The organism is Psychrobacter sp. WY6, assembly GCF_018448495.1.
In the GTDB taxonomy this organism is placed as follows: domain Bacteria; phylum Pseudomonadota; class Gammaproteobacteria; order Pseudomonadales; family Moraxellaceae; genus Psychrobacter.
Map to the genome: position 1 here is coordinate 2,710,556 of NZ_CP049902.1, position 57,671 is coordinate 2,768,226.

Sequence of the window (57,671 nt, forward strand, 5' to 3'; positions counted from 1 at the left end):
CTAGTAACCCTACAAGTCTTATATCTAACACTAAAACAGTTGATATTAAGACTTATAGGGATAAGCAGCGGAAAGTTGATTTAACTGCTTTCTCTAGTTGACTGCGTTACTAGTTTCATATTTGACAAGCTATACTATAGACAAGGAAGAGAAGGAAAGTTATGACCAAGGAAATAACTGCACCTCTACCTTTTCCCCTGCTACGACATTGCCGGATTCTTGGGCTAGCACAATCAAACTATTAGCATTACTGAGCTGTTTAATACGATGAGACTGCTGGTTGGCAAAACTGGTCACTTGTAAGTTACCATTATCATCCTGCGACAAGACACCGCGTTGAAAATCTTTGCGACCTACTGACTTCTTAATATTACCTTGTAGAGTTGCTCGCACCTTTAAGGTCATCGGTAAATCATTAGTGCGTACGCCTGATAGACGCCATAGCGCCGGAATAACTAACTGTAAAGTGCCAACCACAGTAGATAAAGGATTACCCGGTAAGCCAAAATATAATACGGGCTTATCAAGGTCTTTACTTAACTCACCAAACACAAAAGGCTTGCCTGGTTTCATGGCTACTTTATAGTAGTTTATTTGCCCTAATTTTTCAATGACGGTGGTTAAAAAATCATAGTCGCCTACTGAAACCCCAGCGGTAGAAATCAGCACATCGCAGTCATGCATGGCTTCAGTAACGGCAGCAGTCGTCTTATCCAAATCATCAGGGATAATGCCATAGTCATGAATAATCACTGGCAAGCCAGACAACATACTTTTAAGTGTTGGCGTATTAGAATTATAAATCTGTGCCAAGTTATTGATTGGCTCACCTAAAGCAACCAACTCATCACCAGTAGCCAATAACCCAACGACTAAGGGTTTATAGATGTCGACTTTATCAACGCCCAAATTGGAAAGCAAGCTAATATCAGCAGGGTTCAAACGTTTACCTGCAGTTAATACCACCTCACCTGATTCAATCTCTTCACCTTGTTTGCGAATATGCTCATCGACTACAACGGTTTGAGATAAGGTGATTGCATAGGTCTTTGATTTATCAAGTGACTCTCTAATATCTAAAAAATTGGTATTTTCTTGCATGATGACCGTATCACAGCTGTCAGGAACTACCGCACCGGTAAAGATACGTATACCTTGTCCAACTTGTAGATTGCCAGTGAACGGTTTACCTGCTTGCGACTCACCTATAATATCGATAATTCCATTTTTGCTAAGGTCACTACCAGCAGCAACACTGTAGCCATCCATCGCTGATAGGTTGTTTCTAGGAATCGTAAAAGGCGATACTATCTCTTGCGCAAGTATATGATTTTGACTGTCTAGCAGCTCACACGTTTGCGTTGCTCTTTTTACTATAGGAAAGTCATCTTGATTATAGCTTTGAATACGCTGGGTTATAGACTCCTGAAGTTGTTCAAGGGTAATCACTGGCTTTATACTCACTTATACTTAATGCTATATAAAATTAATGTTACGCAGGTTAAGACTTTCACGTATTTATTTAAGACACCCATTATGACAAACTAGCCAATCACTCACTATGCTCTCTAATGCCGCTCTGTCTTCTATAACAAACTGCTCTACCAAAGCAGCAAGTGCAGGATAAATATCTGTTTTAACGTTAATCTTTTGACAGTATGCAGTGAACTGCGGTAGCCAATTAAGTAAAGCGCTATCAAGAAAATCGATTTGTTCTTGTGCCGTGTTGAGCATATCAAGCTGCTGCTCAATAGTTTTATTAATCAATAAGCTCGTAACGATAAAATAGACACTTAAATGATCATTCGGTTCACGAAATTCAGGATGTAAACTTAGCTGCTGGCTATCAAGAAAACGCATCATATGAGCAGCAGGTTTGCCATAAAGATGTTTATCGCTGCTCAGATAATAAGAAGCGTAAGGCGGTGCACTATCATCACCACTGAGTAAGAATATCTGCGCAAAATCTGCGGCAAGCTCAATGGCACGATGCTCTTTAGGGAATTGCTGCAAGTTATCAATGGCGGCTTTGACGCGATTGCTGTATTGCTCAAGTCCGAGACTAACAAATACCTTGTGAATGCTATCGTAAGCTTTATTCTGTTGCCACTCTAAGGTCGCTGAGGTAAGCTCACGCGCGAAAATATCTGCAAACCAACGATAAAGTGCAGAACGTGCCGGATTAGCAGCTTGCCATTCTTCAATGATGTTCATTTTATCTTCAGTTATGTTCATTTTATATCCAATTTAAAATATTTTTAGGTGTTATTAGCGGCTGCTTTTATTAATTAACACATTTATTAAATAGCAGTTTTATTTTTATAAGATGGTGGCATTGAGCACCACATTAGAACAGATCGTCTATATAAATAAATGCCTTTGTAAATCACATATGCTATTTACATCGCATACGGCTTACAAAGGCACTTTTTATCACTTACTATTCCAAACTAAACTAACCCATTTGGGATAATGCAGCAATACTACCATCTGGATTGACATACTTTGGACCACCGAAAGCAGTCACTGCTGGTGCTTTACCAACAAATTTCTCCATCTCGACGATACAAGTATTGGCACTAGGCGCTTGTGCAAGACTTGAGGTACCGATATCAATGGTTAACGTATTAGGGTCACCATAGGTATCTAGCGCACCGATTTCAGGGCCAGTAGGTGCATACCATACCCTCTGTATACGAATGATACCAGGTGGGAAGTTATCAGAAATTACCGCCCTGCCAACAACTGACGCGATCATTAAAAACGCGCACAATGTCCCATCTTGATACCACGAGCTTTGCATCTTCAGGTCCCATATAGCAAGGTTCACGACCTTGCACCGTATAGGTTGCACGACGCTCTTCAGACTCACAGGTTTGTGAATGTAGACGGGTATCTGGGTGCACTGATTGTAGCCATAGTGGATGCTTATCTGAACCAGGACCACCGTGTGAGCGCTCGATTTTCTCCATCCAAGTAGGATGGCCTTTGCAGTCATCATAACCATAACTGGCAATTTTTCGGCTACTTATCTCAATAAAACCTGATGGTGTACCAAGTGCATTGACTTCAGGATCTTCAAGGAAATCAGCATGTCTTGTCCAGTTTTCACCCTCTGGGAATAGCACGTAGCCTTTTTCCAAAATTCAGCAAATTCCGGCATAAAAAACTCTTTTTTCAAGTTATCAGCACGGCACTCTTCATAGATTTGCTCAATCCACTGCATCTCATTCATATTACGGCTATATTCGATTTCACGATTCATGCGCTTAGTTAATTCATACCAAATATCAAAGTCTGATTTAGAATGATAAAGCGGGTCAATCAGCTTGTGCATGGCAATAACGCCACGATTACTATAGGTGCCGTAAGCATCAATATCATTACGCTCATAAGGCGTACATGCGGGCAGTACAATGTCAGCAAAACGACAGGTAGCCGTCCAGTTATAGTCGACCGCAACGACTGTCTCAACTTTGCGGTACGCCTCCTTCATTCGATTGCGCTGCTGATGGCGATGCCATTGGTTACAGCCTGAAAAAATACCCATTTTATAAGGCGGAAGGGTAACTTTGTGACCATTAAAATCAATCACTTTACCCGGCTCAAGTAAGCAATCGATAGCACGCGCGACTGGTATGACAGAGCTATACCCATTAAAGTCTTCGTTATCGTGCTTAGGCTTACGGCCCGTATCAAGGTTTAGTGGGAACGCACCAGGCATAGAAGCACCTGAAGCTGGTACACCCGATGAGCTATAGTGATGCGAATAACTAATGCCCCCACCCGGCTGACCAAACTGACCAAGCATAGCAGCGATAATCGCTCCCATCCAATAAGGTTGCTCACCATGTTGTTGACGCTGAATCGCCCATCCGAAAATAAGCTGGGTACGGTTCTTTGCCATTTTGCGGGTAAGCTCACGGATACGGTCCGCTTTGATACCACAAATCTTTTCTGCCCACTCTGGGGTTCTCTCAATTTTATCTTCAGTTTTCCCCATCACATAAGGAATAAACTCTTCGAAGCCGAGAGTATAGACATCAATGAATTTTTTATCATAAAGCTTTTCGGTATATAGCGTATGCGCAATAGCCAGCATAAACGCCACATCAGTATGCGGGTTAACATATTGATGATCACACTCTAGATAGTTCTGAGTTTTACTTTTGACCGGGTCAATACAGATAACCTCAATCTCTTTATTTCTAACTTTAGTACGTAACTTTTCTAAGTACTCATAAGATTCATGAGTTTCTGTATTCCAGCCAACTTGTAAGTTTTTGACTGGGTCATTCGCCCACATAACGATGACTTTTGAATTTTCTAAAATCAGCGGCCATGATGTACCTTGTGAATACACCTCAGTCGAACCTAACACGTAAGGCATAATAACTTGACCGGCACCCGTTGAATAATCCCCTGCTGTACCTACGCTACGGCCGTGCATCGCCACAGCGCGTAGCATATGGTTACCACAACTGTGGATCTGTCCTACTGACCGCCAGCCGACGTTAGCCGTATGCAACGCCCAAGGACCATAGTCCTTTTGAATACGCTCAAGCTCTTCATAGACCATGTCTAAAGCAGCATCCCAACCGACGCGTACGAAACGGTTATCACCGCGCTGTGTAGTATCACTTTTATGACGGTTTTTATACCAGTCAACCCGAACCATAGGATAACGTACCCGTGATGGGCTATAAATAATCCCAGGTACCCCCTGCAAAATATCGGTCGGGAACTGATCAAACTCAAAGGGCTGCACTTCAACGAGTTTGTCACCCTGAACATTGGCACGGAAAGCACCCCAATGAGCACCGGACATTTTCCAGCCACTCAAATCAGGCTTTTTCCCAGTCTTACCAGTAACGATACTGTTATCGGCAAGTAGTGACGTCGGTAACAAGGCGGTACCCGTTAAAGCAGCTAGTGACTTGAGAAAGCGTCTGCGATTGATGTTTTTCATAATATGTCTCTCTAATTGTTTGCTCTAGTTACGGTCTAGCACCTTGGAACGTATTTTCAGGCGAACCACTACCTTGAGGGTTCTTTCTAAAGTCTGATGAGTGCAGTTGTAGATATTTTAAGACCATAGCTGCACTATCATTGTCTAAGTTAGTAAACCCTACCATTCCACTAAATAGGCCTGGCCATTGGTTGGCATCGTGTCCACTTGGATCTGGTTGACGGTGGCAAGTACTACAGCTATCACTATACGTCTGGCTAGCAATGTCCCAAGCTGGCTCGATACTCTCCATGAGGCCTCCTTCGGCAACCCAGAACTGAGCCTTCACTTTTTGCCATTCAAGACCAGTGAGTGGATCTTCTTTCAGCTCGCCTTTTGTAATTAAACTCTCATCACTAGCTAAGTCTTTTTCGATAATGGCATCAGGAATATTTAGACCAAAGTTGGTATACCATACACGACCAAAGCCTTTGTTTTTGCGCCACATATCCAGCTCAATTTGTACTCCACCATCTTTGTGCGCCAATACTTTAACGGGTGCAGCAATTTCTATACTACCTGCTTTAGTCTTTCTATCATCTGAGGTATATAAATCTTGCGGTACAATGTTGTAATAGTTTTGACCATCTTTAATTTTGGTACTTCTTGCTTCAGACAATAGCGAATCAAATGCTGGATTGTGCATACCTTCAGTATTTGGTAACTCGTGCGCAATCCCTTTGTGACAATCAAGACAGCTGGCATCACGTTCAGCCGCACTACGCATAATCATTTGTGAGGTGACACGCATTTTATCAAAATCCATGCTGTCGTAATCATGGCAAGTGCGACACTCTTTAGAATCGTTAGCTTTGAAGCGGCCCCACTCACGTTGTGCTAATACCACACGATGATCAAGAAATTTTTCTCGCGTACCAATGTCACCCATTAGTTGTGACAGTACTTCACGTGAGGCTTGCATTTTACGCGCAACTTTAGCCGTAAAGTCATGGGGTACGTGACAATCTGAACACTCTGCCCTAACGCCAGTACGGTTTTTAAAATGCACAGTTTTCTTGAGCTCGGGTAACATGTTATCACCCATAGTATGACAAGAAGTACAGAACTCTTCGGTGTTGGTTGCTTGCATGCCAGCATTAAATCCTGCCCAGAACCAAACTCCGCCCGCAAAGCCTATGATGACGAGAAGACCCAATCCGATTTTTGCAGAAGGTTTAAAAAGAAGACGACGCAGCCAGTTAAATAGGCTTTTGATTGCATTCATGATTGCTTTCATGATGATTCCTTACTGTATTTCATAGCCATTTAGATTTCATACAATTTGGGCGGTTATTTGTCCACTTTTTGCGTGAAATAATAGAGATGATTGGACAATATTAGTTACTGACGGGACGCTAGTTAATAGACTTAAGAAGGGGGTCCCCAGAACAGCATTTGACCGAACCAAATGATGAAACCGTAAGCGCAAAGGAATAAAAGGGCTATAAATGGCAAGGCAACAAAAGCCATGATTAGAGCACTGAGCCACTCGCGTCTAACTGGTTGCTGTTGGGTTTGTAATGGTTGTTCAGGTTGCATAGGTCACCTCTAAATATATTCACGCTGGCTAACAAGTAGTAAAACAGTAATATTCAAAGCAGTTTTCATAAGAATTATAAGACTAAACCAGCCATTATTTTTATTTTAAAATGGGTGATAAGTTGTTTTTATAGGTGTACTGTGTATTAATTTTTAACCTAGCTATTGCTTGATGTAGATAAACTAAAACTGAAATTATTTATATCCTTACTAAGGATAATGATAACATAAAAATCCTATTTTTAGTAAGGAATAAGTTTTTGTGCCTAAAAATGTAGAACAAATTCTTAATTTCAATAAGCCTTTTAATATAAGAGTAAAGCAGGTGTTATAAGGCATACCAAGCTTTATTTTCCTGAATTTTCATGCTATTTTACATACAGAAAAGCCCCGAGATTGTCGGGGCTTTCAAAGATTAAAAAAATTCTAATTAACAATAGCAGTTAGCTTTAGAACTTAAGGTACTTGCTGATTGATTTCAATATTTACTTGTTGCTGGTCACTTTTTAGCAAAACTGGATTAGAGGATAAATCACCAGATGCGGAAATAGCATTACCAGAATGGCTAATGCGCGCAGTCACAACCAGCTGCTCACCTGATGCGCGAGCAGGTTGTAAAGTTCTATCAGCCATCATCGCGTCTAGATTACTTAGGCTTAAACTGATATTGCCTTGCTTTAAATTGCTAATCGGTATTCGTTTTGCCGCATAGGGCGGCCCACCTGCAGCGGCGCGAATAGCGACAAACAAAACATCATCAGCGGTTATCAAAGGTAGTAACTTAGCATTTACAGTGACAGATACATCGACACCTTCAGCAGCTTGCGCTTGTTGCCTGACAATATTGGCTGTTAACTCGTCCAAGCCAGTAAGCGCATGCATGTCATCGCCTGGATTTTGTTCCATACGCTGACGCATTTTAGCTATCCAGCCTTGTGCCTGCTCATAGTTACCTGCTTTCGCCTCGCCCCTTGCCATCAACATCTGTGCTGCCTCGTTCTCAGGATCGCCTTTCAAGATGTCCTCTAAGACTCGGCGGGTCTCGACATCAAGACTACCGCCATTTGCTAAAAAGCTTAACTGCGCATACTCTGCCGCAATATTTTTATCATCAGGGGACAACCTATAAGCCTCGACAGGGCTTCTAAAGCGGATTCAGGCTCTTCAAAAGATAAAAATATTTCCGACAATACCATCCAGCGGTAAGAATCATCAGCATTACGATGGACATTGGTCTGAATGGTCGTGAACAGCCCTGCACCATCTTCAAAAGCCCACTCTGGTAGTACTTCAATCTTGCCGGAAAGCAGCTCCTCTGATACTTCACCCACCCTATCCTGCGCACGCCATAAGTCAAACACATCACTACGATCGCTGAAAAGCACATAAGCACATATCGCCAATACTGGCACACAGACTATTAGTGCCAACTGACCTTTGAGACTAGGCAATTGCATAGGTGTTGCGATTTGTTCAGCATCTAATAACTGGCGCTCAAGTTCTGTTTTTTGGTCTATATATTGAACATCATCTATAGTACCTATTGCCTTATCAGCAGCGAGCTCACGCAATCTGGACTTATACACATCGATATTTAGATCAATGAGCCGATTGTCTACAGGATCAGGCCCCTCTCTACTTGAGCGCAACCACGGTACGATGACTATCAATGCGGCTAATAGAGCAACTAATAGGCTAAAAATAATAAATATGACAAGAGTAGAAAACACAGTCATAAGGAATCTCCTTTATCGCGTGTTTGCCCATTAGGTTTGGGTTTCGTCGTTTTAAGATTAGAGGGCTTAGTCTCAGTTAGGTTAGCTTCGTCTATCGTTGCCTCTGTCGTTGTCTTACCTGATTCTTCCCGACTTGCTAACAGCCTATCTAACGCTGCTTGCTCTTTAACTGTTAGTGAACTACTTATATCTGTATTCGGCATAATAGGGCGTTTACTAGGAGCTTTATTAGGAGCTTTACCACGAGTATGATTGCGCCAAAACCAGCCGCCCAGTATTAAGATTAATAACAGGGGGAAAGAACCAAAGTATCCATGTAGATGGACGTACTGGTGGACTATAACTAATAAAATCGCCATACCGCTCTTGCATATACTGACGAATCTCAGCGTCCGAGCGACCATCTTTTACCATATCATAAGTTTTTTGCTTTAAATCCTGGGCGATAGGTGCATCAGAACCTGCCAGATTTTGATTTTGGCATTTCGGGCAACGAAACTCATCAATTAGGCCGCGGTACTGCGCTTCTTGCCGTTTTGAATCAAAGTCGTAAACTTCGATAGCCGCATGACTCAGGTTTGTCGCTCCTATTAATAAGGTAAAAAGCACAAAAACTGGGATTAACACTAGTCTGTAAAATAATGAGGTGTTAGCATTCATTGGCAAACCTCTTCAACTTGGGTAGATGCTATTTTTTCACCAGTAGCCTCTTGTTGTAGAAGTTTTAAACAAGGGTTAATCCGACTTTGCCAATTTTCTTCGTTTACTTCACCAACGATATGCTGACGAATAATGCCCTTGCTATCGACAACGAAAGTCTCAGGGGCACCAGTCAAACCTAAATCCAAGGCGAACTGACCAGAATAGTCTTGCACAGACATCAAATACGGATCGCCAAGCTCATTAAGGTAATTAAGCGCATCACCAATCTCGTCTTTATAGTTCACACCGACCGTATGGACACCACGCCTTTAATTCTAAAAAGAAAGGATGTTCATACACACAAGTCGGACACCATGAACCCCAAATATTGATTAAATAAGGAGATGTTGGCATTTGTGAGTCTGTCACCATGAGACTGGTATCAGACAATAGTGGCAACTCAAAAGTTGGTACTGGACGTTCGAGTGCTGTATTGGTCACGATTTCCGTCGGTTTACCCAGTCTAAAAAAAAGCATAATAATGAAACCAATAAACACGATAAGCGGAATCAAAAACCACAGTTTAAGTTGTTTACTTTCCATAACCTTAGCGCTCCTCTACTGACTGACTGAACTATTAACTAATTTTACCCCAGTCTTTATATCTATAGGCCTGTCTTCATAGATACCATAGTCAAGATCATCTTCTAAAATTTTGGAATACTTCCTAGGTTTGATGCGATAACGAGGATCTAACATCGATATCACTACACCGAGTACCATGATAATAGAACCCAGCCAAATCCAACGGATAAGTGGTTTGACATAGATGCGGATGGCCCACTGATTACTGTCTTCAGCGATAGGTTCACCTAACGCGACATATAGATCTCGGCTTAGTCGGTCATCAATTGCAGCTTCGGTCATCGGCATCATACTCACCACGTAAGTACGTTTTTGTGGCCGCAATGTCGTAACCGATTGACCCTCTTTACTGACTAAGACTTCGGCTTCGGTCGCATCATAGTTACTGCCTTTGACCTCTGTAAAACTTTTAATCTCAAAATCATAACCTTGAACATGAACGCTGTCGCCGATACCCATCGCCACATCGGTTTCAATACTCATACTAGAGGTAAATGCCACACCTATCGCGGCGATTAATACGCCTACGTGGGCGGTCTGCATGCCCCAATAACTACTTTTCAGACGTTTAATACCAGCCAGTCGAGTTTTAGCGTTTTTAGTCTTATCTTTAATATCGATGAACATCCATGCCAATACCCATAGACTCAACGCGACAGTCACCGCGATATTAAACATTGCTACTGGATACACGAAATAGCTGATAATTGCACCCAAAACAGCACTGCTAATACCGATAATCAGTGCCGGTCCAAGTAAAGGTCGACTGTCCTTCTTCCAACGAATATTCGAGCCCATGCCCATCGCGAGCATTAATAACCACGTTAGCGGTACAAATAAAGCATTAAAATAAGGCGCACCAACGGAGACTTGGCCTAAATTAAAGGCATCAGCAATGATAGGATACAAGGTACCAAGCAGGACGACTAAAGTCGCTATTAAAATAATTGCGTTATTGATGACTAAAAAAGACTCACGCGATATCGCGCGATATTGACTTTCAACAGTCAACTGCCAGCCACGCAGGGCAAACATAATTAACCCACCGCCGATGACTATCGCTAAAATAACTAAAATAACGAGGCCTCGGGTTGGATCAGCTGCAAATGAATGCACAGAGGTAATAACGCCAGAGCGTACAAGGAAGGTACCTAGCAAACTCAGCGCAAAGGTAAAGATGGCCAGCATAATGGTCCATGCCTTAAAGACACCACGCTTTTCAGTGACAGCCAATGAATGCAATAATGCCGTACCCGCCAGCCATGGCATCAAAGAAGCATTCTCCACTGGATCCCAAAACCACCAGCCACCCCAGCCAAGCTCATAATAAGCCCACCAAGAACCCAGAGCGATGCCTAGCGTTAAAAAACCCCAAGCCGCCTGAGTCCAAGGCCGCGACCAGCGTGCCCATACTGCATCCAGCCTCCCTGCCCACAATGCTGCCATACAAAAAGCAAAAGGCACGACCATGCCAACATAACCCATATATAGCATTGGCGGGTGAATGATTAATCCAGGATCTTGTAGTACTGGATTTAGGTCTACACCATCGACCATTAGATAAGGCAAGGTGCGATTAAACGGCGATGAGGTGAAAATAAGCATCGCTAACATCATCGTCTGCACGCCAGCCATAATAACCAACACCCGCGCACGCATAGATAATGGTAAACCGCGGCTAAATAAAGAGACTAATGCCGCCCAAGTCGCCAGAATAGTCATCCATAACAATAACGAGCCTTCGTGACCACCCCAAGTCGCTGATACTCGGTAATACCAAGGTAGTAAGCTATTAGAGTGTTGGGTCACATATTCCAGACTAAAGTCATTGTAATAAAACCCTGCCATCAATCCTACGAATGACAGCATCATCATAGAGAATTGTGCCCAAGCTAGACTCGGCGCTAACCGTTGCATAGCAACATTGTTATTTAATACACCCCATGTAGGTAATATCACTTGCAATATGGCGAGCACAAAGGCTACCAGCAAAGCAAAATATCCCAGCTCTGTGATTAGCATATATCTGACCTTATTTGATCGGCTTAAGTCATCATTAAGAGTGACCTAGAAATTTAAAGTAAACTGACTGAAGTAGAGCTTAAAACCATTCTAACATTAATGATTTATTTTTGATATTTACGTCTCAACTCTTAGCCAAATTTATGCCGGTTTATCGAGACTAATATGACTTCAAGCCAGTATTTATACGGAATTTTTGCATGTAACCATTTTCTTATAAAGCAGTAGGTTAAGACTTCAGAGTGCGTTAAGTGCGGAAGCCTACTCAATAAATTATCATTTGCGCTATTACTTTATTTATTTTGGGTAATCAGCGCTTACTTATATTCAACCCACCATAAGACATGACTCATTGACAGGTAGTTACGAATTTTTAACATAATTGTGCTGTAACTGATAAGGTAGCTACCCTTAATTGTTAGTATAGTCCTATGATATTAATTAAACCTTACTGATTAGCATTTTATCTAACGGCATAACTTTAAAGGTTATTACCAACTAATTAGGCTAGAGAGCTGAGAGCATTATGAATATGATAAATAAAACTCTAAAAACTGCTACCATAATCCAACTATCCCCTGACAATAAGAAATCAAACACCACCCGTAAAAAATGGCTATTTGTCATACTAGCAACATCGGCATTAACATTAAGTGCTTGTGATAAAAAACGAATCAACGATGGAAGGTTCAGCTCTAGAGGTTGACTCACAAACATCAGAGCAAGAAGCAGCAGCTGAGATAGCTATTTCCAGTGAGCCCATGCATAGTAACCGAGAGGAAAGTGCTATTCTGCCAAGTAATGATATGCCTGAGAATACTGGGGCAGTTTCCGAGGATGGTGCGATAGTCAGCGAAGATATGTCAAATGATGATGTAGGTATTAACCGTAGTAATGATTCTGAAGTGTTAAATAGTGGTGAAACAGAAGAACCCGTCTCGACTTATTAATATTGAAGTTCTCGGGAGATATCAGAGACCAATCTATTTGAATCAGAGAACTAGATAATAAAATCTAAGCCCCACTACCAGCGAGTGTCCATTAAACAAGTGTTTTTAGTAAACTTGCATAATCTACTGAAAGTCTAGAGTAAGCATCTAAAGAATAGTAAGTTTGGTGTCGTCCATTTGATTTGCCTATCTTAGCCAGTGAGTCAGCTATCAAAGAGAGGTACTTGGCGTGTTTAAGGTATTGCTGGCTACTTTCTATTGCTAGCTTTCTATTGCTAGGTACTTTCTAATGTTTCATTCCCTGAGACTAAATCGTTATTTCGTTCACTTTTAATTAATATTTTTGCTAAAAGTAGCCCCAGCTCAAACAATAGCCACATAGGAATTGCCAGTAATAACATTGATACGCCATCAGGCGGTGTTACTACCGCTGCAACCCCAAAACAGCCGACTATAATATAACGACGTTTATCCTCTAGACTCTGAGTAGAAACGATTCCGGCCATTATCAGCAATAAGGTAACCACTGGAATCTCAAAAGTCAGTCCAAACACCATAAATAGCTTGAGGGCAAAGCTCAGATAACTGTCAATATCGGTCATTGGTATAACGTTCTGCGGAGCGAACATAATAAAAAATTTCAATACCCCTTTGAGTACGACAAAGTAGGAAAAAGCAACACCAGCATAAAATAGAAATATCGAAGATAGCAGTACAGGAATGGCAATTTTCTTCTCTTTTTATATAAGCCGGAAGCTACAAATGACCAAATTTGATACAGGATATAAGGCATTGCTAAAAATGCGGCGACGAATATCGTTAAGCGAATGGGTGCCATAAAGTTTGACGTTATATCAGTGGCAATCATGGTCGAATTGATGGGTAACTGCGCCACTAATGGGTCTGATAAAAGATTATAAAGCTCGCGTGAAAATCCCACCAATACTAAGAATATAATTAAGACGACCACGCATATTCTTATTAAGTGCGTACGCAGCTCGATTAAATGTCCGGTAATAGGCATATCGCCAAGCATACCTAACGTATCTCCAGACTCATTATTCTGTGTTGTATCTGTTGTCGCTTCAAACTCTGAATCTGCTATCTTTTCTTGTCGACTTTTTTGCCGTTTAAATAGGCTCACTGATCCGCCTCCTGTTTAATTAGCGAGGAGGAAGTATTCGGTTGATGGTCTTCATCATAAGAGGTGATTGGCTGATGTGAAACGTCTAAGCTTTTGTTCTGTGAATGCTCAAATTTTTGCATACTGCCACGCATTTCCACCATTTCACGCTTCATATCCGACTCGGTCTGACGGATTTTTGCAAGTTCATTTTGCATTTGTTGACGCGTTTCAGCTAGATCAAGCTCAGCTTCTATTTCAGACTGTAGTGTTGATACTATACGACGCATTTTGGCATACCATTGCCCAGCGGTACGTGCGGCCTGTGGCAGCTTCTCTGGGCCCAATACGATTAAAGCAATGACGCCAAACAAGAGTAGTTCGGAAAAACCAATATCAAACATAACAGTCACACATATTAATAAACTACTTAGTGCCGCTATTTATAAGCGGCTCGCTTCATACTTTGTGCTTATCATAAGTGGTGACGGGGCTGATTTCCATATCATCAACCTGACTGCCTGCTTGTGTATCATTTTCATGGCTAAGCACACGTTTGTTATGAGCATGCTCAGTTTCTTCATCTTTCACTGCTTCTTTAAAACCCTTTACTGCACCACCTAAGTCTTTGCCAGCATTTTTAAGCTTAGCAGTACCAAATACGACCACCACTACTACCAATAAAATTAGCCAATGTGTAATTGAAAAACTACCCATGACGGTATCCTTATATTTTGAGATCTTGTTTAGACCAGTATTTGTAAGTGTGTTTTAGAAATCTCCTCCTTATACTAACATCACAGCTTCAAGCAGCGCAATCACTGAGTTATGCTGAAGAAATTGTAGAAACTAACTTGGGAAATTTTAATCAGAAAGCTTAATGATGATGACCCATACTATCGACCTCATAGACATTAAATTCATATCCAACACTAGCAGTTCGATTCCTATATAGAGAATTGAACCCAATTAAAGCACCTCAACAAGTACAACATTATTCAATGATTTTAGTTCCCCTAGTGAGGACACAAATCTTCAGCTGTAGGCTAATAATAAAAATAGCCCACATTGTTTATAGCAGCTCAGTGTACCTTTCAACATGAAGCAATCGTATTCCTATTTTGATTAGTCTCTGAAAATTCTCAAATATAAGATCGCCTTTACACCACCATATTCACACCAATAGCGATCACACCAAACCGCCTAGCGCTTCTGCCCAACTGCCGAGCCATGTCCCTGATTGGCGTCCTATATAAGCTCCTAAGACACTTAAAATAGCGGTCGTCAGTGCAATGATTAAACAGGCAACATAAGCATTAACAGCCAACAGATTTAAGGTAAAGCCTGCTGCCATGGCATCGAGACTGGTAGCTATGGCTAACGACAGCAAGGTTTTATGACTTACATTAATCCGAGTATCGTCATCATTAACTGAACGCGACTCATAGAGCATTTTGATGCCAATTGCTACCAATATGACAAAAGCAACCCAAGCCGCCCCTTCAGCAAACCAGCCCAGCATGGTAGAGCCAAGTGCGTAACCAATCAGCGGCATTATTCCCTGAGCAACCCCAAAATACAAACCTATAAGTAAAGCCATTTTTATAAATTGCGGCTTAGATTCAGCTCGGTGCGTGGAACCAAGACCGATTGAAGCGGCAAACGCATCCGCAGCGAGTGCTAACGCCAATAAGAGTACCTCTAACATAATAAAATAGTACCTTTTGAAATATTGTTATGCTTAGTTTTCTACTTTAGATACGTTTTTAGTATGGACAACACGTCTTCTATTTCTTGTTGACGTTGTTGCTGGGTAATGTCCTCTGCCCCTAAATGCTCTCTTATATGCTCTTCCAACACTTCCTTCATAAGACCATTTACTGCCCCCTTTAATGCGGCTATCTGCTGTAAGAGAGCCATGCATTCAGGGTTGTCTTCTAATGACGCCTCTATTGCTATCGACTGACTGAACCGCCCCGACTATATCGGAGAGTGATTTACTTGAGTCAGGCAGCCATGCCTGACAGGATTAAATTATCATAATACCGCTTTTCAAACTCAAAGGGCGCCACATAACCAATCGTACTATGCAAACGCTTCTTGTTAAACCAGTCCACCCATTCAAGGGTTGCCAGTTCAACATCATTGATACCAGTCCAGTTCTCCTTTAAATAGTCAATTACCTCAGATTTATAGAGTCCATTGACCGTTTCAGCCAGTGCATTATCGTATGAATCACCAGTCGTGCCGACAGAAGCGATGATACCAGAGTCACACATTTTGTCAGTATAGCGAATGGATAAGTACTGAACCCCTCGATCACTGTGATGAATGACATCCTTAGGGTTGTTCCTGTCTGCTATCGCCTGATTTAGCGCAGCCATAACCATATCGGTATTCATGCGATTCGATACTTTCCAGCCCACAATAGCGCGAGCAAATACATCAATAATAAAAGCGGTATATACCCAGCCGCTAGTTGTTTTTATATAGGTGAAGTCAGCTACCCAAAGCTGATTGGGTTGACGTGCATTAAAGTTACGATTGACTAGGTCATCAGCGCGTTTTTGGTCGTCACGGCTGTTGGTGGTAATCTTACCCTTACCGCGCCAGACACCTTGCATACCATACTGCTTCATTAAACGCTCTACGGTGCAACGAGCAACCTTTACGCCATCAGCCTTCATCTGCTGCCAGACTTTACGAACACCGTAACGGCATTTACTGTCCTGCCAGATACGTTTGATTTCGCTGATGTAGAAGTCGTCATGCTGACTGCGTAAAGGGCGCTTGTCAGGGCACTCTTCTAAGTCTTTAGCACGGTGATAGGTTGATGGGGCAATCGGTAGTACTCTACAGATTGGCTCGATCCCATATTCTTGCTTGTTAACATCAATGAAATCGACCATTATTTCGGTGGGCGGCCCGTCTCCGCCTGGGCGAAAAAAGCCGCAGCCTTCCTGATGATTTCATTAGCTTGCTTAAGTTCTTTATTCTCGCGTTCAAGCTCTTTGATGCGTTCTTTATCACTTTGCGCTTGTACTGAGGCAGGAATAGTTTGATCGATGTGCTTTTTATGCCAGGATCGCAGGGTCTCAGGTGTGCAGCCAATCTTAGGGGCGATGGCTTGAATCGCTGACCAGGTAGAGGGGTAGTCGCCTGCCGCTTCAATGAGCATGCGAACGGCGCGTTCTTTAATCTCAGGAGTATAATGTCGTGTTTTCATTGTCGTATTCTCTCAGAATATTAGGTCTCCGACAATCCCGGGGCGGTTCAATGAGTATTCTTTTATGATAAAGGTATTATTTTTGGCTTAATCGACACTAGAGTAGAGGTAAAAAGACTATAAAATTGTAGTGCCCAAATACGTGCTAAATTTTATCTTGTATGAATTGACCTTGTCATTTTTTAATTATAGAATAACTGTAAGCTAATAGAATCAATACATGTAAGATAACAGCATATTATAATATTTGGTTGACCTACTTTGACATGGTAGAGGTTGCATAGCGTTCGTTTGAATAGGCTATGGAGTCGATTTTGGGGTGGAAAAGATACTATTCTTATTTATGCCAAAAAATATAAAGATAATTGGCAAAAGTTCTTAGATGATACATTATCATCAAAATTTTCCGAGACTGGCGATTCAGAATGGTTTCTTATACCCACTTACGAACTCGTCAAATTTTTTCTAGTCGTTGGAGAGTATGATTTAGCGGTCGCTACGACCGAGTCTATGCTTAAATGCTTGGAAGATGAAACTAATCATCTGTCACTCACACCTTTGTATTGGCAACTACAAGAATTATCTATAGAACAAGTGCCCTCTCACATACTTTTATGGTCCTACAAATGGCCAGACAGAGTTGCTAGATTAAGGACAGCTCATCAAATTGCTAAACTTCTCGAAAATGACTTTTCGTTTCGACCACTATTTTTGCAGCACTTAAGTCAACTACAGTATGAAATAGACATAACTGACTACTTGTCAATTCTGTTGTTGATAAATGGACAAATTTATAGTTCTGAGGAGCTAACCTTAGCTATTATATCCATCAATATTATCGAATAATATTTTGAGAAAACTAGGTTTACTAACTAAAAAAGCAAATAATACTTTCTATACTGTTAGAAATGAAGATAAAGCTTATTCAGGTTCATTTAACAAAGCACAGAATGGTATAGCTCCTTTATATTTGAATTTTCTACAAGTTTTAAGTAAGGATTTGAATTATCCTCTCTTAGCACATTTTGAGTATGAATGGGAATGTATCAAAGGCAGACAGGATTTTATTTACTTTAATTATTATGGCTTTTGTAACAATCGTTTTTATCCAAGAGATAAATTAGTATTCAATATAATTACTCAAGCAGAAACGGTCATCTTATCCGCTTATTTAAGAACACTATCCTATGCATATCACTGTCTAGGACTATCTGATGCAAAAGCGAGTTTTTTCACCAATCAAGTCAAACCTTTCGGTACTCCTTATACCTCTTTGCAACCGTCTAAAGCACCAACTGGTTGGCCTCAGCTTTCAGAAATTAGAAAAAATGAAGCTTTACCTGATAAAACAGCACTGGCGAAATATATGCAAGACTTGATAAACCAGGAACAGAAGATACTATTCGGTTCAGGTCCGATCATTCGTACTATAAATGGTGTATATATAGACATGGAGCTGCAAGTCTTTCAATCTAGTAAAAAAATAAGCCTAACCCCCAAAGAAGTATTTGATGCACTCCAGTACGACATTGGTAGAGAGCTAGGTATTAACCCCTTTTCAATACGTGCACATCCAATAGACGTAGAATTCGGTAGATTCGAAGTTAATTATGTCTCTAGAGGCGTAGAGACTCCGAGCTTCGCAAGTGGCTGTCCTCCCTCAGATATGAAAACAACTTCAAGCTCAGTTGACTATTACTTTGGAGATGTTCTGAATGCTAAATACAAAATATAGCACTATTATTGGTATCCGATGCATTATGCGTGTCTAGACCCAGCGATGGGAGCCTACTTGATAGTGCCAGAAGATATATGGAATGTATTACGAAGCAGATTTGAGAACAGCATATATATGTTAGGAAAGCTTACTATCATAGATAAACGTAATTATAATAAGGATGATGATCCTATTGAGATTTATAGCATGATAAAATATAAATAAAAAAATTCTCATACTTAACAATTGATAACAATTCTTATCGGATCTGAATACCTAAATTCGGCTAGTTAACCGAACTCTTACCCAAATAAATAGTTGGTATATTGGTTGGTATAAGATATTTATTAATACATAATACCTTTTAATATCAACAACTTAAAAAGGTAGTTTGGTTGATACTGGGCCCACCAAATTTAAGCTATACCATTAAAGACCTTCAAGCAATTGAAGGTCTTTTTTATTGTCTGCTATTTTCCGTCAGGTAGTAAAAAGTAATCAAATAGCAATCGGTATTAGTATATTTATAACCCTCATAAATGATTGTGCTAAATTTAGGCAAATAAAAAAATCCGACCACAAAGTGATCGGATTTTTAATATTTGGTGGAGATGGCGGGAGTTGAACCCGATTACATAACATTCTATCAAACTTGCTCTTAGTAATATCAACCACTTACGATTATGTAATGTGATTACGTATGTGTGTTTGATGGTGCGCTGTCAAAAATCATGTCAGAGATTAAAAAATTATTAGCTATATATTAGAGTAATATATAGCTCCTCATTATAATGATTGTTATTAACTTTAGACAATTAAGGATAAACATGGAACGTTTTACACGAGCAATTGAAAAAAGTATTAAATCTGAAAATTGGTATGCAGCATTAACATTAGCATTAACTATACCAGATATATGCGGTAGATTAAGTATAGTGCATTAAGTAAAAAATGTTATAAGATAAAACATCTCAACAGATATACTCAATTATCATGACTTACTCACTAGATTATCGCAAACAAGTTCTTAAAAGCTTAGCAGATGGCATGACCTTTGCCGAGGCAGCCTCTTTTTATGACATTAGTCCAACCACTATTCAAAAGTGGAAGAAACGGCTGCATAGTAAGAGCACTCGCAATGTTACGCCATCAAAAATACCGGATGATGCACTACGCAAAGACGTTGAGCGTTACCCTGATGACTATCACTATGAGAGAGCAAGACGGTTCAACTGTACTGCCCCAGCCATTTGTGAGGCTTTAAAACGCCTAGGCATCAGTCAAAAAAAAGACCTTAGAGCATCCAAAAGCATGTCCAATAAAAAGAGCGGCGTATCAGAGTAAGCTTGATAACTTTAAACAGCAAGGTTATCCCATTGTGTATATGGACGAAAGCGGTTTTGAAAGCCAGACCATTCGTCCTCATGGTTATGCACCGATAGGCAAACCCTGTATCGACAGCTACAACTGGCAAGGTAAAAAGCGAACCAACGTCATTGGGGCTCTATATGAAAAGATGCTATTTGCACTGGATTACTTTGAACACAACATTAACAGCGGCATATTCTACGATTGGTGCAAACACACCCTAATCCCAAGCCTTAAAACCAAATGCGTGATTGTCATGGATAACGCTCGGTTTCATAAAAGTAGACGTATCCAAAAATTACTGAACAGGCATGGTCATCGTATCCTATGGCTGCCGCCGTACAGCCCAGACTTGAACCCTATTGAGAAAAAATGGGCTCAAGTGAAGTTTCTACGCCAAGGGTGGATGGAAAATGACTTATCCAAATTATTTTATGATGTTTGTCCTAGACATAACACTTTTGTTTTGAACTGACTATAATCCTGAGCTAGCAAAAGAATCTAAGAAGCGTTATGTGAAATGGTTCGATGAATATGTGCTTCATCATTATGAGAGTCCTTTTCACGGAGAAGGATTTACCTTTATGTCTGGAGAGGATTGTTATGCTTTACGTTGTGCGCTTCTTCATGAAGGAAGAGATGATAAACCAGCCAAAAAGCTCGAAGAGAAGTTCTTTCGAAGATTACATTTTCCACAACCGGATCCCATCGTTGCCATATTGAAGGTGTACTGATTCTTAATCTTCAGGCTTTTTGTTCTGAAATTTGTCAAGCAGTCAAATCTTGGAATGAGGATTGCAAAGACAGCTCTGATATACAAGATGCGATAAAAGAGTTATTGACAATACATACTCAAGGATTTTCTCCGTCTTTCGGTGTATTCATCGAATAACTTAAATATTAAGCTCAAGAAATAGAGCTCCGCCGATTGGCAGTACTCTATTTCGAGCCCATCCCAAACTTTGTGTAACTGCTTATAATCCACTAACCGGAGAATAAGCAATGACTAACCAAACTGACATCAAGAAACTGGCCGAGCAAATGGCCAGTAGCATGAAAAGCTTCGATGACATCAAAGACTTTCAGAAGCAGCTCATGCAATCCTTCATCGACACTGCTCTAGAAGCTGAGATGGAAGACCATCTTGGCTACCCTAAGCATGAGAAAGCCGATAAACCTAATAAGCGCAACGGGCATACTAAAAAGACCGTCCGCAGTGACACAGGCGAACTTGAGATATCCACTCCAAGAGACCGTGATAGCAGCTTTGAGCCTGTAATTGTCAGTAAGCATCAAACCCGTATTTCAGGTCTTGACGATAAAATCATCTTTTTTTATGCTAAAGGCCAAACCACCACTGAGATTGTCGAAACCATTAAAGAGCTTTACGATGTCGATATATCCAGCAGCTTGGTTTCAAGAATCACTGACAACATCTTAGAGGACATCACCGCTTGGCAGAACAGACCCCTTAATAGCATCTATCCTATTGTCTACTTAGACTGCATTGTCGTTAAAGTCCGTCAAGATAAGCAGATCATCAACAAGGCTATTTATCTGGCGCTAAGCGTGGGATTGGATGGTAAAAAAGAGCTGCTGGGTATGTGGCTATCAGAGAACGAAGGCGCTAAGTTCTGGCTTGGCGTTCTCACTGAACTACAAAACCGCGGGTTGCAAGATATCCTCATTGCCTGTGTTGATGGTTTAAAGGGCTTTCCTGATGCCATCAATACCGTTTACCCCAATGCTCAGGTTCAGCTGTGTATCGTACACATGGTACGTTATTCCATGAAGTTTGTGCCATGGACGGATAAGAAGGCAGTAGCCGCTGATTTAAAGGCCATCTATGGCGCTGATACGCTTGAGATAGCAGAGGCTAACCTTGAGCACTTTGATGAGGTGTGGGGTGATAAATACCCGCACGTGGTCAAGTCTTGGCGCAGCAATTGGGAGGGCTTAACGGTGTTCTTTAATTATCCTAAAGACATCAGAAAAGCCATTTATACCACCAATGCTATAGAATCACTGAACAGTGTGATTCGGACGGCGGTGAATAAGCGTCAGGTGTTCCCGTCTGATCAGGCAGCGTTCAAGGTAGTCTACTTAGCAACCCAGCAGGCGTCCAAAAAGTGGTCGATGCCGATCCGTAACTGGACGTCTGCTTTGAATCGCTTTATGATTATGTTTGATGATCGTATCAGTAAGCATTTAATCTAAAGGGCAGTTACACAGAATCTGGGATACCCTCTCTATTTCTTAAACAGAACCAATCAAGCGTACTTAATGTAAGCCTGTCTTAATTTCTCATCATAATTATTTTTGGCATATGCTTTACCGTTATAGCCGCTTGCAAATCCTGCCCAGTCACGACGTTGTAGCTCATCAACTAAATGATTGACCTTGATATAACGAATCATAGCCTCTAATTGCTTCGCTTCGCTTTCGTACACATCATTGATGAATGACTGTAGTGATGGGTAGCCTAGTGCCTCCCAGTGATAACCCATAACCTGACCGATACCCCATGACGCCGACTGCAATGCAATGTCATGGTTGTAGCTTGTTGCAATGCGTAACTTGTCATGTTGTTCACTGTAGCGACCATAACCACCTGAAATAGGATTACAAATACGTGGATGCTTAGCCAAAATACGCAAACGCCAAGTAAACCATTTAATAGCGCCAAGTTGTTCCCAAAACTTATGACGTTCAAATAAGATGGCTGGTTCGCCATTGCTAAAAAACCCACTTGAGCGCGCTTCGACTTCGATAACTGCTTTTAGCGCTGCGTACTCGATACCAGCAGCTTTGGCAGCCTCTTTAATTTGCTGTTCCGTTAATGTCTTACTCATGCTTTCCTCCAGACGTAAAAAAGCCCCTAAACGTGGCCGTATTTAACGTTGATTATTATTTGCCAAAAATTGCAAATTCGGCGTCTTTGACTTCTTTAATGATTGCCGATAAAGGCTTGCCCTGCATGAGGGCAACGGCTTGATAGACAATCCCAATTGCAAGCATACCGAAAACTGCCCACATGAGCATGATTGCGCCTTGGGTCATAGGGCTGTAATCCTGATAACCCATCAACTCAATATGCGCTGAGCCACCAAAAAGCGAAATGGTAACTGCGATCGTAAATTTGACGATCACTGACATATTAATTTTCAAGTTGCCGTCTTTACCGATATCACCTGATAGCATTAAACCAAATATCGCACCAATCACGGCGGCAAATACTTTTGGAAGAAATACCAAGAGCTTTAATAAAATAATATCCCAAAATGGTGTATTGTTTGGCATGTGGCTTCCTCAAATTTTTGATAATAAAAAACCCACCATTGGGTGGGTTCATAAAATTGGTAATAGATCAAACAAGTTAATCAACAAAAGATATAATTTGCTCAATAGAATCTTGTCTGCTTAATGGTACGTGTCCACCTTTTGTAAGGTGCCACTTTGCGTAAGTATGAATAGTTAATTCGCCGACCTGGTTCTGATCTAACGTGTGGGTAATCTCAGACCATCTGTTAATGAAATAATTTAACTGCGAAATATGAGAACTGTCTTTGACATTATGCATATATTTAATCTTTGGAATAAACCCATACTTTTCAAAGCGTTTTGTAACATCAACCCTATATCGAATGTCTTCAGGTACTACCGTATCATTAATATTAAAGGCTGCATTGAAAAGATTTAAAACTTCATTGCGAGCATGATAGGTCTGAAGATCTATTTGAGGAATATCAACAATCGCTTGTGCACCTTTTCCATAGCATGTAGCAAGCATAATTGATGAAAATCCACCTGCTGACGCGCCAAAAAAATTAACATCTGTGAGAGCAAACCAATCCACTATCTTTCTTATATCAGCTTGAATTTGTGCGTAATCCTCAGCATTATTCCCAACAAACCAACCACCATTGAGAGTATCGCTGAGATACAGAGTTGGATCGTTCAAAACAATTACAGAATATGGCAAGTCAGCAGCCCAGCTCCATCTGAAAAAAGCGGGTAGGTCTATATTGTTACGATTAATAGCATCCTGCCCCATTACTACTAACTTGCGAGATTTTGATTTTAATGACATGAACATTTGAAAGTTTGTGTTTACATTTAAAATGTAATTTTCATCAAACTTAATGTCACTTTTTTTCAAGTCATCTGTACTAACCGTCCTTTTTGGATACGCGGCTTTACTAGGCTTTAGTGTCGACCCTTTCGGTTGATTAGATAGCAGGATCTCCATATGTCGGGAAACCTTCTTTGCAAACTCTAATTCTGTAGCACAGGGAACATGTTGCACAGTAACTTTTAGGTTGTTACCGACTCCAGCATTATTGGTGAAAATAACTAAGTGATAAAGACCCCTGCTAATGTTGTCGTTAGCCCAGTCAGCTGCCTTCTTTATTTCGGAGATATCGCAGTCATATGCATTCAATAAGATAAGCAGCCGCTTACCCTTAATCTCAAATCTTTTGTTAGCAATGAAATCGCTAATTTTTGCTAATGATTGAACTATATCTGTTGAAGCTGCGAAGCCTTTACTAATATCGAAACTTTCTATATTGACGGTTTGAAAAACCTTAAACAAACAGTCACTGCTGTCAACACGTGCGAATACATCCCAAACTTGCTCTTTAAAACCTTCCATATTATTGCCTAGTGTTATTATTAGAAAATAAAAGGCCAATAATTATCAGCCTTTTATACTGCATTTAGTGTTACAAGTATAGCAAAGTCCGCTAAAGTACTCTTACGCGTTTATAACTGCATTGCGTATATTTTCAAACATCATACGATGTCCTAAGTCATTTGGGTGCAATCCGTCATCTGTGTAAGCCACGCCATCAATCTTGGACTGTAAAGTCGCAGCATAATTACTAATAAAATCAATACCTAATTCCAATGCGAGTTCTTGTGTGACACGCGACACATCGCCCTGATTGTAACTCCTATCTTTATCCTCATCGACTGCACTTGCTGCATTAGCAGACATTAAGACGACTCGCTTACCTGTTGATATTAATTTATTTGCGATAACGCAGTTTGTTTTTGAGCTGTGAGTGGTTTTACTAATTGCGACCTATCGTTAGTACCTAGCATGATAAATACATAAGGAGCTGTCCTAGATAAGTAAAATAATCTAGGATAGTCATATGAGAAAGAGTAGATTAAGTTGGTACAAACAAACTAAGCTTATCGAACTATTTGTTGCAGGTTCTACCGCAAGAACAGCATCAAGCTTAGTGGGTGTTAATAAACAACAGCCAGCTATTACTTTCACAGACTAAGACTACTTATTTATGAAAATAGTCAGGAACCTGGCCTTCTAGAAGGCGAAATAGAAGTTGATGAGAGCTACTTTGGCGGCAGGCGCAAAGGCAAACGTGGTCGCGGTGCTGGTAACAAAGTGCCTGTGTTTGGACTGCTTAAGCGTAATGGTAGCGTCTACGCATGTATTACCCCTAATGCCAGAGCCGATACCTTAATCCCTATTATAAGAGAGAAAGTAAAGCCTGATAGTGTTGTTTATACTGACTCCTTTAGACGTTACAACGCCCTTGATGTCAGTGAGTTCACCCATTACCGTATCAATCATTCAAAAGAGTTTGCACAAGACAGAAACCATATTAATGGAATTGAACCGCCCCGGGATTGTCGGAGACTTAATATTCTGAGAGAATACGACAATGAAAAGACAAACCTACATTCCTGAGATTAAAGAACGCGCCGTTCGTATGCTGATCGAAGCAGCAAACGACTATCCCTCCACATGGTCAGCCATTCAAGCCATTGCCGCTAAGATTGGCTGTACACCTGAAACCCTGCGATCATGGCATAAAAAGCACATAGACCAAACCATTCCCGCCTCAGTGCAAGCGCAAAGCGACAAAGAACGCATCAAAGAGCTTGAACGCGAGAATAAAGAGCTCAAGCAAGCCAATGAGATTACGTAAGGCTGCTGCTTTTTTCGCCCAGGCGGAGCTCGGCCGCCCACACAAGTAATGGTTCAGTTTATTGATGACTATAGAGGTAGTTATGGGGTCGAGCTGATCTGTAGAGTGCTACCGATAGCCCCGTCAACTTATCACCGTGCTAAAGACCTAGAAAACAGTCCTGAAAAGCGTTCACTGCGCAGACAGCATGACGACTATTATCTCAGCGAGATTAAACGCATCTGGCAGGACAGTAAATGCCGTTATGGTGTGCGTAAAGTATGGCAGCAGATGAAAGCTGATGGGTTAAAGATTGCTCGGTGTACCATAGAGCGATTAATGAGACAGCATGGCTTACAAGGTATCTCGCGTGGTAAGGGCAAGATTACCACCAACAGCCGTGACGACCAGCAGCGCGCTGATGACTTGGTCAATCGCAACTTCAAGGCGCATCGTCCTAACCAGCTTTGGGTAGCGGACTTCACCTCATCAAGACAACGCGCGGCTGAGTATATACTACTTTTGTTATTGATGTGTTTGCTCGCGCTATTGTGGGCTGGAAAGTTTCTAATCGCATGAACACCGATATGGTAATGGCGGCATTGAACCAAGCAATAGCAGACAGAAACAATTCCAAAGACATGATTCATCATAGTGATCGAGGCGTTCAGTATTTATCCATTCGCTACACTGAGAGGATGACAGACTGTGACGTGATTGCTTCGGTCGGTACTACAGGCGATTCATACGACAATGCCTTGGCTGAAACGGTCAATGGGCTGTACAAGGCTGAGGTGATTCATTATTTAAAGCAGAACTGGACTGGCGTCAACGATGTTGAACTGGCAACCCTTGAGTGGGTAGATTGGTTCAATAAAACACGTTTACATAGCACGATTGGTTATGTCTCGCCTTTTGAGTTTGAAAAGTGGTATTATGATAACTTAACCCTGTCAGGTATTGCTGCCTGACTCAAGTAAATCACTCTCCGATATACTCGGGGCGGTTCACTTCTTTGATACGTCGAATCATATATAGGCTAATATCGTGCCCTTGATCAGCTAGCTTTGCATGCAAACGTTCATGACCATAACGTTCTTTACTTTCACTGTGAGCGGCTTTAACGAGTAGCTCACAACGGTTGCGATGTATCTGCTGCTCGCTAATATCGCGACTCAGCCAGTCGTAGTAGCTTGAATACTTTATCTTTAGCACACGGCACATAGTGCTGATGCTAAAGAAGTGCGGGTTATCTTTGATAAAGGCGTACCTGACTAACTATAACTGCGGGCATAGCCCTACGTCTTGCATCACTAAAACAGTCTCCCAGACTGTTTCTTAACGTTCCTCATTTGCAAAGTAAGCCGTGGCCTTTTTTAGGATCTCTCGTTCCTCTTCAGCAACTTTGAGCTGTCGTTTAAGACGCTTGTTTTCTTCGATCACCGCTATGAGTTCAGGATCATATCGAGCTGTTCCTGCAAGTTTGGCTTTATTGTGCCAATTAGATAAGGTCTGCATGGCGATACCAAGCTGCTTCGCAGTCGCTGAAATATTCCCATCGTTGTCCGCTATCTTCTTGACGCCTTCTGCTTTGAATTCCGTACTGTAGGTTCTAATTTCTTGGTCATGGTAAACTCCTGTGAATATGCTTAGTTTACCAAGTTTATCTCTACGGTTTCTTCTGAACAATGCTGAAAAAACGGTAAAAGTAAACCTGGTAAACCAATGGATTGGATAGCAATAAAAAAGGTTGCCAACACTATATGTAATATAGCGTTAGCAACCTTTTTTCATTTAGTGTTTTACTTAGATAATGTGCCTAATATTAGAAAGAAGTACGGCGATAATTACGATATTCAGGCAACCAAAAATTCGCTTTTAATCGACGTTGTAAATTCTCCGCTGTGATAGGTAGTGCGAGCTTATCTTGAGCCGCTTGCAATGCCACTGCATACGCTATTTTTTCACTGATCTCTCTAATGAATTTAATAGGTGGTAGGATGGCACCAGGTGCTTTTTCGTATTCCATTGATATATCTGCAAGGGCTTGGCTTGCCGCCATGAGCATATTATCGCTGATACCCGTCGCCCGTGCTGCTAAAACACCTAGACCTATACCAGGAAATATATAGCTGTTATTACACTGCGACACTTCAAAAGACTGACCATTAAAAGTAGTATTAGGAAAAGGACTACCCGTTGCAACAATCGCCTTACCCTTGCTCCAATTAGTTACTTCTTGCGGCGTTGCTTCCACACGAGACGTTGGGTTTGAAAGTGGTAACACAATTGGGTGTTCAGTATTAACACATAGCGATTCGATTACCTCTTGGGTGAACAGACCTTTTTGTCCACTGACGCCGAATAATACGGTAATTTTTGCTTGTTTAACCACTTGCGCTAAGCCGAGTTTCTTACTTTTATTCCAGCTTGCAACAGCTGATTCTTTTTGTACTAACGGTTCTTGGAATTTTTGTAGCTCTGTCATACCATCTGTCAATAAACCATAGCGATCAACCATAAATACTTGACTACGAGCCTGCTCTTCCGTCAATCCTTCACGCTGCATTTGGCGAATAATATGCTCAGCAATACCACAACCAGCAGATCCTGCACCTAAAAATGCGATATTCTGTTGACTAAGTTTTTGACCTTTATTTAGACACGCTGCAATCAAAGTACCAACCGATACCGCAGCAGTTCCTTGAATATCATCATTAAAGCAGCATAGCTGATCACGATATTTACAATAACGGGGTAGCGTTTTCCTGAGCAAAATCTTCAAATTGCAATAACACTTCTGGCCAACGGCGCTTAACGGCTTGAATAAATAAGTCCACAAATTCATTATACTCATCGCCAGAGATACGCGGATTTCTCCAGCCCATATACATAGGATCGTCAAGCAACTGTTGATTATTGGTGCCGACATCCAGCAAAATAGGTAGACAGTAAGCTGGGCTAATACCACCACAAGCGGTGTATAAAGATAACTTGCCGATTGGAATTCCCATACCCCCAATACCTTGATCGCCCAAGCCCAATATACGTTCGCCGTCAGTAACAACGATTACTTTGACGTTTTGCTTGGTGGCATTTTGCAGCATATCATCGATTTTATGACGCTCAGGATATGAGATAAACAAACCCCGTTTACGACGATAAATCTGCGAGAATTTTTCACACGCCTGACCAACGGTTGGGGTATAAATGAGCGGCATGACTTCCTCAATATGCTGCTCAATGAGATGATGGAATAAGGTTTCATTGGTATCTTGTATATTACGCAAGTAAATATGCTTATCCATAGCATCAGTGAATGAGCTCAGTTGATGATAAGCACGTAATGATTGCTCTTCAATCGTCTCAATGTTATGAGGTAATAGCCCCGTTAAATTAAAGCTACTACGTTCTTCTGATGAAAAAGCACTACCTTTATTCAGTAGAGGAGTTTTCTAAAAGAGCGGGTCCAGCAACGGAATATATAAAGGACGCTTGTTTGACATAATGTAATCTTCTTATTAAAGGCATATGAGTGAAAGCCATACTGAGTGAAAGCTATACTAGCTGCATTATACATAGCATCGACTGGTATTTAACAATAGATAACAAAATCATTTTAAATGAACATGGCTCTAAAGGTGATGGCACGGATACATTGACCTAGAAATATAGATATATGTAGCTTTTACCCCAAATTTTTATAAAAAAGGAGATCGGTTGTTTTACATGAGATTTCATACAATCGAAGCCGCTACCTTTATTGATGTCACTATAGTCGATTCAATTTAAAAGTAGTACAAGGCAACCGAGTGTAGATGTATATTAAAACTTCAAGCGAGGCTAACGCTGTAATGCTTTTATAGTGGAATGACTATATTGACGGCGGTATTGATAGAAATCTTTGTTAAGCAGATAAGTAATCCGCCAATATGACTTTTATTATCACTACGATATTTTTTGATTATTTAAACTATCACTATCAATACGACCATCAACCAAATTAATCGTGCGATCGCAAGATGCTGACAAGCGTGGATCATGGTGACCAGCAATACCGCGCAATCACGTTCCTGATTGACTTTTCGGAACAGCTCAAACACTTCTCCAGCCGTCACGGTATCCAGATTACCTGTAGGTTCATCAGCCAATAGCAATGCTGGTTCGGTTATCAAGGCGCGTGCAATGGCGACACGCTGTTGCTGACCACCTGATAGCTCGTTAGCTTACTGTCAGCGAAGCGCTCTAACCCAACCGCTGCCAGTAGCTCTCGCGCTTTTTGGATAGCAAGCTTATTTGGACGACCCCTTGTCAATGTTAGCGGCATTAAGATATTGTCTAATGCGCTAAACGCTTGAATCAGATGATGAAATTGAAAGACAAAGCCAATACTACTGCCACGTAGAGCGGTGCGACCAGCATCATTCATAGCACTGGTCGCTTGACCCAATAGATATAGCTCACCGCTGGTTGGCTGATCTAGTAACCCTAGTACATTTAGCAAAGTGCTTTTACCTGAACCAGAAGGACCTATCAGGGCAGCAAAGTCGTTAGTGCTGATGGTTAAGTCATACCGTGCAGCACCTCAATCTCATTAGGTTGACCGATGTTATAAGACTTTTTAGTGCCTCTAGACGCAAGACTTCGTGATATTGACTGGACATAGGAGTTGACGTCTTATTAAAAGGATTGGCAGAAACATTGTTAAATTCACTGTTAAATTCATTATTAAAAGTGTCGCTAGAATCATGATTAGACATAACGAATAGCCACCACTGGATCAAGTGCTGCGCGCCGCGCTGGAATAGCGGCTGCTATCACACCAGTTAGCGTGGCTAACGACATAGTCACTAAGATCAGGTTTATTGATATGGGAATTGTAAATATGTCAGGTCCAAAAGTATTAAAAGACCAGACCAATACATAGCTAACACCACTACCGACAATCGAGCCTAGCAAGCCAAATATAGCCCCTTGAATTAAGAATATGCGTAGGATTTGCTGACGAGTTGCACCCATGGCTCGTAAGATACCAATCTCGCGCGTACGCTGAACCACACTGACCGACAGCACACTGGCAATACCAAAAGCCACCGAGATCGCCACAAAAACCACAATCATATTGCTAGATAAACTTTGAGCCGTGAGACCACTCAGCAGTTGGGCGTTGGTTTCAATCCAGCTTTCTGCTTGCAATGAGGTCAAACGACCCACTTGTGCAGCGATTTCCTCCGCCTCAAAGATATCTTCAACCGTCAAATCAATGACTGTGATACCGCCCGGCAAGCCAAGTAATGACTGCGCTTGTTTTAGGTCTAGATACACGTAGCGCGCATCAAGCTCTCGTACGCCGAGCTCAAATATACCAGCGATATTGACTACAGCGCTGTTGTTACTAATGTTGCTACCAAGGTTGTTACTCAAATTATTACTGGGACTACGCGCCATCGTCTTGACCCGTATCCAAACGTAATTTGCCGCCGACCTCTACACCCAAATCTTTAGCCAGTTCACTACCAATCAATACATTATCTGCGCCCACTCGCAGCTCACCACTGATTAAGTATTCATCAAGTGGAATAATATTCTGATAGCGCGCCAAGTCAGTACCACTAGTATTACCGACTCTAATGCCTCACCACGCCTGACGAAACCAGGCCCAGATACGTTTGGTGATACAGCAGTCAATAAGGGCAGTTGATCTAGCGTGTCAGTGATTTGCTGCCAATTATTAAGAACGTAGCCGCTGTGGACGCTTGTCTTCTTGTATCAGTTGCAGTGTATCATCAGCATACGGCGCTATTAGGTTGACTTCATCTGGCGCTACCAAGCGAATATGTGCCTGACTGCCAAGGGTGCTTTCAATAAGGTTGGTCTGTAATCCTTGGATGAGTGCCGTAATAAATATAATAGCAACACCTATCGCCACTCCCAGAGTAATCATTAACGACTGTATGCGTCCCTCGCGTAAAAAACTGATGGCAATAGTGGCATCAATCCATAGTCTACCGAAAAAAGCCGTCAATTGACTGTCTCCGCTGCTTGGCTCTTATCACTTACCGTCGTTATCTTGTCAGCATCAGGCGCGGCAAAAGGTGCTTGAAGCGCGGTTCTCACTCTTTTTCCATCAGCCAGTGAGACTGTCGCATCAACCAATATCTCATCACCTGCGCTCAGCCCTGAGAGCACTTCTGATGCTGATAGCCCGCGTAACCCTAATTTCACTACTCGACGTTGTATTTTACCATCACGCAATAATAATACTTCGGCGCTGTCTTCTTTAACATGGCTAGTGCATCATTAGGAATGACTAAGGCTTTTGCGCGTTGATCCGTTTCGATATTCACTGATACTGTCATGTCTTGACGCAAAAAATCAGGTACAGGATCGACGGACAATCTCACCTCTACCGTACCGCGTTGCGGATCTATACTTGGTGCAATGAAACTAATACGTACGGGGAACGGTTTATCCGGATAGGCATCGGCAATAGCGACAGCTGGTTGCTGCAAAGCCAACCGAGATAAATTACGCTCATCAAGCGGTACTCTTATTTCAGTCTTACCATCGAGGGCAATAGTAAACAAGCTCTGACCTGGCTGTACCAAATCGCCTACCTCGACATTACGGGTCAGAATAGTGCCTGATACTTTGCTACGTACTTGCGCTTTATTGAGCTGAGCCTCCAATGCTGCGATACGAGCACGTAATAAATCTTCTTCAACACCACCAGAGGAGAGTGCATTCGCTCTCAGGCGTGCATTTTCAAGATTATTGCGTGCTTGGGCTTGGGATTGAATCGCTTGCTCCATTTCCTCATCAGAGATGGCCGAGATAGCAGCCAATTCGCGCCTACGCTCGACATTACGGTCAGCTTGCGCCAACGCTACTTTGGCATTGGTCAAATCCACCACTGCTTGTGGACGAGTGCTACTAATCAATTCCGCCAACTCGGCTTCTGCTTGCCGCACTTGGGCTGCAACGTCATCGGAGCTTAGTACCAACAATAAATCTCCTGCAGCGACTTGTTCGCCTTCTGCTACCCGTCGCTCTAATACGACACCTGATATCTCGCTACCAATGTCAGTATTTGATACGGCAACGACCCGTCCAGTCGCTACGACCGTCTGCACCAAAGGCATCGAAGATATTCTATAGCTTGGTAATAGTGGTCCTTGCCACCAGCGAAAGGCAAAAAATCCCGCAATAATGATGAGCAGTAGTGCGCTAACAATCAATTTATAAGGAATAGCGCGCAATGAGTTTCTCCCGTTCAGAACAAATACCTAGTGGTTTACAGTTTCTACTAAATCCGATCGTTATGCGAGTTTACTGCAAAATTTTTTAGGTTTAAAATTTATTAACTGAAAATCATCCTGTTGGTATGGTTATATTTTGCATGGTTATATTAAAAACATTTGCTTCGCTACAATAGTTAAGATGTAAAAAAAACCCTTCAGGCTATTATTTATAGCTGAAGGGTTTTTATTACCGAATAAATCAGTGCGATATACACAGATTAAAAAGCCAAGTTGATCATCAAATGCCTATTGTAAAGTCAAAATAATCGTTCAAGTGCTCAGAATCATACCAACACCAAGCCATCTTCAGTCTGATGCACCTTAATATCGACATCATAAACATCGCTTAATTGTGGACGTGTCATCACCTCACTAGGCGTTCCTTGTGCAACAACTTGTCCACCGCTTAATAGCACCACTTCATCAGTATAGCGATGCGCATGGGTCAAATCATGTAACACAACCAAGATACTTTTGCGTTGCTGTCGCACCAAATTATGTAAATAATGAAGTAAAAAACGCTGATGGCGAATATCGAGATGATTGGTCGGCTCATCAAACATCATGATTTTAGTGTCTTGCATTAGCGCCCTTACGATAGCCAAGCGCTGCTTTTCACCGCCTGATAAGGTTTGCACGCGGGCACTGACCAAACTTGATAACTCAAAGTCTTGTAGTAAACGTTGCGCGCGCTCAACATGATGGCTATTTGGGCGCTGATACCATGCAAGATTTGGCGAGACTCCTAACAGCGCATAATCCAATACCGTTAACGGCAGCTCAAAACGCTCATGTTGTCCAACCCAAGCGATATGACCATCATTCATGACCTCGTTGATCGGCTGACCGTAAATCGTAATGTGACCATCCGTTTTAAGCGCGGTTCCTGTGTGTTGACCTAAAACCGTATGCAGCAACGTACTTTTACCCGCGCCATTTGGTCCGATAAAGGCGACCAGCTTTTGGCTTGGCACGGTTAGTTTATCTATCTTTAACAATGTTTTATGGCCATGCGAGATATGAATATCTTGCATCGACAACAACTCGCCTGCATCACTACTCTTGATATTACTACTATCTATATTGCTTTCTCGATTTGCTAGCGATGTCTTTGATGTAGCCGTAAAATACGAATGAAACATAAATACTCTCTCCAATTAACGGCGGCTACTACGCACAAACAGCCAAATAAAGAATGGACCGCCAAGCAACGCTAAAACGATGCCAACGGGCACATCCACTGGATAAGCAACATGCCGCGCCGCGCCATCAATGACGAGTAATAATATCGCCCCAAGCCAACCAGACCAAATCATGAGACGCATACGTCTGCCACCAAACAGAATAGCTAACAGGTTGGGCACCATCATGCCAATAAAACCAATGACGCCTGCTAAAGACACCGCTGCCCCTGTCAGTAATGCCGAGGCAATCACGACCAAACAACGAACCACACCCACTTTGATGCCCAAGGACTTAGCGGCTGCCTCACCAAGCATCAGTCCATCCAACTGACGACCTAACGGTAATAAAATCGCTAAGCCTAAAACCATAGAAATAATTGAATATCGCAGCGGCACAAAACCCGCTTCCGCCATACTGCCTGACAGCCAATTGGTCGCGGAGCGCAGCACCATATCATCAGACATGAATAAAATCAGGCTGACCACCGCAGCACAAAAAGCACTGATGACAAATCCCAATATCAGCAAGCCCATCTGCCCACCACCCAAAAACCGATGACAAGCGAGAATAAACAAGCACACCAATACGCTTCCAGTAAACGCCGCAAGCGGTATCCCAATGCCGCCAAACCCCAATGCCAGAACCAAAACAACACCAAGCGCTGCGCCACCTGATGTACCGATTAAGCTAGGGTCCGCTAAAGGATTTTCAAATAAAGCCTGTAATGCTGCACCACTAACTGACAACGCCATACCAACCAGTAATGCCGTCACCACACGCGGATAACGCAGCTGCCAAATAGTATCGTCAAGATGGCTAGGGCTTGACCATTCGCCAAAGCCAATACCAAGCGCCAACCAAATTAGTAGCACAGATATGACAGCGGCAGTAATATAGTAGAGGCTAGGTTTATGTTTCCCAGTTTGTGTAGAGATAGAAGCAGAAATCGTATTTGCCATGTGAGATGTCATTTTGTTGAATATGAGATAAAGGATTTTTGCTTAGGCTATTTTGCTACAGCGTTCAGCTTTTTTAAGACGTCAGGCGAATGCAAGCCATAACGCAGAAAGTCATCTGCTGGCCAAAAATGTACGCCGCCCTTCTTGCCTGCGGCACTTGCTGCAACCTCAGGACGTTTACTAAATTTACTGACCCCGCCAACCACTGCCTGATTATGATCGGCAATAATAATCACATCGGGCTTGGCGGCCAGCCAGCCTTCACGGGACATAGGTTTTAGCCCTGATACGTTTGCAGCGTTAATCCCACCAGCTCGGCGAATCAACTCATCCCCTACCGTGCCTTTACCTGCAACGATACGACCATCGTAACTTAATAAATAACGCTTACCCGTCTTTGCCATTGGACTCATCCCTGTATTCCAACGCTTTGCAAGCTGCGACCCTTCGGATTTTTTATCAACATAACTGCCGATAGATTTAATACTATTGGCAAAGGTGCTTACCTCTTCTTTGGGCGCGACATTAACGGCTTTAACTTTTAAGCCGTTTAAGCGCTGATAAATACTCGCAGGCTGCACCATATAACTGCCGAGCACCAAGTCTGGCTTGACCGCCAACACTGACTCGGCGGTGATATTACGGTGCATACCCACGGCTGGCACGCTCTTTAACGCTGGATTATGATTGGTTGCATCTTTACCAACCAACTTATTGGTCGCTCCTAGTGCCACCACGACGTCTGCAACATCGGGGCTCATCGCGACAATACGCTCATAAGCTTGGGCAGAAAGTGAGGGCACGGCAAATGCGCCAATAATGGCAGCAGTACTGATAGCCCGACTGGTCAATTTTTTATTTATCACTGCGTGAGTGATTACTGTTTTTGATAATGCAGAAGACATAAGCATTCCTAATTTGCTAACGTAAAAAATGACACTATTAACAGAACCATTAACGTGTATTAAGCATCCCAAATAACTCACACAACAGCTATGACTTATCCGTTATGTGAGTGTCAATATCGCAAAATTTGCTGATTTTTTATGACGGGTTTACACGCTCTCTTCTTCAGCCATTGCAACTACTGCTAAGGCTTCTGCATATGGATGCGCTTCGATGACCGTCGAGACAATTTGCTGCCATGCTTCAAGCTCAGGCGTGCCTTCAATACGCTGACCGAACACACTAAAGATACTGACGCCGTGATCATCAAAACCTTCGATACAAGTCACGATACCGTCTTTGGTTGGACGCTTAACGCTCCATACTTGCGCCAATGCTTTGTCTTTTAAATGCAGCGTAAAGTCATTATGGTCTTTATCTAAAATATTGAACCAATCGCCCATGCGTTTGAGTGTCTGCACGGTGCCAGTCTGAATCTGCACCAGACCACTATTACCGACAAATATCATGATTGGGCATTTGGCATCGCGCGCTTGCTCGAGAACCGCTTCGACCGCGCTAATATCAAGCTGCTGCGTCATCTGCTCTGGTGCTTGACGGTAGCTACTAGCACGATCGATATCGAGATTTTTTAGTAATGAATGAAACTGATGCACATCTGTCATCGCCTGCCAGCCTTGTTGTAACTGCGTACGCTCCTCTTCACTTAATGCCTTGTAACGCCAGTCATTTAGCGGCTCTTGTGCCTCTAACGTCAGCGTCTCATTATTCACCGTTTGCTGCTGCTCCTGAATCATCGCTTGCCAGCGTGCAATAGTCTCAGCGCTTAACTCTCGTAGATAGACTTTGTCGATAGCAGCACCTTGGGCGTTATAGAACTGAATACTATAAGAGGGCTTATCCGCGCGGCTGGTATCCGTTACCGCCAGCATATGCCGCCATTGCCACATAAAGAATCGCAAATCTAGACCACCCACATTGAGTGCCAAGCCCATTTTTTCGCCAAGCTTAAGATTATGATATGGCGCGGTTTTTTCATGCACTGCCAACTCGTTTCTCACAATGCTTTCCATGTCACCAAAGTTCTCAAATTGCTTTAATACAGCTTTGCACTGATCACCCATATACTGACTATAAGGGGATGCTAACATAAGTTCAAACTCGCTGATGCCTAGCGCAGCCGCGCCTTCTGTGGGAAATAGCATCGGTGTTTTTACTTTTAATGCTTGGTACTGTTGCCACAGCTCAGTATTTTTTTTGGTTAACGATAACGGTTGACTCATGATGGTCTCCATAAAATGAATAGCAGTAAAAAAGCCAATGATCTTGGCTATGTAGTATTGAGATATGAATATCTTCAGAAAATAGCAGCGACGATGCCTATGATTAATATTTGATAAAAATAATGCCTGCTGTACTAAAGGGCCTGCAATGATGCAGCAAGGGTCTATTTATCAAGCAAACCTTTAGCAATTATCGCTGCTAGTTCATCATTTATAATTTTGTCTCTAGGCGTCGGACGAAATCATTATGGCAACATTTTTTCACTTTGTAAATAATAATAATTATCATTTACACCTTGATAATTATTATCGTTTAAAATATGATGTCTGGGCTTTGTTACTTAATCTAGTGAATCAAGTAACCAAACCTTTAATAATTAATACTATGAAAAGGTCGCTTTAGATCGCTCTTTTTGTAGCAAAAGGTCTTTAAGCAACGCGACTTTCTTACTTTCTCTTTTTACGATGGCTGTTTTACTTATGTCAATTTTAGCGTTTGATTTGTCGTTGACTCATACGGGACTAAACACCCATCCCTCACTGCTGCGTCGTAGCCCATTAGCCATAAGTGTGGCATTAGTATTGTTTGTATTTACGTCAGTTTCAGTCCAAGCAGCGCCAATTTTCGCAGAGACTAATGGTGATATGACCGACGATGCAGCCATGCCGAGCACACGTTTAGACCCTATCGTGGTAACGGCGACTCGCTCTGAGCGCGCTTTAAGTGATGCGCCAGTTGCCCTGCAAGTACTTAGCCGCCAACAGCTCGATGACAACCATGCGCATACTTTAAAAGAAGCGCTGGCCTTGTTGCCCAATGTCTACTTACGTGAAGTCCACGGCAAGACAGGTTACGAAGTCAGCATGCAAGGCTTCACAGGTGATCAAGTATTAGTGTTGATTGATGGTTTACCGATCACAGCCAGCACTGGTTCGACAGTAAATTTGAATCAATATATGAATATGGATATTGAGCAAATAGAAGTGGTGCAGGGAGCGGCGTCAGCGCAGTTTGGTAGCGCGGCGATGGGCGGCGTCATTAATATCATCACCAAACCCATCGGCGCGGCAACAGGACATATCACCACCGAGATTGCTAGCAATGGGCAGCAAAATCCATCTGGTAAAAAGTTAGATGCCAATAAGCGCTATGTAGAAGCCAGCGTGGAAGGGGCATTGGATAAAAACCAGCGCTTTCACGCGCGTCTATCAGGCTCGTATCTGGACAATGATGGCTTAAGCTTAGACCATGAAGCGTGGCCCAAATTAAAAGATGCCAGCGAGCAATCACAAGTCAGTGCCCGCCTCAGCTACCGCCCTGACGGTAACGACACATCAGGTAATAACAATGACCAAAACGATAGCCGACTGGTCAAAAATTCTCAATATTGGCTAGAAGCCAGCCACTATAAAGAAGACGATATTAGTCGCTTTAATTACTATGTCGCGCCGCGCTATTTGGCACAGCAAAGAGATGAGCACATCAGCAAGCAGCGCTTTAGTATCGGGGCGCGCGCTGATATCGCACCGCATGTCGATGATCGCAGCAGGACTTATCGATTGTCCGCTCAAGCGCTGCATGAGGAATATCAAAGCGAATCCAATACTAAAACACAGCAAGCCATCACTAGTGCCCGTGATACAGACATCAGTACGACGTTGGCACAAGCCCAGATCGATCTACCTGAGCTATTGCTATCCGATAAGCACCTTCATCTTATCCAAGTCGGCGGTCAGGTTCAGCAAGACAAGTTAAGCCAAACGAAAAATCAAACCAGCGAGCTTATCAGCGATGACGTCAGCCGTGATGTCGGTGAGCTATATCTACAAGATGATTGGCTGATTGGCGATAACTGGGAAGTGTTGAGCGGTATTCGCTATCAAAACGATGAAGACTTTGGTGGTCATACGGCGCCAAAAGTATCACTCAAATACAACCATTTGGATGCCAGCGGGCGCGACCATGTCTTTCGTAGCAGTATTGGCGGTGGTTATCGCGTGCCCAATCTAAAAGAACGCTACTACGTCTTTGACCATAGCAATTTGGGTTATAAAGTCATGGGCAATCCCGACTTGCAGCCTGAAACTTCAACCAGTTACCAGATCGGCTATCAAGGTCAACTGAGCGACACCATGAATTTGACGGTTAATGGTTTTTATAACGAGATAGATGACCTGATCCAAACCGATGAAGACAACGCTACCTTCGACGGTAACATCGCCATTTATAAATATATGAACGTCGATAGTGCCAAAACCTATGGCGGCGATATTGCTATTGACTGGCAAGTGGACGAGCGCGCCAAACTACAAGCCAGCTATGCCTACCTCAAGACGCATAACAATGTGACGGATACTGAGCTGACCTATAAACCCAATCACAAAGCGATGCTGGCACTAGATTATCGAATTAATGACAAATTACAGCTGATCCCGCGCCTCAATTATGAATCCAAACAGCTAATTAGTACCAGCGAGCAAGCGTATTCACCGTCTTGGTGGACGCTCGATAGCAAGCTCAATTATGACGCAACTGCAAACTTGAGCTTGTATGCAGCGATTAATAATATCTTTGATGTGCAGCGTGATATCACCGATACCAGTGACTACCGTCCCATGATAATCGCGAGTGGTTACTTGGCGCCAGTTACCATTGGTAAGAGGTCTTGTATTGATAATCACTCTAAAGCCATTGTATTTTTACGGATATTTTCATATTTTATATAAAACGACAACCATCAAGGAAGCTGATATGACCCCCATTTCCCCAATTAACACCAAGCCGACCAAATTGGCATTATTTTTCAGTAGCAGCATTTTAGCACTCAGCATGACCGGTTGCGGAGGCGGCAGTGATGGCTCGAGTAGTGGCAATACCGGAAATGGCGATAATGGCGGCACTACCCCGCCTGTTAGCAGTGCCAGCTTTAGCGAAACGGCTACTTGGCAAGTCACCAATCTAGCGCCTAATACCGCGACCTGTTATGACTTTGATGCCAAAGCTGAAAGCTCGTGTGCTGAGGAGAAGTGGGATATCAAGTTTGATAACCAAGCGCGTTCGGTCAAGCTTTGGTCAAATAGCGGTGATTCTGGCGCGGGTTTGGGCGGCGTTTTTGGTTTAATCGATTGGTCAGATCTGAGTCGTTATAGCAATGCAACTCAAGATCCTGATACCAGTCGTGATATTACCATGCACTACAATGAAGACCGTAGTGGTGGTATTTTTGATGCACAGCCTTGGTTTGAATACAATTTAAAAGACAACCATCAGCTCTACCCGAACAATCGTGTCTATCTTGTCACCACAGATAATAGCAGTGCCATGACAGACAGCAGCGTCCAGCAGCCTATTTATGCCATGCAGATTACCAACTACTATAATAATGCTGGAACCTCTGGCTACCCTACTCTGCGCTGGATTGATACTGCGCTACCGAACAAGGTGCAGACGAAAACCATCGATGCCTCAAACAATGATAACTGGGTCTATTTTGATCTAACCACAGGACAAAGTAGCACCGATAAAAACAGCACTTGGCAGATTGGCTTTAAGCGTAATAGCGTCATTTTAAATGGTGGCGATTCTGCAATTGGCACTAATAAAGGCAAAGTTGGTGGTTTCTTATCAAAAACACCAATAGGGTATTATGATAAAGGTGAGCCCATTGTCAGCAAGTTTATGACCGATGGTAGTGCAGCGACTTTAACCGACCTTACCAACACCGCTGTGTACGATAAACCGATAAGTGCCAGAAGCTGGGTCATTGATAGTAAAGGCTCGGATCTCAATCCTGCTTATACGGGTAATTTCCCGAACCTAGACTTTGGCTGGTATACCTACAATGGCATGACGCATCAACTAAATGCCAAAGCAGTTGACAGCGCTCAAGGTGCGCTCATTAGATCCGCTGAAGGCAATAGCTATGCCCGCGTGCGTTTGGATAAAATCAATTACCCTGATAGCTCAGCGACGACTGCGACCTCATGGGAATTTAAAATAGACATTCAGCCTGCTCCTTAACACTCTACTGTTCGACTTTAGCTCGCCTAACCCTTTTTTGTAAGCTATCAAACCTTGCAAAAATAGGTTGGGCGATAATGTTTATACACAATCTAAGAGTCACCACTGCCAATTATTACAAGAAAAATATTAATCATTCGATAACACCTGTCCTTTTATGATTGTAAATAAATTAACCTATGGTATATTATCGTAATAAAAATATAGGTGATATTAATAATCATTAACATTTGCATGTTTTATACTTATTAATTATTACATTCCCATCTTGCCCTTAACCAGCAGCCAATCATTTTAAAAAAATTTTGCTGAATAATTATTTGAATTCTGGCTTGGACGACATTTTATGGCTCAACCACTTACTCAGTACGATTTCGATAAAACACCGCTCGACATGGCTGACAAAGCCCAGTTTATAAGTCATGTCAATGAAGAGCATCAAGATGAACTCGCGATGTTTATCAATGCCTTTACTACCACGACAGTGAGTGAGCACGAGATCGCCTCGATAGCAGAGCTGTATACTGATGGGATACTTATGGATGTCACAACCGCCCATCATGACAACGACACCTTGACAAACAGCACCAAGCTCAGCCGTCAATATTTTATCGATTTTACAGTTCCTATTAGTGACTCTATGACGCTACAGGAGCAATATATAACGCTACTGCAAACATCTGCCAATAAGCTTGGCAAGCGCACGATCAAGCTTCAAGAACAGCGTTTTACAGTCATTAATGGCTATTATGCCAGCCCCAATATGTATCGACTGCTGGTAACCGCACCTGATAGTACGCCACTCTCTCATCCGGGCTACGCGTATTTGTTTGAGCTGGATTCGGACGGTCTATCTGCTACAAAACACCAGTCAAAAGACCATTCAAGAGATAGCGACAAACCTTTGCAGCGCTACTATACCTTGCGAAAAGCATGGCGAGATTCGAGCAGCTCGTCTGTCCAAGCGTGGATAGACGTTTATATTCATGGCGATACGGCAGGAGGCAGTTGGGCACGCGCACTTAACTGTGGCAGTCAAATCAAAACAGTACGTGAATATCCAGAGAAAATAGAACATCTCAGCACTGGTCAGTGCTTACTCATCTGTGATGAAACCTCCTTACCTACGGTGGCCAATCTATTGGAAAACTGGCAGAATCCTTTACCGCCCCTCGTCATTGCCATCACTAATGATCCAGAGGATATCCGTTATTTACATACGCTAACACTCAGTAATCAACTACGCCACGATGCGCATTTTTTGCAAGATAATGTGTGCCATCTGGTTAATACTCCAACAACTGATATTACTGAGCAAATAATGGCATTATTAAATACACAATTTGCGCGACTGCCTGTCAATATTGACAAAGTATGGGGCGCGTTGGAAGCAGCGGATATCAAATCATTACGACAGCAACTAAAGGCAAATCTTGGATTATCACGTCAAGATATGGTCATTAAAGTCTACTGGCGTGCGCATATCATTATATTTTTTGTGAGTAGCATATCTCTATAAACAGCACCTTTTCATAAGTGGCATTTTTTTAAACAGCAAACATTTAACAAGTAGCAAACATTTAGTCATAAACAGAAAGCATTTAGCCACTTACCAACCACTTGTGCTGACTGCTAAATTGAGCTAATAACAATCGTTGCTGCTGGTATAACGCGACTGATCAACTTTAGACGACTTACTACTTTGCCTAACAAAAACGTACACTTAACACGATAAAAATATTTGAGATTTAATCCAGTAATATATTGTAATGAAAATGATTATCATTATAATAAGCATTTAATCTTATGTGCTGGAAATATTCATGCAACTGTCTCGCTTATACTCTGCTTTATTTCGCCCTACTCTATTGAATATGTCTCGCCATCCCTTGTCATTAAAATCACTGTGCTCATCTTGTCTGTCCACATCGGTAATACTACTGGGTGCAAGCCAAGCCGCGTGGGCACAAACAGATTTAAATGCTGACGCTCAATCCGATACCCCAAGCGTGGTACTCGATGAGATTGTCGTGACCAGTAGTGCTGATGCATCAGCCGATGGGTTGCCAGATGCCTATGCAGGCGGTCAAGTAGCAACCGGAAGCCGTGTCGGAATCTTGGGCAATCAAGATATCATGGATACGCCGTTCTCCACTACCTCATATACCAATGAGTATATCGGCAATCAACAAGCCCAAAGTGTGGGCGACCTGCTCAAAAAAGACCCGACTGTTCGTGTCGCTAGAGGCTTTGGCAACTTTCAAGAAGCGTACTTTATGCGCGGCTTTGTCACAACCTCTGATGACACCATGTATAACGGTCTATACGGCATATTACCAAGGCAATATATCGCTACTGAATTGTTTGAGCGTGTTGAGGTTCAGCGCGGGGCATCTACTATGTTCAATGGCGCAGCACCCAGTGGTGGTAACGCTGGTGGTACGATTAACCTGCTGCCCAAACGAGCTGGCAATGAATCGCTACGTAAGGTGACACTCGGTTATGGTCAGGGCGATCAAGGCAAAGTTGCCGTAGACGTCAGCGATCGCTTCGGCACGGAGGATGCGTTTGGCGTTCGCTTTAATGCCGCTTATCAAGATGGCGACAGCGCGATTGATGATGAATCTTCAACACTGGGTCTGGCAGCGTTAGGATTAGATTATAGAGGCGATCAATATCGACTATCAGCTGATTTGGGCTGGCAAGACAATAAGCTTAAAGAAACTCGTCCTAGTGTCACACTTGCTGGTGTTTCTAGAGTACCAAAAGCACCAGACGTCTCAAAGAATTGGGCGCAGCCTTGGACGTATTCAGATGAAGAAGATGTATTCGGTACCATTAGAGGCGAGTACGACTTTAATGATAACGTCACAGCATACGGTGCTTACGGTGTGCGAAGTGGTGAGGAAGAAAACTCACTGGCCAATCTAACCGTCAACAATGTTGATGGTGCAGGTACGTTTTATCGCTTTGATAATTCTAGAAAAGATTTGGTACAAAGTGCCGAGCTCGGTCTGCGTGGTAAATGGCAAACAGGTGAAGTGGCTCATAATTGGGTACTAGCAGCGGAGCTCTATGACCAAGAAGAAAAAGGGGCGTTCGCCTATGATTTTGGTAATCAACCCGTGACCAATTTGTACCATCCTACCGACTACGCTGAGGTCCCTTTTAAAAGCACAGCAATCTTCGGTGGTAACTTAGACGATCCAAAACTAACCAACGAGAAGCAATTCCAAAGCTTTGCGCTAGCCGATACCATATCATTGTTCGATGACAAACTAAAAACCACTTTAGGCGTGCGTCATCAGAATTTAAAAACCACCAGCTATGATCCTAACACTCAGGCTAAAACGGCAGATTACGATAAAAGTGAGTGGACACCAAGTATCGGTATCGTCTATCAACCGAGCATGGACTGGTCTGTTTATGGCAACTATATCGAAAGCCTAGCGCCAGGCGCAAGGGCACCTCTGACCAATGATAATGGTGCTGTCACCAATGGTGGTCAAAATTTAGACCCTTATGTAAGTGAGCAAACTGAGGTTGGCGTTAAGTATGACAACGGTTTGATTGGCAGTAGTTTGGCGGTATTCCGCACCGATGAGCCACGTGCTTATGTCAATGACTCAAACACCTTTACCGCTGCTGGAGAAAATCGCCATCAAGGGGTAGAATTGACTGTATTTGGTAGCCCGAGCGAAAACATGCGCTTCAATGCTGGTGTTACTTACTTAAATGCTGAGCAAAAAAACACGGGCGATTTGACGTTCGACGGCAACCGAGTCATCGGACTGCCCACGCTACAAAGCAACGTCAACCTAGAATATGATTTAGCAGCAGTTGAAGGATTGACGGTGACCGGCGATATCATTCACACAGGCGCACGTTATGCCGATGCCGCCAACACCTTAAAAGTTGACGGTTATACCACGCTAGATCTAGGTGCTCGCTATAAAACCATGCTCGCTGGACAAGACGTGACGCTAAAAGGAGTAGTTACTAATATTACTGGTGAAGACTATTGGCAATCAGTGGGTGGTTATGCGGGTGCTGGATACTTAAATGCCAGTGAGCCTACTGCCCTAAAAGTATCAGCGACTTTCGACTTTTAAGACATGCCCATTAAACCACGTTTATAAGACTTAGATAAAAGGGATTAGGCACCACCTACTCCCTTTTATGTTATCAAAAATACGCAAAAAACAATTCTATTATTGAGCCATTATGTCCTCTCACGCCACCGTTTCTTTATATCAGATGATTTGGGCACACTATCGCCTGCCCTTTCTTAAAGTTATTTTCCTTAATTTGGTGAATGCGGCGGTCAGTGTGAGCATCATTGCCTATATCAATCACACCTTTATCAGTCAGCCTGTTTTTAATACCTTATCGTGGGCAAGCTTGGGTCAATTTTCAGCTTTGGTGGTGCTGCTGTTAGTCACGACCTTCGTATCACAATATGCACTGACCCGTTTAGGGCATCAGTTCGTCTACGAGCTTAGAACCAAGCTGGTCAAACAAATCATCGACACCAAAGTTCCGCAAATAAATCATTTGGGTAGCGCACGGTTACTCGCCAGCTTATCCTCAGATATTCAATCGATTACCGTCGCCTTTGTGCGTATGCCAGAGCTGGTGCAAGGCGTTATTTTATCGGTTGGTGTCGCCCTTTATTTAGGTTGGTTGTCGCTGCCATTATTATTGATTGTCATGTTTTGGATTGTGATGACGATTTGGATAAGCACCATTTTAGTAAAGCATGTCTATACTCATTTAAGAGAGCTCAGAGAGATTAATGATCTTTTATATGAGGACTATCAATCCATTATAGATGGTCGCAAAGAGCTGGCGCTTAATCAACACCGCGCTGAAAAACTCTATAAAAATGATTTCTTACATCATGCCAAGTCTTACCAAAATCGAGTGATTAAATCGGATACATATCATTTATCCGCCGTGAATTGGTCGAATATTATGATGTTCGCAGCCATTGGTGTGGTGTTTGCCGTGTCAAATTATCTTGCTCTACCGATGGGTATTGCCACCACTTTCTCTTTAACCATTCTATTCATGCAATCACCCATCCTCCATGCCGTTGGTGCGTATCCGACCTTACAAACGGCACAAGTGGCGCTGGATAAAATACAATCTTTAGAATTGGCGGAGTACCAACCAACCTTTACCACGGATATTGTGGTAAACAACTGGCAGTCCATATCATTCAATGATATTGGCTATCGCTATGCAAGTATTGATACCGATGCAAACGAGGTAGTGGTTAAAGAAAATGAGCATGCTAGCGATATCCTAAAAGCGGTTAATCTGACCTTGCAACGTGGCGATGTGGTGTTTTTAATCGGGGCGAATGGTAGCGGTAAATCTACGCTTGCCAAGATTATTACAGGCATTTTCACCCCTAGCATCGGTGCTGTAAAAATAGACAGCCAGCGCGTTGATTCACAGAATAATGCCGATTATCGACAGCTTTTTTCTGCCATTTTTAGCGATCAGCATCTTTTTAAACAACTGATTGGTAGAGAGGGAAAGCAGCCCGATGAAGCACTCGTAAATACATGGCTACACAAGCTCAATTTACAAGATAAAGTCAGCGTGACTGACAACCAATTATCGACCGACAAGCTATCACAAGGACAACGCAAGCGCTTGGCCATGCTCATTGCCGTGGCTGAACAAAAAGACATATTGCTACTCGATGAATGGGCGGCTGACCAAGATCCTGCCTTTCGCCGAGTTTTTTATCAAACACTGATACCTGAACTCAAAGCCTTGGGTAAAACGCTGTTTATCATCAGTCATGATGACGGCTATTTTGAGCATGCAGATCGATTATTATTGATGAAAGAAGGCAGACTTATTGAGTTAAATGCTGAAGAGCGGCAACGTGCCAGTGCCGATGCCATTGCTATGTTGGCGTAAATACTGGCTTAGTAAAAAGTTAATGGCGAACAATAAAAAATCGGGGCATCTTTTAGAAAGTTGCCCCGAATTTAATTTTAAAATAATAGTTTCTGTAAAAAACCAACCCGTGAAATGACTAAGAAATCTAGTAATCCGATAGCAATAATCGCGATGATGGCGGTCGGGAATATGATTGCCACTGCTAACAAAGGAATGGCAAACGGCCACCATATAGAAAAACTGAGACCACGCGCTGGTGGATTCAGTCCAACCTTTTCACTGGCATGACGTGGACGGCGTTGCCACCACATCATGTAACCGCTCACACAAATAGCAATAACCGCTAAGCAAAATAGGACATTGACCAATACGCTCCCACCATCCAAGCGTCCCCATATGAATAGCAATGCCCGCCGCCATAAATTTACCAAAAGCATTATAATCATCAAAGCGGATATCTGCCAAAATATTGCCCGAATAACGATCGATATGTACCGTACGATCAGCCATTGGATTTTTCATATCATAGCTCATTGAGTCTTGGCTAATCGTCCAGACACCCGTACTACCCTGTGGCAGATTTAATTGGTAACGTCCGACAAAACCAATCTCACGGGCAAATCGATCTACAGTATCGATCATAATCGGTATATTGGACGCGATACCATCCTTGCCAGCGACAGTGCCAGATGTTGGCATTGGTGTCAATTCAAGCACCCAAGGCACATCTTTGGTACTACCCGTATTTAGTGCATCACCATGCGTGGGTGCTGTGGCTGGTGTTGCTCCATGAACGTGCGGCGTGGCTTCAGCGTTATTCATATCCATACCAACATGATGTTGACTGTGATCAATAGAAAGCGGCATTGGCGCAACGCCCCATTTGCCCGCAGGAAACTGACTCCAAGCCTGTACCATACGCTCGCCCCAGATGCCTGCCCATGCCATTCCTGAAATACAGAAAAACAGTAGCAACACAGATATCCAACTGCCCAATGTCGCATGAATGGTACGTATGAATGAGCGTTTTTTCTTATTATTTACAGCATCATTGGGTATAAGCATGGCTTTGAGTGATTTGCGTTTTTGCCACCATAGATACCAACCCGTTAGAATCATTAAGATGGTTAATGAAGCAGTGGTTTCTTGGATATAATCACCGACTTTGCCCAATAGTAAATCAGCATGAATATCATTAAAGGTATAGTACAGACCACTATTAGTCGGCGTGCTTTTGACGATATCAGCCGTATAAGGATTCACCGCCACCATATTCTCATGACTGGCTGACTTAACTTGAAACAAGGCAACGGTGTTCGTATCACGAGGCGCGATATATTTCACCAATGTACTGTTAGGTAAAGTGTTTAACGCATTTTAGCTTGCGTAGAAATAGGGGCGGTAATTAGTGCCGTCACCGCTGAATCTGAGGTGGTAATGGTGAGGCGATCGTCATCACGACCTGCGATGTTAGACATCAACAGCATGCCAAGTGCGCTGCAAGCTAGGATAATTAAGAAAGGTGCTATAAACATTCCGCATAAAAATGCCAACGCCATACCGTAAAATAGCGTTGAGTATTGGTTGATTGACTTGTATGTCTGTTCATAAATATGACCTTTAACAATCTTTGGTTGCTCAATGAACGACCTAGACCTATTAATAGTAGTAATAAATCCTGTCTGCCGGTTGATCTAAAAGTTGATTCCAAATAGACGGCTGCATCATACGAGAAAAGCCCTGTAAACACCATTGCTTATAGTCAAAAATATCGTCATATTAGAGCGTTTCCTCAATCTTCATGTTGCATCATAGTCATCTTGATGGGCTAAAAATGAGGCTGCTTCACTCGACATCTTACTAAGAACGCTTTGTTTGTAAATTTTTAATGATAATGATAATCATTAATGTTATTATTCCTTTTCTTTCGCTTCCGGCATTTGATAACTTACAAGGAAATATGATGCGTCTTATCTCAACGTCTACATCCATTCGTCAAAAACGTTTAACTCTCGCGGTGCAATTGGGATTGGCAATGGGTTGAGCCACGCAGCTTATGCTGAGACGATGCCGAATAACATCGAAAATAGTGTTAATAATGAGACCGTGACACCATCAACCACCTTGGATACCATTACTGTCTATGCCGACAACTATCGTAGTACGGGCACCAAAACAGCGTTAGATCCTAATGATGCGCCCATGAGCTATACGAGAATCGATCAAGCGCTGTTACAAAAACGTCAAGCAGACAGTGTCAATGCAGCATTACGTTATGAGCCAGGGGTAAGTACTGAGAGTCGCGCTACGGTGTCCATCTTTGATGAATACAATATTCGCGGTTTTAAGACTTACTCCAATTTTTACGATGGATTAAGACTGCCCTACGATGGGGCTTGGAATCTGATGCCGCAAGTCGATATCTACGCAACAGAAGCAGTCGAAATAGTCAAAGGGCCCGCATCCTCACTCTATGGCTATGCATCTCCAGGTGGCATGGTCAATCAAGTCGCCAAAACCCCAAAACACTCAAGCATCTGAGGTACAGTTGCGAGTTGGCAATCAAAACCTAAAAGAAGTGGCGGTCGATACGACAGGACCTATCTCAGACACGCTCAATTATCGACTGGTGGCGTTAAAACGACAAAAAGACGGGCAGATGCAAACCACAGAAGAAGAGCGCACACTGATCAATCCGTCACTGGAATGGCGACCGACAAAAGATGTGTCCGTTCTTGCCAATCTGTTTTATCAAGATGATCCAGAAATGGTGCCTTCCACCCCACTGCCTGCCGTTGGCACTGTCTACCATGCCAGCTATGGCAAATTGGGCAGTGATGCCTATGCAGGTGATGAATGGAATCACTTCAGCAAAGAAGTATTTATGCCAAGTGTTACCATAAACTGGGACATCAATGATAAGTTGACGTTCAAGCACATTCTGCGCTATACCGACGCCGAGGCGCAGCAGCGTAATATGTACAACAGCGGGTTTGTAAGCGGTAGTGATAAGATACTAAATCGCGTGGCCTACACCACTGATGAGAGCATGAGCAACTGGACCACGGACAACCAGCTTGCTTATCAGTTAGATACTACCAATACCTCGCACAATTTTATTTGGTATTGAGTATCAAGAGACAGACAGTACCGCCACTTATTATGATGCTGGCGCAGATGGCACGCCAAATCTTGACTTATCCAATCCAGATTTTTCGCAAATCAATGCCGATACCTTGCCTTTAGAGGCTTATCGTCAAAATGAAGATATCGAGCAAAGCCAACTTGGTTTTTATGTACAAGATGAGATGAAATGGCAGGATTTGACAGTAGTAGCAGGCTTACGTCACGATAATTTTGACAGTAGTACTGAGCAAACCGAAGCCACTAAAGGCGTCATTTATAAAAAAATAATTAACAACGATGCGTCAGAAACCAGTGGTCGTCTCGCAGCCATTTATGACTTTGATAATGGGCTATCTCCTTATGCAAGCTACTCGCAGTCGTTTCAGCCAGTGGTCGGTAGTAACTTTACCAATGCGCCATTTAAGCCAACGACTGCCGATCAGCTAGAGGCTGGTGTCAAATATCTCTCTGCCAATCGCGCCACACAAGGAACATTAGCAGTATTTGATATCACTCAAAAAAATGTCATAGTGACGAACCCATCTAATTATCAACAAAAAGTTCAAACTGGTGAAATTGAATCAAAAGGCTTTGAGATATCAGGCAGTCATATGCTCCAACTACTGTGTGTCGCGGCAAGCTACAGCTATACCGATGCTGAGATTACAGAAGATGAATTCAACCCTGATGTGGTTGGCAATACCCCTGCGCAAACGGCTAAGCACAAGGCAACATTGTGGGCAGATTATTATGCTACTGACAAGCTCAGTCTCAATGCTGGCGTACGCTATGAAGGCGGTATGCAACTTGATAAGCAAAACTCAGACGAATTACCAAGCGTGACTTTGGTAGACATTGGCGGCAATTATCAAATCAATCCGATGCTCACTGTCGGCGCGAGTGTCAACAATCTCTTTGATAAAACCTATGTCGGCGCTTGTTACGATATTAACAATTGCTGGATGGGACCTGAGCGCCAAATGTCCGTCAGTCTAAAGGCCAATTTTTAGGCAATGTAGAACTTACCATTACTAGAAAATATCAATCTTATAGAGTGGTCTCATCTCAAATGATGACCTAAACTATCAAATAGTTAAATGAAGGAAAGTATTAATATGGGAAAACCTACCCCAAGAATGCTAGATGTGATTGGCAGTAAATACCTCACGCCACATATGTGCCGTGTCACGCTTGGCGGTGCTGGACTGACTGATTTTCCGGCAGATCAAGAAAGCGCGTACATTAAGCTGATATTCTCTCAAGGCGATGAGGCTCGACCATTGATGCGCACCTATACCGTCAGCCTTCAACGTGATGACGAAATAGATGTCGATTTTGCGTTGCACGAGACAGAAGGCCCTGCTTCAACATGGGCGCGTAACGCTCAAGTGGGTGAGCAAATATTAGTAGGCGGCCCTGGACCAAAGAAGCTGATTAACAATGAGGCAGATTGGTTTTTATTGATCGGTGATATGACAGCGCTGCCGGCGATTACCGTCAATCTTGCCCAGCTACCTGCTGACGCACACGGCTATGCAGTCCTTGAGATTACCACTGAAGCAGATAAGCAACTACTCAAGAAGCCAGACAACCTTGACATTCATTGGGTGATAAACGCGCATCCAAATGCAGAAACTAGCCCATTACTTGATCGCGTTAAAACGCTTACGTGGCTAGCAGGACAACCTGCTGTTTGGGCAGCTTGCGAGTTCCATAGTATGCGCGCTCTACGCCATTATTTTAAGGTAGATCGCCCAATACCAAAAACACATTTGTACATATCTAGCTATTGGAAAGTCGATAGCACAGAAGATCAGCATAAAATTGTCAAACGAGAGGATGCCCAAAGTATAGAATGATAAGCAATGACGTTTTGTATTTTTGAACTATTTTGAAAGCGGTTTAAATAATGATTGATAAATTTTGTGTTACTAATCATTACCCCACTGCTTATCTACTTTTATTGGCTAAATAAAAGTATAGTGACAAAATATAGTGACATTGTAGAATATGAGCAGCTGGTGAGCTGCTCATAAAATGTGATCCCTACCCTTACAACCCTATCACTTGCATTAAATGCCCTGTCTTGAGATACACCGTAGCTCCTTCAGATCCTGCCTGTATTTGCGCATGCTCACCTGCTGGCAGACGTATCCAGCCGCCGCGCTGATAAACTTGACCCTCATCTATCAACTCGCCTGCTAACACCAGTATTTCTGCACCGCCACAGACTGCCTCATTAAACAGTAACTCGCCTGCCTTGATACGCTGCAAACTCACTTGCTCATTATCACCTGAGAATAGAGGACAAACATCACGGCTGCCCTGCTGTTGCCAATGAGCCTTATCTTTAGTATCGATAGCCACATAATGAGGTTCATCAGTTGGCATTTGGCGTAGCTTGACGAAAATCACTGCGCCTTCATCACTATAAGGCTTGTGTCCTGAGGTCGGTGGATTGCGCAAATACCAACCTGCTGGGTAATGTTCGTCATCTGCAGAAAAAGTACCTGACAATACTAAAATCTCTTCACCACCCGGATGTAGATGATGCGGAAAATAAGAATTAGGCGCATAGCGTACAAGGCTAGTGGCACGTGCTTTTTCTGCACCCACACGGTCAAGCATCACGCGCTCTACCCCATTTTGTGGTGACTTAATCCACTGGTGTTGCTCAGGTGTAAGGGCAGCGCGGCGAGTAAAGTCTGCATGAATAAGCATAAACCATGTCCAAAAATAGTATGATGAGATGATCCTTTAGCAAACGTCAGATATGATTATTGAACGTTATCGACAGCTAAAGGCGCAATGATTGCACCTCGCTATTATAAACCTTACCGAGTTTTCAACGTACTAAAATCACAGGAGATAGCGTGCTGGCGATAATTTCTGTCGTGGTACTACCAAGGAATAATTGTTGCAATTTCGAATGTCCATAAGCACCCACCACCATCATATCAATGTGATTTTCTACCTGAAACCTTAACAAGCCGTCGACGGCATCGGAGGCAGATAAATGATGTGCCGCTACGCTAAAACCTGCATCCTCCAATTGTGCCGCTGCGGCGCTTAAGCTTTGTTTTGACGCGTCGTTATGATTGCCTATCATGACGATATGCCCTTGTAAACCTTTTAGCACAGGACTCCTCGCAACCATCCATGCTGCTTTGATAGCCGTTTTGCTACCATCAAAAGCTATCATGTATGAGCTGGGTTCTTTGAACGTCTCTGAGCAAATCAATATAGGAACGTCAGATGCGCGGGCAACGGTTTCGATTTGGCTACCGATATTAATACGGCTGCTTTTGTGATCTTCACCTCGGCGTCCCATGACGATGGCACGATTTTCTGCTTTAAAATGCTCAATGGCAGGTAACAGCTTGCCGCGACGTTGATAGATACGAATATCGACTTGAGTAAAGTTGCCTTGGATATGGCTTTTTGCGTCTTGTACCAAAGCATTGCTATAACTGTTCACCACCTTCGCTCTTTGCTCGTCTAACTGCGTCAATTCTTCTAATAGAAACTGGCGGCTATTGACTCCTATTGCGCCTGACAAATCGCGTCTGGTGGAGGCTGGAACCTCACTCACATGCAACAATGCTACGGGTAAATTTAACTTACTGGCATACCATGCTGCATAGTCACAAACCGATTCAGTCACTGCCGAGCCGTCTATACAGGCTAAAATGTGCTGTGATGTTGTCATATTCCATCCTTAAATTTAACGATTTAATCCTATACAGCTTTCTATACCCACTATAAATATGGTCACCGAAAAACATAGTTACCAAAGAACATGGTTACCAAAGAACATAGCGGCAAAAAAATCATATCCATTGCCTTGATAATAACCAATTTAAACGGCTTCAGCCAGCGATGTGTGCCCACTTCTACCATAATTAAAAAAGTCTTGTCATCGTCTAACAACATGCCGTAGCGAATTTTGCTACAATGGTTTTTTAGCATTTATGATTTAAGTATCCTTATCTAGGTGATAGAATTATGGCAAAAATGCCCTACAGGCTCTCAGTTATTAAAGCGGGATTGGTGGATAGCAAAAAGCCAAGAAAATCAGCAAGCAGACTCAGCATGCCAAGCGTACTGGTGACTCAGAAAGCATGGAAGCGAAAAAAGCGTTGGCAGAAGCCCAAGCAAAAAACTAGAGAAAGATCAAAAGCTCAATCAAGAAAAGCAACGTATTTTAGAAGAGAAGATGCTCAAGGCCAATATCGTACAGATGATTAAGCAGCATCAGATTGCCGATACCAATGGCGATGTTAATTATCAATTTGTCGATAATGCTAAGGTTAAAAAACTTTGTCACTCAAAAACTATATGACCAAATCGTCGCCGGTCATGTGGTGATTGCACGCTTAGAAGAAGGCTATGCCCTACTTCCTCGTCCGTTGGCAGATCGCATCGATGCAAAATGGAGGGCTTCATGGTCGTGTCTAACGATACATCAGAAGAAGTACTGGCAGAAGATGATCCTTATGCCGCCTATGTGATTCCAGATGATTTGATGTGGTAACCGCTTAATTTCATCATACTTATGATGTCAGCCAAAAGCCCTTCATGGACTGTATCAGTCCATGAAGGGCTTTTTATTGTACGAAAAGCGACCACCTTTAACCAAGCATTGCTGCTTTGGTTGAAAAACGTAACGATGCTCTGGAACAATAGCATGCTTGAGGCTACGAACTTGAACAACCATTCAATAACAACTACAATGCGGTTTATTAACCTACTCAGTGGTAATATTTTGTCTAATTTTGAGTAATCACTCAAAATAAATACTTTATCATGCTTACTGCCTGACAAAGTAGTCACTGCCATATATTTCATTGATTAGAATTGCCAAACTCTTTTGCACTCACTTTTAACGCTTATTAAGAATAAATAACTTATGCCAAAACATCTCCCTCTTTCACTGTTATTGCTTCGACTGGGTATTTTCATTGTTTTTTTAGTCTGGACTTTAGATAAGCTGATTAATCCTGATCATGCCGCAGGCGTTTTTTCTAGTTTTTATGGTTTTGAAAGTATAGGCGACACCGTGTTTTATGTCATTGGCGCAGCTCAATTCATCCTCATTCTATTGTTTGTCACAGGATTATTCAAAACTTGGACTTACGGCATCATCTTGCTACTTCATTCGATTTCGACGTTCTCAACCTTCGGCTTATATCTCAAGCCTTTGATAACTTGTTGTTCTTTGCAGCATGGCCGATGTTGGCTGCTTGTTTGGCGCTTTTCTTAATGAGAGATTGGGATACCTTAACCTTGGGCAAAAAAGTTTCTTTAGCCTAAACATCAGTCATGTTTGTCGTTAGATTGAGCTTGGTTGAACATGCAAATATAAATACTAGCCTCCGAAACTCAAGCCCTATACTATGAAGACTACTAATTTAGCTGTTTTATTGTATATAAATGCACAAACCATGCAAGAAACTTAACGCAATTATCGTTACCACTAATTTGTCATTAGCACTAACATGGTCAAGGTTCTTAATCATAAAAGAATGACGATGACTTTAGCCTTCGCTCTACTACTTAGCTGGATATTTTATGATTAAAAGAATATTGTTAATACTGTTAATATTAATATTGGCAGCAAGCTTTTTCTACTTTGACCTCAATCAATTACTGACGCTTGACGGCTTAAAAGGCTCGATGGCGCAATTTAACGACTACAAAGCGCAATCACCATTATTGATTATCGGTGGATTCTTTTACTTTATATCGTCGTCACCGCCCTATCCTTACCGGGTGCCGCTATTTTAACCTTGGCAGCTGGCGCATTATTTGGTTTATGGCAAGGCTTATTGGTCGCCTCATTTGCCTCCAGTATTGGTGCGACACTCGCCTTTTTAACCTCACGTTACTTACTGCGTGATACGATTAAACAGCGCTTTCCTGAGCGCTTAGCAGCCATTGACGCTGGCGTTGAAAAAGAAGGCGGGTTTTACTTATTTACCCTACGCTTAGTGCCGATATTTCCTTTCTTTTTGATTAACCTATTGATGGGTGTCACCGCGATTAAAGCGAGGACATTCTACTGGGTTAGCCAAGTTGGTATGCTCGCGGGTACTTTTGTATTCGTTAATGCTGGTACGCAATTGGCGCAAATTGACAGTTTGTCGGGGATTTTATCGTTTAATTTAATCGTCTCATTTGCGTTGTTAGGTTTTTTCCCATTAATCGCAAAAGGCATATTAAATATGCTAAAAAAACGCCGCGTCTATAAAAACTATAGCAAACCTAAAAATTCGACCGGAACATGATCGTGATTGGCGCAGGTGCTGGCGGGCTAGTCACTAGCTATATCGCGGCGACCGTCCGAGCAAAAGTGACCTTAATCGAAGCGGGTGAAATGGGTGGCGACTGTTTAAACTATGGCTGTGTACCCAGTAAAGCCCTGATTAAAAGCGCAAAAGTCGCAGAACAAATGCGCCATGCTGAGCGTTATGGCTTGGAAAATACACCACCAGAGTTCTCATTTAAGAACGTCATGACCCGCATCCATAAAGTCATCGCTGACATCGCCCCAAATGATAGCGTCGAGCGTTATACGGACTTGGGTGTCGAAGTATTAAAAGGCTATGCCAAATTCATCGACCCGTGGACGGTAGAGATTGCGTTAAACGATGGCGGCACGCAAACACTCACCGCACGTTCCATCGTTATCGCTACTGGTGCGCGCCCATTTATCCCAGATTTGCCGGGTTTGGAAGAAACGGGTTATGTGACTAGCGATACTATATGGAATAAATTTGCCGAATTAGAAGCGCCGAAAAAGCTGGTGGTACTTGGCGGCGGACCAATTGGCTCTGAGCTGGCACAAGCTTTTGCACGCTTAGGTTCCGATGTGACCCAGATCGAAAGAGGCGCGCGTCTTATGAAAAAAGAAGACGTGGAAGTCTCAGAATTTGCGCAGAAAGTCCTCGTTGAGAGCGGCGTAAACGTTTTAACCTCGCATCAAGCGATTCGCTGTGAAGCGCGCGATGGTAAAAAGTTCATTATCGTTGAAGCGCAAGACGACAGTACCGTTAA

The 57,671-nt window shown here is 42.6% G+C and carries 45 protein-coding genes, 13 pseudogenes and 2 other annotated features (1 of these 60 cut by a window edge); of the genes and pseudogenes, 21 read left to right on the forward strand and 37 right to left on the reverse strand.

Annotated elements, in window-relative coordinates; genetic code table 11:
- Nucleotides 1–159 precede the first annotated feature (159 nt).
- The 13 genes and pseudogenes from G7Y90_RS13500 to G7Y90_RS13560 form a co-directional block, all read right to left on the reverse strand.
- The gene (locus G7Y90_RS13500; RefSeq protein WP_238060752.1) at nt 160–1,449 is read right to left on the reverse strand and encodes a molybdopterin molybdotransferase MoeA; all 1,290 of its coding nucleotides are present in this window, start codon (nt 1,447–1,449) and stop codon (nt 160–162) included.
- A 69-nt stretch (nt 1,450–1,518) separates the two neighbouring features.
- Complete coding sequence (gene torD, locus G7Y90_RS13505; protein ID WP_250162622.1) at nt 1,519–2,235, reverse strand: molecular chaperone TorD; 717 nt, start codon at nt 2,233–2,235, stop codon at nt 1,519–1,521.
- Nucleotides 2,236–2,455: 220 nt separating this feature from the next.
- Nucleotides 2,456–2,758 (reverse strand): hypothetical protein, encoded by a 303-nt coding sequence (locus tag G7Y90_RS13510; RefSeq protein WP_250162623.1) that lies wholly within the window; start codon nt 2,756–2,758, stop codon nt 2,456–2,458.
- On the reverse strand, nt 2,721–3,128 hold the full coding sequence (locus G7Y90_RS13515) for a hypothetical protein (RefSeq protein ID WP_250162624.1): 408 nt from the start codon (nt 3,126–3,128) through the stop codon (nt 2,721–2,723). Before G7Y90_RS13515 ends, G7Y90_RS13510 begins: the two co-directional genes overlap by 38 nt.
- Nucleotides 3,029–4,969 (reverse strand): trimethylamine-N-oxide reductase TorA, encoded by a 1,941-nt coding sequence (gene torA, locus G7Y90_RS13520; RefSeq protein ID WP_250162625.1) that lies wholly within the window; start codon nt 4,967–4,969, stop codon nt 3,029–3,031. The genes G7Y90_RS13515 and torA overlap by 100 nt, the downstream gene beginning before the upstream one ends.
- A 28-nt stretch (nt 4,970–4,997) precedes the next feature.
- Complete coding sequence (gene torC, locus G7Y90_RS13525) at nt 4,998–6,245, reverse strand: pentaheme c-type cytochrome TorC (protein WP_238048934.1); 1,248 nt, start codon at nt 6,243–6,245, stop codon at nt 4,998–5,000.
- Nucleotides 6,246–6,376: 131 nt separating this feature from the next.
- Nucleotides 6,377–6,547 (reverse strand): periplasmic nitrate reductase, NapE protein, encoded by a 171-nt coding sequence (locus G7Y90_RS18605; RefSeq protein WP_201541825.1) that lies wholly within the window; start codon nt 6,545–6,547, stop codon nt 6,377–6,379.
- A 456-nt stretch (nt 6,548–7,003) separates the two neighbouring features.
- The gene (locus tag G7Y90_RS13535) at nt 7,004–7,669 is read right to left on the reverse strand and encodes a c-type cytochrome biogenesis protein CcmI/CycH (RefSeq protein WP_250162626.1); all 666 of its coding nucleotides are present in this window, start codon (nt 7,667–7,669) and stop codon (nt 7,004–7,006) included.
- Nucleotides 7,624–8,283 carry a c-type cytochrome biogenesis protein CcmI gene (gene ccmI / locus G7Y90_RS13540; protein ID WP_250162627.1) on the reverse strand — a complete coding sequence of 220 codons (660 nt, stop codon included), beginning with the start codon at nt 8,281–8,283 and terminating at the stop codon, nt 7,624–7,626. The genes G7Y90_RS13535 and ccmI overlap by 46 nt, the downstream gene beginning before the upstream one ends.
- Nucleotides 8,280–8,486: a hypothetical protein gene (locus tag G7Y90_RS13545; protein ID WP_250164037.1), complete on the reverse strand. Its 207-nt coding sequence runs from the start codon at nt 8,484–8,486 to the stop codon at nt 8,280–8,282. Before G7Y90_RS13545 ends, ccmI begins: the two co-directional genes overlap by 4 nt.
- Nucleotides 8,487–8,545: 59 nt before the next feature.
- Nucleotides 8,546–8,943: pseudogene (locus G7Y90_RS13550) on the reverse strand (cytochrome c-type biogenesis protein); the annotation flags it as partial.
- A pseudogene (locus G7Y90_RS19230) lies at nt 8,940–9,528 on the reverse strand (DsbE family thiol:disulfide interchange protein). The pseudogenes G7Y90_RS13550 and G7Y90_RS19230, both read right to left, overlap by 4 nt.
- Before the next feature lie 15 nt (nt 9,529–9,543).
- Nucleotides 9,544–11,592, reverse strand: a complete 2,049-nt coding sequence (locus tag G7Y90_RS13560; protein WP_250162628.1) for a heme lyase CcmF/NrfE family subunit — start codon at nt 11,590–11,592, stop codon at nt 9,544–9,546.
- A gap of 680 nt (nt 11,593–12,272) precedes the next feature.
- On the opposite strand from G7Y90_RS13560, the gene G7Y90_RS13565 reads away from it, so the two are divergent.
- The gene (locus G7Y90_RS13565; RefSeq protein ID WP_250162629.1) at nt 12,273–12,542 is read left to right on the forward strand and encodes a hypothetical protein; all 270 of its coding nucleotides are present in this window, start codon (nt 12,273–12,275) and stop codon (nt 12,540–12,542) included.
- 275 nt (nt 12,543–12,817) lie between these two features.
- Here G7Y90_RS13565 and tatC read toward each other — a convergent pair.
- The 6 genes and pseudogenes from tatC to G7Y90_RS13600 form a co-directional block, all read right to left on the reverse strand.
- Nucleotides 12,818–13,578, reverse strand: a pseudogene (gene tatC, locus G7Y90_RS19235) (twin-arginine translocase subunit TatC).
- A gap of 104 nt (nt 13,579–13,682) precedes the next feature.
- The gene (tatB, locus tag G7Y90_RS13580) at nt 13,683–14,069 is read right to left on the reverse strand and encodes a Sec-independent protein translocase protein TatB (RefSeq protein WP_250162631.1); all 387 of its coding nucleotides are present in this window, start codon (nt 14,067–14,069) and stop codon (nt 13,683–13,685) included.
- A gap of 55 nt (nt 14,070–14,124) precedes the next feature.
- Nucleotides 14,125–14,382, reverse strand: a complete 258-nt coding sequence (tatA, locus tag G7Y90_RS13585; RefSeq protein ID WP_201541813.1) for a Sec-independent protein translocase subunit TatA — start codon at nt 14,380–14,382, stop codon at nt 14,125–14,127.
- A 443-nt stretch (nt 14,383–14,825) separates the two neighbouring features.
- A pseudogene (locus tag G7Y90_RS13590) lies at nt 14,826–15,373 on the reverse strand (manganese efflux pump MntP).
- Between the two features lie 41 nt (nt 15,374–15,414).
- A complete protein-coding gene (locus G7Y90_RS13595) occupies nt 15,415–15,585 on the reverse strand; it encodes a metal-sensing transcriptional repressor (RefSeq protein ID WP_502937362.1) in 171 nt (56 codons plus the stop codon).
- Between the two features lie 86 nt (nt 15,586–15,671).
- A protein-coding gene (locus G7Y90_RS13600; protein ID WP_250162632.1) for an IS3 family transposase occupies nt 15,672–16,891 on the reverse strand; the annotation gives its coding sequence in 2 pieces (ribosomal slippage) (nt 15,672–16,615 and nt 16,615–16,891; 1,221 coding nt in all).
- Nucleotides 16,500–16,616 (reverse strand) — a sequence feature (AL1L pseudoknot). (Overlaps the previous gene by 117 nt.)
- An 850-nt stretch (nt 16,892–17,741) precedes the next feature.
- Between G7Y90_RS13600 and G7Y90_RS13605 the strand changes: the two genes are divergently transcribed.
- From G7Y90_RS13605 to G7Y90_RS13620, 4 genes are all read left to right on the forward strand, one after another.
- Entirely contained in the window at nt 17,742–18,626 is an 885-nt protein-coding gene (locus G7Y90_RS13605) for a hypothetical protein (protein ID WP_250162633.1), read from the forward strand.
- 975 nt (nt 18,627–19,601) lie between these two features.
- Entirely contained in the window at nt 19,602–19,952 is a 351-nt protein-coding gene (locus G7Y90_RS13610) for an IS630 transposase-related protein (RefSeq protein WP_201541006.1), read from the forward strand.
- Nucleotides 19,927–20,451, forward strand: coding sequence for an IS630 family transposase (locus G7Y90_RS13615; RefSeq protein ID WP_201541007.1), 525 nt, complete (start codon nt 19,927–19,929; stop codon nt 20,449–20,451). The genes G7Y90_RS13610 and G7Y90_RS13615 overlap by 26 nt, the downstream gene beginning before the upstream one ends.
- A gap of 527 nt (nt 20,452–20,978) precedes the next feature.
- Nucleotides 20,979–22,193 carry an IS256 family transposase gene (locus G7Y90_RS13620; protein ID WP_250162634.1) on the forward strand — a complete coding sequence of 405 codons (1,215 nt, stop codon included), beginning with the start codon at nt 20,979–20,981 and terminating at the stop codon, nt 22,191–22,193.
- A 53-nt stretch (nt 22,194–22,246) separates the two neighbouring features.
- On the opposite strand, the gene G7Y90_RS13625 is transcribed toward G7Y90_RS13620, so the two are convergent.
- The 4 genes from G7Y90_RS13625 to G7Y90_RS13640 all read right to left on the reverse strand — a co-directional run bounded on the left by G7Y90_RS13625 (nt 22,247) and on the right by G7Y90_RS13640 (nt 24,975).
- Nucleotides 22,247–22,828 carry an N-acetylmuramidase family protein gene (locus tag G7Y90_RS13625; protein WP_250162635.1) on the reverse strand — a complete coding sequence of 194 codons (582 nt, stop codon included), beginning with the start codon at nt 22,826–22,828 and terminating at the stop codon, nt 22,247–22,249.
- Between the two features lie 55 nt (nt 22,829–22,883).
- On the reverse strand, nt 22,884–23,276 hold the full coding sequence (locus tag G7Y90_RS13630) for a hypothetical protein (protein WP_250162636.1): 393 nt from the start codon (nt 23,274–23,276) through the stop codon (nt 22,884–22,886).
- Between the two features lie 76 nt (nt 23,277–23,352).
- Nucleotides 23,353–24,630: a hypothetical protein gene (locus tag G7Y90_RS13635; protein WP_250162637.1), complete on the reverse strand. Its 1,278-nt coding sequence runs from the start codon at nt 24,628–24,630 to the stop codon at nt 23,353–23,355.
- A gap of 102 nt (nt 24,631–24,732) precedes the next feature.
- A complete protein-coding gene (locus G7Y90_RS13640; protein ID WP_250162638.1) occupies nt 24,733–24,975 on the reverse strand; it encodes an SGNH/GDSL hydrolase family protein in 243 nt (80 codons plus the stop codon).
- Nucleotides 24,976–25,135: 160 nt separating this feature from the next.
- Here G7Y90_RS13640 and G7Y90_RS13645 point away from each other — a divergent pair.
- A pseudogene (locus tag G7Y90_RS13645) lies at nt 25,136–25,623 on the forward strand (IS1595 family transposase); the annotation flags it as partial.
- Nucleotides 25,624–25,669: 46 nt separating this feature from the next.
- A pseudogene (locus tag G7Y90_RS13650) lies at nt 25,670–26,886 on the forward strand (IS3 family transposase).
- Nucleotides 25,943–26,059 (forward strand) — a sequence feature (AL1L pseudoknot). (Overlaps the previous pseudogene by 117 nt.)
- 40 nt (nt 26,887–26,926) lie before the next feature.
- Here the strand turns inward: G7Y90_RS13650 and G7Y90_RS19240 are convergent.
- The 10 genes and pseudogenes from G7Y90_RS19240 to G7Y90_RS13695 form a co-directional block, all read right to left on the reverse strand.
- Nucleotides 26,927–27,196: pseudogene (locus tag G7Y90_RS19240) on the reverse strand (IS3-like element ISPar1 family transposase); the annotation flags it as partial.
- 86 nt (nt 27,197–27,282) lie between these two features.
- A pseudogene (locus G7Y90_RS19245) lies at nt 27,283–27,562 on the reverse strand (transposase); the annotation flags it as partial.
- 178 nt (nt 27,563–27,740) lie between these two features.
- Nucleotides 27,741–29,421: pseudogene (locus G7Y90_RS13660) on the reverse strand (NAD-dependent malic enzyme).
- Between the two features lie 442 nt (nt 29,422–29,863).
- Nucleotides 29,864–30,579: pseudogene (locus tag G7Y90_RS19250) on the reverse strand (ABC transporter ATP-binding protein).
- Nucleotides 30,580–30,667: 88 nt separating this feature from the next.
- Nucleotides 30,668–31,940 (reverse strand): annotated as a pseudogene (locus G7Y90_RS13670) (ABC transporter permease).
- Nucleotides 31,937–33,174, reverse strand: a pseudogene (locus G7Y90_RS13675) (efflux RND transporter periplasmic adaptor subunit). Before G7Y90_RS13675 ends, G7Y90_RS13670 begins: the two co-directional pseudogenes overlap by 4 nt.
- A 326-nt stretch (nt 33,175–33,500) precedes the next feature.
- The gene (locus G7Y90_RS13680) at nt 33,501–34,358 is read right to left on the reverse strand and encodes an ABC transporter ATP-binding protein (protein ID WP_250162639.1); all 858 of its coding nucleotides are present in this window, start codon (nt 34,356–34,358) and stop codon (nt 33,501–33,503) included.
- Between the two features lie 15 nt (nt 34,359–34,373).
- Complete coding sequence (locus G7Y90_RS13685; RefSeq protein WP_201502160.1) at nt 34,374–35,360, reverse strand: FecCD family ABC transporter permease; 987 nt, start codon at nt 35,358–35,360, stop codon at nt 34,374–34,376.
- 47 nt (nt 35,361–35,407) lie between these two features.
- On the reverse strand, nt 35,408–36,265 hold the full coding sequence (locus tag G7Y90_RS13690) for a heme/hemin ABC transporter substrate-binding protein (RefSeq protein ID WP_227697739.1): 858 nt from the start codon (nt 36,263–36,265) through the stop codon (nt 35,408–35,410).
- Nucleotides 36,266–36,415: 150 nt separating this feature from the next.
- Entirely contained in the window at nt 36,416–37,549 is a 1,134-nt protein-coding gene (locus G7Y90_RS13695) for a ChuX/HutX family heme-like substrate-binding protein (RefSeq protein WP_250162640.1), read from the reverse strand.
- A 480-nt stretch (nt 37,550–38,029) separates the two neighbouring features.
- Between G7Y90_RS13695 and G7Y90_RS13700 the strand changes: the two genes are divergently transcribed.
- From G7Y90_RS13700 to G7Y90_RS13720, 5 genes are all read left to right on the forward strand, one after another.
- Nucleotides 38,030–40,276, forward strand: coding sequence for a TonB-dependent receptor plug domain-containing protein (locus G7Y90_RS13700; protein ID WP_250162641.1), 2,247 nt, complete (start codon nt 38,030–38,032; stop codon nt 40,274–40,276).
- A gap of 25 nt (nt 40,277–40,301) precedes the next feature.
- Complete coding sequence (locus G7Y90_RS13705) at nt 40,302–41,570, forward strand: HmuY family protein (RefSeq protein WP_250162642.1); 1,269 nt, start codon at nt 40,302–40,304, stop codon at nt 41,568–41,570.
- A gap of 346 nt (nt 41,571–41,916) precedes the next feature.
- Complete coding sequence (locus G7Y90_RS13710; RefSeq protein ID WP_250162643.1) at nt 41,917–43,089, forward strand: siderophore-interacting protein; 1,173 nt, start codon at nt 41,917–41,919, stop codon at nt 43,087–43,089.
- Between the two features lie 304 nt (nt 43,090–43,393).
- Complete coding sequence (locus G7Y90_RS13715; protein ID WP_250162644.1) at nt 43,394–45,682, forward strand: TonB-dependent receptor; 2,289 nt, start codon at nt 43,394–43,396, stop codon at nt 45,680–45,682.
- A 112-nt stretch (nt 45,683–45,794) separates the two neighbouring features.
- Nucleotides 45,795–47,507 carry a multidrug ABC transporter permease/ATP-binding protein gene (locus G7Y90_RS13720; protein ID WP_250162645.1) on the forward strand — a complete coding sequence of 571 codons (1,713 nt, stop codon included), beginning with the start codon at nt 45,795–45,797 and terminating at the stop codon, nt 47,505–47,507.
- A gap of 77 nt (nt 47,508–47,584) precedes the next feature.
- Here G7Y90_RS13720 and G7Y90_RS13725 read toward each other — a convergent pair whose 3' ends face one another.
- A complete protein-coding gene (locus tag G7Y90_RS13725; protein ID WP_250162646.1) occupies nt 47,585–47,803 on the reverse strand; it encodes a hypothetical protein in 219 nt (72 codons plus the stop codon).
- Entirely contained in the window at nt 47,766–48,833 is a 1,068-nt protein-coding gene (locus G7Y90_RS13730) for a PepSY-associated TM helix domain-containing protein (protein ID WP_250162647.1), read from the reverse strand. The genes G7Y90_RS13725 and G7Y90_RS13730 overlap by 38 nt, the downstream gene beginning before the upstream one ends.
- A gap of 696 nt (nt 48,834–49,529) precedes the next feature.
- On the opposite strand from G7Y90_RS13730, the gene G7Y90_RS13735 reads away from it, so the two are divergent.
- The 4 genes from G7Y90_RS13735 (at nt 49,530) to G7Y90_RS13750 (ending at nt 52,474) form a co-directional block, all read left to right on the forward strand.
- Entirely contained in the window at nt 49,530–50,030 is a 501-nt protein-coding gene (locus G7Y90_RS13735; RefSeq protein WP_250162648.1) for a TonB-dependent receptor plug domain-containing protein, read from the forward strand.
- Nucleotides 49,981–50,619, forward strand: coding sequence for a hypothetical protein (locus G7Y90_RS13740; protein ID WP_250162649.1), 639 nt, complete (start codon nt 49,981–49,983; stop codon nt 50,617–50,619). The genes G7Y90_RS13735 and G7Y90_RS13740 overlap by 50 nt, the downstream gene beginning before the upstream one ends.
- The gene (locus G7Y90_RS13745) at nt 50,615–51,625 is read left to right on the forward strand and encodes a TonB-dependent siderophore receptor (protein WP_250164006.1); all 1,011 of its coding nucleotides are present in this window, start codon (nt 50,615–50,617) and stop codon (nt 51,623–51,625) included. Before G7Y90_RS13740 ends, G7Y90_RS13745 begins: the two co-directional genes overlap by 5 nt.
- Nucleotides 51,626–51,730: 105 nt before the next feature.
- On the forward strand, nt 51,731–52,474 hold the full coding sequence (locus G7Y90_RS13750; protein WP_250162650.1) for a siderophore-interacting protein: 744 nt from the start codon (nt 51,731–51,733) through the stop codon (nt 52,472–52,474).
- Nucleotides 52,475–52,667: 193 nt separating this feature from the next.
- On the opposite strand, the gene G7Y90_RS13755 is transcribed toward G7Y90_RS13750, so the two are convergent.
- The gene (locus tag G7Y90_RS13755; RefSeq protein ID WP_250162651.1) at nt 52,668–53,336 is read right to left on the reverse strand and encodes a cupin domain-containing protein; all 669 of its coding nucleotides are present in this window, start codon (nt 53,334–53,336) and stop codon (nt 52,668–52,670) included.
- A 124-nt stretch (nt 53,337–53,460) separates the two neighbouring features.
- A complete protein-coding gene (locus G7Y90_RS13760; RefSeq protein WP_250162652.1) occupies nt 53,461–54,324 on the reverse strand; it encodes a universal stress protein in 864 nt (287 codons plus the stop codon).
- A gap of 296 nt (nt 54,325–54,620) precedes the next feature.
- Here G7Y90_RS13760 and G7Y90_RS13765 point away from each other — a divergent pair.
- The 5 genes and pseudogenes from G7Y90_RS13765 to G7Y90_RS13785 form a co-directional block, all read left to right on the forward strand.
- A pseudogene (locus G7Y90_RS13765) lies at nt 54,621–55,149 on the forward strand (DUF2058 domain-containing protein).
- Between the two features lie 375 nt (nt 55,150–55,524).
- A complete protein-coding gene (locus G7Y90_RS13770) occupies nt 55,525–55,878 on the forward strand; it encodes a hypothetical protein (RefSeq protein WP_250162653.1) in 354 nt (117 codons plus the stop codon).
- A 308-nt stretch (nt 55,879–56,186) separates the two neighbouring features.
- Complete coding sequence (locus G7Y90_RS13775) at nt 56,187–56,402, forward strand: hypothetical protein (RefSeq protein WP_250162654.1); 216 nt, start codon at nt 56,187–56,189, stop codon at nt 56,400–56,402.
- Nucleotides 56,403–56,404: 2 nt separating this feature from the next.
- Entirely contained in the window at nt 56,405–56,902 is a 498-nt protein-coding gene (locus G7Y90_RS13780) for a TVP38/TMEM64 family protein (RefSeq protein ID WP_250162655.1), read from the forward strand.
- Nucleotides 56,899–57,671, forward strand: the 5' portion of a protein-coding gene (locus G7Y90_RS13785) for a dihydrolipoyl dehydrogenase family protein (RefSeq protein WP_250162656.1). The gene runs 403 nt beyond the window's last position; the window shows 773 of its 1,176 coding nt (coding positions 1–773); the start codon lies at nt 56,899–56,901; its stop codon lies off the right edge, out of view. The genes G7Y90_RS13780 and G7Y90_RS13785 overlap by 4 nt, the downstream gene beginning before the upstream one ends.

Coding starts and splice junctions, on each gene's coding strand:
- torD (WP_250162622.1), bottom strand. CDS start 2,235: ATGAACATAACTGAAGATAAAATGAACATCATTGAAGAATGGCAAGCT.
- G7Y90_RS13510 (WP_250162623.1), bottom strand. CDS start 2,758: ATGATCGCGTCAGTTGTTGGCAGGGCGGTAATTTCTGATAACTTCCCA.
- torA (WP_250162625.1), bottom strand. CDS start 4,969: ATGAAAAACATCAATCGCAGACGCTTTCTCAAGTCACTAGCTGCTTTA.
- torC (WP_238048934.1), bottom strand. CDS start 6,245: ATGAAAGCAATCATGAATGCAATCAAAAGCCTATTTAACTGGCTGCGT.
- G7Y90_RS18605 (WP_201541825.1), bottom strand. CDS start 6,547: ATGCAACCTGAACAACCATTACAAACCCAACAGCAACCAGTTAGACGC.
- ccmI (WP_250162627.1), bottom strand. CDS start 8,283: ATGACTGTGTTTTCTACTCTTGTCATATTTATTATTTTTAGCCTATTA.
- G7Y90_RS13545 (WP_250164037.1), bottom strand. CDS start 8,486: ATGCCGAATACAGATATAAGTAGTTCACTAACAGTTAAAGAGCAAGCA.
- G7Y90_RS13560 (WP_250162628.1), bottom strand. CDS start 11,592: ATGCTAATCACAGAGCTGGGATATTTTGCTTTGCTGGTAGCCTTTGTG.
- G7Y90_RS13565 (WP_250162629.1), top strand. CDS start 12,273: ATGGAAGGTTCAGCTCTAGAGGTTGACTCACAAACATCAGAGCAAGAA.
- tatB (WP_250162631.1), bottom strand. CDS start 14,069: ATGTTTGATATTGGTTTTTCCGAACTACTCTTGTTTGGCGTCATTGCT.
- tatA (WP_201541813.1), bottom strand. CDS start 14,382: ATGGGTAGTTTTTCAATTACACATTGGCTAATTTTATTGGTAGTAGTG.
- G7Y90_RS13595 (WP_502937362.1), bottom strand. CDS start 15,585: ATGGCTCTCTTACAGCAGATAGCCGCATTAAAGGGGGCAGTAAATGGT.
- G7Y90_RS13610 (WP_201541006.1), top strand. CDS start 19,602: ATGACTTACTCACTAGATTATCGCAAACAAGTTCTTAAAAGCTTAGCA.
- G7Y90_RS13620 (WP_250162634.1), top strand. CDS start 20,979: ATGACTAACCAAACTGACATCAAGAAACTGGCCGAGCAAATGGCCAGT.
- G7Y90_RS13625 (WP_250162635.1), bottom strand. CDS start 22,828: ATGAGTAAGACATTAACGGAACAGCAAATTAAAGAGGCTGCCAAAGCT.
- G7Y90_RS13630 (WP_250162636.1), bottom strand. CDS start 23,276: ATGCCAAACAATACACCATTTTGGGATATTATTTTATTAAAGCTCTTG.
- G7Y90_RS13635 (WP_250162637.1), bottom strand. CDS start 24,630: ATGGAAGGTTTTAAAGAGCAAGTTTGGGATGTATTCGCACGTGTTGAC.
- G7Y90_RS13640 (WP_250162638.1), bottom strand. CDS start 24,975: ATGTCTGCTAATGCAGCAAGTGCAGTCGATGAGGATAAAGATAGGAGT.
- G7Y90_RS13680 (WP_250162639.1), bottom strand. CDS start 34,358: ATGTTTCATTCGTATTTTACGGCTACATCAAAGACATCGCTAGCAAAT.
- G7Y90_RS13685 (WP_201502160.1), bottom strand. CDS start 35,360: ATGGCAAATACGATTTCTGCTTCTATCTCTACACAAACTGGGAAACAT.
- G7Y90_RS13690 (WP_227697739.1), bottom strand. CDS start 36,265: ATGTCTTCTGCATTATCAAAAACAGTAATCACTCACGCAGTGATAAAT.
- G7Y90_RS13695 (WP_250162640.1), bottom strand. CDS start 37,549: ATGAGTCAACCGTTATCGTTAACCAAAAAAAATACTGAGCTGTGGCAA.
- G7Y90_RS13700 (WP_250162641.1), top strand. CDS start 38,030: ATGTCAATTTTAGCGTTTGATTTGTCGTTGACTCATACGGGACTAAAC.
- G7Y90_RS13705 (WP_250162642.1), top strand. CDS start 40,302: ATGACCCCCATTTCCCCAATTAACACCAAGCCGACCAAATTGGCATTA.
- G7Y90_RS13710 (WP_250162643.1), top strand. CDS start 41,917: ATGGCTCAACCACTTACTCAGTACGATTTCGATAAAACACCGCTCGAC.
- G7Y90_RS13715 (WP_250162644.1), top strand. CDS start 43,394: ATGCAACTGTCTCGCTTATACTCTGCTTTATTTCGCCCTACTCTATTG.
- G7Y90_RS13720 (WP_250162645.1), top strand. CDS start 45,795: ATGTCCTCTCACGCCACCGTTTCTTTATATCAGATGATTTGGGCACAC.
- G7Y90_RS13725 (WP_250162646.1), bottom strand. CDS start 47,803: ATGATGTGGTGGCAACGCCGTCCACGTCATGCCAGTGAAAAGGTTGGA.
- G7Y90_RS13750 (WP_250162650.1), top strand. CDS start 51,731: ATGGGAAAACCTACCCCAAGAATGCTAGATGTGATTGGCAGTAAATAC.
- G7Y90_RS13755 (WP_250162651.1), bottom strand. CDS start 53,336: ATGCTTATTCATGCAGACTTTACTCGCCGCGCTGCCCTTACACCTGAG.
- G7Y90_RS13760 (WP_250162652.1), bottom strand. CDS start 54,324: ATGACAACATCACAGCACATTTTAGCCTGTATAGACGGCTCGGCAGTG.
- G7Y90_RS13770 (WP_250162653.1), top strand. CDS start 55,525: ATGCCAAAACATCTCCCTCTTTCACTGTTATTGCTTCGACTGGGTATT.
- G7Y90_RS13775 (WP_250162654.1), top strand. CDS start 56,187: ATGATTAAAAGAATATTGTTAATACTGTTAATATTAATATTGGCAGCA.